The organism is Rhodococcus sp. IEGM1428 (assembly GCF_050321865.1).
Taxonomy (GTDB): domain Bacteria; phylum Actinomycetota; class Actinomycetes; order Mycobacteriales; family Mycobacteriaceae; genus Rhodococcoides.
In genome coordinates this window covers 1-55,984 of record NZ_JBNQFW010000010.1, presented here as the reverse complement: position 1 = coordinate 55,984, position 55,984 = coordinate 1, and the positions used below count along the sequence as shown (strand labels likewise).

At 64.3% G+C, this 55,984-nt stretch carries 55 protein-coding genes and 2 tRNA genes (1 of these 57 cut by a window edge); 39 read left to right on the top strand and 18 right to left on the bottom strand.

The features are described 5' to 3' along the window. Positions 1–847, top strand: partial view of an NAD(P)(+) transhydrogenase (Re/Si-specific) subunit beta gene (locus ACQR3T_RS27565; protein WP_428695682.1) — the 3' portion only. The gene continues 575 nt to the left of window position 1, outside the view; 847 of the gene's 1,422 nt are visible here — the last part of the coding sequence; its start codon lies off the left edge, out of view; the stop codon is at positions 845–847. A gap of 54 nt (positions 848–901) precedes the next feature. On the opposite strand, the gene ACQR3T_RS27560 is transcribed toward ACQR3T_RS27565, so the two are convergent. Further along, positions 902–1,615: a hypothetical protein gene (locus tag ACQR3T_RS27560; RefSeq protein WP_052070676.1), complete on the bottom strand. Its 714-nt coding sequence runs from the start codon at positions 1,613–1,615 to the stop codon at positions 902–904. Positions 1,616–2,196: 581 nt separating this feature from the next. Between ACQR3T_RS27560 and ACQR3T_RS27555 the strand changes: the two genes are divergently transcribed. After that, positions 2,197–2,523 carry a hypothetical protein gene (locus ACQR3T_RS27555; RefSeq protein ID WP_052070675.1) on the top strand — a complete coding sequence of 109 codons (327 nt, stop codon included), beginning with the start codon at positions 2,197–2,199 and terminating at the stop codon, positions 2,521–2,523. Between the two features lie 104 nt (positions 2,524–2,627). Next, positions 2,628–3,653 carry a phosphotransferase family protein gene (locus ACQR3T_RS27550; RefSeq protein ID WP_032378918.1) on the top strand — a complete coding sequence of 342 codons (1,026 nt, stop codon included), beginning with the start codon at positions 2,628–2,630 and terminating at the stop codon, positions 3,651–3,653. A gap of 5 nt (positions 3,654–3,658) precedes the next feature. On the opposite strand, the gene ACQR3T_RS27545 is transcribed toward ACQR3T_RS27550, so the two are convergent. Both ACQR3T_RS27545 and ACQR3T_RS27540 read right to left on the bottom strand, forming a co-directional pair. Beyond that, positions 3,659–4,132 (bottom strand): acyl-CoA thioesterase, encoded by a 474-nt coding sequence (locus ACQR3T_RS27545; protein WP_428695681.1) that lies wholly within the window; start codon positions 4,130–4,132, stop codon positions 3,659–3,661. Positions 4,133–4,142: 10 nt separating this feature from the next. After that, a complete protein-coding gene (locus ACQR3T_RS27540) occupies positions 4,143–5,360 on the bottom strand; it encodes a benzoate/H(+) symporter BenE family transporter (RefSeq protein WP_428695680.1) in 1,218 nt (405 codons plus the stop codon). Between the two features lie 179 nt (positions 5,361–5,539). Between ACQR3T_RS27540 and ACQR3T_RS27535 the strand changes: the two genes are divergently transcribed. Next, complete coding sequence (locus ACQR3T_RS27535; protein ID WP_032379495.1) at positions 5,540–6,286, top strand: GntR family transcriptional regulator; 747 nt, start codon at positions 5,540–5,542, stop codon at positions 6,284–6,286. 2 nt (positions 6,287–6,288) lie between these two features. Here ACQR3T_RS27535 and ACQR3T_RS27530 read toward each other — a convergent pair whose 3' ends face one another. Then, the gene (locus tag ACQR3T_RS27530; protein ID WP_032378915.1) at positions 6,289–6,753 is read right to left on the bottom strand and encodes a PTS sugar transporter subunit IIA; all 465 of its coding nucleotides are present in this window, start codon (positions 6,751–6,753) and stop codon (positions 6,289–6,291) included. Beyond that, positions 6,750–6,980: a glucose PTS transporter subunit EIIB gene (locus ACQR3T_RS27525; protein WP_032378914.1), complete on the bottom strand. Its 231-nt coding sequence runs from the start codon at positions 6,978–6,980 to the stop codon at positions 6,750–6,752. The genes ACQR3T_RS27530 and ACQR3T_RS27525 overlap by 4 nt, the downstream gene beginning before the upstream one ends. A gap of 178 nt (positions 6,981–7,158) precedes the next feature. On the opposite strand from ACQR3T_RS27525, the gene ACQR3T_RS27520 reads away from it, so the two are divergent. The 3 genes from ACQR3T_RS27520 to nagB are packed head-to-tail and all read left to right on the top strand — an operon-like array spanning position 7,159 to position 10,373. After that, positions 7,159–8,406 carry a PTS transporter subunit EIIC gene (locus tag ACQR3T_RS27520; RefSeq protein WP_428695679.1) on the top strand — a complete coding sequence of 416 codons (1,248 nt, stop codon included), beginning with the start codon at positions 7,159–7,161 and terminating at the stop codon, positions 8,404–8,406. Continuing rightward, positions 8,403–9,584: an N-acetylglucosamine-6-phosphate deacetylase gene (locus ACQR3T_RS27515; protein ID WP_428695678.1), complete on the top strand. Its 1,182-nt coding sequence runs from the start codon at positions 8,403–8,405 to the stop codon at positions 9,582–9,584. Before ACQR3T_RS27520 ends, ACQR3T_RS27515 begins: the two co-directional genes overlap by 4 nt. Continuing rightward, positions 9,585–10,373, top strand: coding sequence for a glucosamine-6-phosphate deaminase (nagB, locus tag ACQR3T_RS27510; protein ID WP_428695677.1), 789 nt, complete (start codon positions 9,585–9,587; stop codon positions 10,371–10,373). A gap of 1 nt (position 10,374) precedes the next feature. Here nagB and ACQR3T_RS27505 read toward each other — a convergent pair whose 3' ends face one another. The 3 genes from ACQR3T_RS27505 to ACQR3T_RS27495 all read right to left on the bottom strand — a co-directional run bounded on the left by ACQR3T_RS27505 (position 10,375) and on the right by ACQR3T_RS27495 (position 12,937). Beyond that, positions 10,375–11,202 carry a shikimate 5-dehydrogenase gene (locus tag ACQR3T_RS27505; protein WP_428695676.1) on the bottom strand — a complete coding sequence of 276 codons (828 nt, stop codon included), beginning with the start codon at positions 11,200–11,202 and terminating at the stop codon, positions 10,375–10,377. A 10-nt stretch (positions 11,203–11,212) separates the two neighbouring features. Next, the gene (locus ACQR3T_RS27500) at positions 11,213–11,935 is read right to left on the bottom strand and encodes an HNH endonuclease family protein (protein WP_428695675.1); all 723 of its coding nucleotides are present in this window, start codon (positions 11,933–11,935) and stop codon (positions 11,213–11,215) included. A 96-nt stretch (positions 11,936–12,031) separates the two neighbouring features. Then, positions 12,032–12,937 carry an NADP-dependent oxidoreductase gene (locus tag ACQR3T_RS27495; RefSeq protein ID WP_032378909.1) on the bottom strand — a complete coding sequence of 302 codons (906 nt, stop codon included), beginning with the start codon at positions 12,935–12,937 and terminating at the stop codon, positions 12,032–12,034. A 103-nt stretch (positions 12,938–13,040) separates the two neighbouring features. On the opposite strand from ACQR3T_RS27495, the gene ACQR3T_RS27490 reads away from it, so the two are divergent. The 7 genes from ACQR3T_RS27490 to ACQR3T_RS27460 all read left to right on the top strand — a co-directional run bounded on the left by ACQR3T_RS27490 (position 13,041) and on the right by ACQR3T_RS27460 (position 22,111). Further along, entirely contained in the window at positions 13,041–15,893 is a 2,853-nt protein-coding gene (locus tag ACQR3T_RS27490) for a DEAD/DEAH box helicase (RefSeq protein WP_428695674.1), read from the top strand. Further along, entirely contained in the window at positions 15,893–16,645 is a 753-nt protein-coding gene (locus tag ACQR3T_RS27485; protein WP_428695700.1) for an SWIM zinc finger family protein, read from the top strand. Before ACQR3T_RS27490 ends, ACQR3T_RS27485 begins: the two co-directional genes overlap by 1 nt. A gap of 78 nt (positions 16,646–16,723) precedes the next feature. After that, positions 16,724–18,232 (top strand): CoA-acylating methylmalonate-semialdehyde dehydrogenase, encoded by a 1,509-nt coding sequence (locus tag ACQR3T_RS27480; RefSeq protein ID WP_032402882.1) that lies wholly within the window; start codon positions 16,724–16,726, stop codon positions 18,230–18,232. A 6-nt stretch (positions 18,233–18,238) separates the two neighbouring features. Continuing rightward, positions 18,239–19,378 carry an isobutyryl-CoA dehydrogenase gene (locus ACQR3T_RS27475; protein WP_428695673.1) on the top strand — a complete coding sequence of 380 codons (1,140 nt, stop codon included), beginning with the start codon at positions 18,239–18,241 and terminating at the stop codon, positions 19,376–19,378. After that, complete coding sequence (locus ACQR3T_RS27470; RefSeq protein ID WP_032378904.1) at positions 19,375–20,433, top strand: enoyl-CoA hydratase/isomerase family protein; 1,059 nt, start codon at positions 19,375–19,377, stop codon at positions 20,431–20,433. The genes ACQR3T_RS27475 and ACQR3T_RS27470 overlap by 4 nt, the downstream gene beginning before the upstream one ends. Next, on the top strand, positions 20,430–21,338 hold the full coding sequence (mmsB, locus tag ACQR3T_RS27465) for a 3-hydroxyisobutyrate dehydrogenase (RefSeq protein ID WP_032378903.1): 909 nt from the start codon (positions 20,430–20,432) through the stop codon (positions 21,336–21,338). The genes ACQR3T_RS27470 and mmsB overlap by 4 nt, the downstream gene beginning before the upstream one ends. Continuing rightward, on the top strand, positions 21,335–22,111 hold the full coding sequence (locus ACQR3T_RS27460) for an enoyl-CoA hydratase (RefSeq protein ID WP_428695672.1): 777 nt from the start codon (positions 21,335–21,337) through the stop codon (positions 22,109–22,111). The genes mmsB and ACQR3T_RS27460 overlap by 4 nt, the downstream gene beginning before the upstream one ends. A gap of 16 nt (positions 22,112–22,127) precedes the next feature. Here ACQR3T_RS27460 and ACQR3T_RS27455 read toward each other — a convergent pair whose 3' ends face one another. The 3 genes from ACQR3T_RS27455 to ACQR3T_RS27445 form a co-directional block, all read right to left on the bottom strand. Next, positions 22,128–22,952 carry a hypothetical protein gene (locus ACQR3T_RS27455; RefSeq protein ID WP_428695671.1) on the bottom strand — a complete coding sequence of 275 codons (825 nt, stop codon included), beginning with the start codon at positions 22,950–22,952 and terminating at the stop codon, positions 22,128–22,130. Between the two features lie 95 nt (positions 22,953–23,047). Then, positions 23,048–23,587, bottom strand: coding sequence for a MarR family winged helix-turn-helix transcriptional regulator (locus ACQR3T_RS27450; RefSeq protein ID WP_032378900.1), 540 nt, complete (start codon positions 23,585–23,587; stop codon positions 23,048–23,050). A gap of 35 nt (positions 23,588–23,622) precedes the next feature. Beyond that, positions 23,623–24,966: a DUF2254 domain-containing protein gene (locus ACQR3T_RS27445; protein ID WP_428695670.1), complete on the bottom strand. Its 1,344-nt coding sequence runs from the start codon at positions 24,964–24,966 to the stop codon at positions 23,623–23,625. 106 nt (positions 24,967–25,072) lie between these two features. On the opposite strand from ACQR3T_RS27445, the gene ACQR3T_RS27440 reads away from it, so the two are divergent. Beyond that, a tRNA-Cys gene (locus tag ACQR3T_RS27440) sits at positions 25,073–25,143 on the top strand. 47 nt (positions 25,144–25,190) lie between these two features. Here ACQR3T_RS27440 and ACQR3T_RS27435 read toward each other — a convergent pair. The 5 genes from ACQR3T_RS27435 to ACQR3T_RS27415 all read right to left on the bottom strand — a co-directional run bounded on the left by ACQR3T_RS27435 (position 25,191) and on the right by ACQR3T_RS27415 (position 28,525). Beyond that, a complete protein-coding gene (locus ACQR3T_RS27435) occupies positions 25,191–25,778 on the bottom strand; it encodes a class I SAM-dependent DNA methyltransferase (RefSeq protein ID WP_428695669.1) in 588 nt (195 codons plus the stop codon). 14 nt (positions 25,779–25,792) lie between these two features. Beyond that, positions 25,793–26,704 carry a hypothetical protein gene (locus ACQR3T_RS27430; protein WP_428695668.1) on the bottom strand — a complete coding sequence of 304 codons (912 nt, stop codon included), beginning with the start codon at positions 26,702–26,704 and terminating at the stop codon, positions 25,793–25,795. Between the two features lie 60 nt (positions 26,705–26,764). Then, a tRNA-Arg gene (locus ACQR3T_RS27425) sits at positions 26,765–26,837 on the bottom strand. A 69-nt stretch (positions 26,838–26,906) separates the two neighbouring features. Beyond that, entirely contained in the window at positions 26,907–27,623 is a 717-nt protein-coding gene (locus tag ACQR3T_RS27420) for a DUF305 domain-containing protein (protein ID WP_032378897.1), read from the bottom strand. Next, positions 27,623–28,525: a DUF3105 domain-containing protein gene (locus ACQR3T_RS27415; RefSeq protein WP_032378896.1), complete on the bottom strand. Its 903-nt coding sequence runs from the start codon at positions 28,523–28,525 to the stop codon at positions 27,623–27,625. The genes ACQR3T_RS27420 and ACQR3T_RS27415 overlap by 1 nt, the downstream gene beginning before the upstream one ends. A gap of 231 nt (positions 28,526–28,756) precedes the next feature. Here ACQR3T_RS27415 and argS point away from each other — a divergent pair, with 231 nt between their 5' ends. The 22 genes from argS to ACQR3T_RS27305 all read left to right on the top strand — a co-directional run bounded on the left by argS (position 28,757) and on the right by ACQR3T_RS27305 (position 51,490). Beyond that, complete coding sequence (gene argS / locus ACQR3T_RS27410; RefSeq protein WP_032378895.1) at positions 28,757–30,409, top strand: arginine--tRNA ligase; 1,653 nt, start codon at positions 28,757–28,759, stop codon at positions 30,407–30,409. Next, on the top strand, positions 30,406–31,827 hold the full coding sequence (gene lysA, locus ACQR3T_RS27405) for a diaminopimelate decarboxylase (RefSeq protein ID WP_032378894.1): 1,422 nt from the start codon (positions 30,406–30,408) through the stop codon (positions 31,825–31,827). The genes argS and lysA overlap by 4 nt, the downstream gene beginning before the upstream one ends. Beyond that, complete coding sequence (locus tag ACQR3T_RS27400) at positions 31,824–33,125, top strand: homoserine dehydrogenase (protein WP_428695667.1); 1,302 nt, start codon at positions 31,824–31,826, stop codon at positions 33,123–33,125. Before lysA ends, ACQR3T_RS27400 begins: the two co-directional genes overlap by 4 nt. Continuing rightward, a complete protein-coding gene (gene thrC / locus ACQR3T_RS27395) occupies positions 33,122–34,189 on the top strand; it encodes a threonine synthase (RefSeq protein WP_027497914.1) in 1,068 nt (355 codons plus the stop codon). Before ACQR3T_RS27400 ends, thrC begins: the two co-directional genes overlap by 4 nt. A gap of 19 nt (positions 34,190–34,208) precedes the next feature. Continuing rightward, on the top strand, positions 34,209–35,141 hold the full coding sequence (gene thrB, locus ACQR3T_RS27390; protein WP_428695666.1) for a homoserine kinase: 933 nt from the start codon (positions 34,209–34,211) through the stop codon (positions 35,139–35,141). A gap of 308 nt (positions 35,142–35,449) precedes the next feature. Next, entirely contained in the window at positions 35,450–37,618 is a 2,169-nt protein-coding gene (rho, locus tag ACQR3T_RS27385; RefSeq protein WP_428695665.1) for a transcription termination factor Rho, read from the top strand. A 199-nt stretch (positions 37,619–37,817) separates the two neighbouring features. Further along, positions 37,818–38,051 carry a 50S ribosomal protein L31 gene (gene rpmE / locus ACQR3T_RS27380; RefSeq protein ID WP_008715081.1) on the top strand — a complete coding sequence of 78 codons (234 nt, stop codon included), beginning with the start codon at positions 37,818–37,820 and terminating at the stop codon, positions 38,049–38,051. A 97-nt stretch (positions 38,052–38,148) separates the two neighbouring features. Then, entirely contained in the window at positions 38,149–39,225 is a 1,077-nt protein-coding gene (gene prfA, locus ACQR3T_RS27375; protein WP_032378891.1) for a peptide chain release factor 1, read from the top strand. Positions 39,226–39,331: 106 nt separating this feature from the next. Continuing rightward, complete coding sequence (locus tag ACQR3T_RS27370) at positions 39,332–40,162, top strand: SHOCT domain-containing protein (protein ID WP_428695664.1); 831 nt, start codon at positions 39,332–39,334, stop codon at positions 40,160–40,162. Positions 40,163–40,196: 34 nt separating this feature from the next. Further along, positions 40,197–41,081, top strand: coding sequence for a peptide chain release factor N(5)-glutamine methyltransferase (gene prmC, locus ACQR3T_RS27365; protein WP_428695663.1), 885 nt, complete (start codon positions 40,197–40,199; stop codon positions 41,079–41,081). A 55-nt stretch (positions 41,082–41,136) separates the two neighbouring features. Next, positions 41,137–41,799, top strand: a complete 663-nt coding sequence (locus tag ACQR3T_RS27360; protein WP_032379490.1) for an L-threonylcarbamoyladenylate synthase — start codon at positions 41,137–41,139, stop codon at positions 41,797–41,799. A gap of 18 nt (positions 41,800–41,817) precedes the next feature. Further along, entirely contained in the window at positions 41,818–43,029 is a 1,212-nt protein-coding gene (locus ACQR3T_RS27355; protein WP_032378889.1) for a glycosyltransferase family 4 protein, read from the top strand. 66 nt (positions 43,030–43,095) lie between these two features. Further along, complete coding sequence (locus tag ACQR3T_RS27350; protein WP_052065953.1) at positions 43,096–43,527, top strand: hypothetical protein; 432 nt, start codon at positions 43,096–43,098, stop codon at positions 43,525–43,527. A 441-nt stretch (positions 43,528–43,968) separates the two neighbouring features. Further along, positions 43,969–44,694 carry a F0F1 ATP synthase subunit A gene (atpB, locus tag ACQR3T_RS27345; RefSeq protein ID WP_032378887.1) on the top strand — a complete coding sequence of 242 codons (726 nt, stop codon included), beginning with the start codon at positions 43,969–43,971 and terminating at the stop codon, positions 44,692–44,694. A gap of 78 nt (positions 44,695–44,772) precedes the next feature. Further along, complete coding sequence (locus tag ACQR3T_RS27340; RefSeq protein WP_027497904.1) at positions 44,773–45,012, top strand: ATP synthase F0 subunit C; 240 nt, start codon at positions 44,773–44,775, stop codon at positions 45,010–45,012. Positions 45,013–45,019: 7 nt separating this feature from the next. Continuing rightward, positions 45,020–45,589 (top strand): F0F1 ATP synthase subunit B, encoded by a 570-nt coding sequence (locus ACQR3T_RS27335; RefSeq protein ID WP_032378886.1) that lies wholly within the window; start codon positions 45,020–45,022, stop codon positions 45,587–45,589. Positions 45,590–45,597: 8 nt separating this feature from the next. Then, the gene (locus tag ACQR3T_RS27330) at positions 45,598–46,425 is read left to right on the top strand and encodes a F0F1 ATP synthase subunit delta (protein ID WP_032378885.1); all 828 of its coding nucleotides are present in this window, start codon (positions 45,598–45,600) and stop codon (positions 46,423–46,425) included. Between the two features lie 88 nt (positions 46,426–46,513). Beyond that, entirely contained in the window at positions 46,514–48,157 is a 1,644-nt protein-coding gene (atpA, locus tag ACQR3T_RS27325) for a F0F1 ATP synthase subunit alpha (RefSeq protein ID WP_032378884.1), read from the top strand. Between the two features lie 52 nt (positions 48,158–48,209). Then, positions 48,210–49,181: a F0F1 ATP synthase subunit gamma gene (locus ACQR3T_RS27320; RefSeq protein WP_032378883.1), complete on the top strand. Its 972-nt coding sequence runs from the start codon at positions 48,210–48,212 to the stop codon at positions 49,179–49,181. 3 nt (positions 49,182–49,184) lie between these two features. Continuing rightward, positions 49,185–50,633: a F0F1 ATP synthase subunit beta gene (gene atpD, locus ACQR3T_RS27315; protein ID WP_027497899.1), complete on the top strand. Its 1,449-nt coding sequence runs from the start codon at positions 49,185–49,187 to the stop codon at positions 50,631–50,633. Between the two features lie 30 nt (positions 50,634–50,663). Next, complete coding sequence (locus ACQR3T_RS27310; protein WP_032378882.1) at positions 50,664–51,023, top strand: F0F1 ATP synthase subunit epsilon; 360 nt, start codon at positions 50,664–50,666, stop codon at positions 51,021–51,023. Positions 51,024–51,052: 29 nt separating this feature from the next. Further along, positions 51,053–51,490 carry a DUF2550 domain-containing protein gene (locus ACQR3T_RS27305; RefSeq protein WP_428695662.1) on the top strand — a complete coding sequence of 146 codons (438 nt, stop codon included), beginning with the start codon at positions 51,053–51,055 and terminating at the stop codon, positions 51,488–51,490. Here the strand turns inward: ACQR3T_RS27305 and ACQR3T_RS27300 are convergent, their stop codons facing one another. Continuing rightward, a complete protein-coding gene (locus tag ACQR3T_RS27300) occupies positions 51,491–52,093 on the bottom strand; it encodes a cob(I)yrinic acid a,c-diamide adenosyltransferase (protein WP_428695661.1) in 603 nt (200 codons plus the stop codon). A 54-nt stretch (positions 52,094–52,147) separates the two neighbouring features. Between ACQR3T_RS27300 and murA the strand changes: the two genes are divergently transcribed. Further along, positions 52,148–53,401, top strand: a complete 1,254-nt coding sequence (gene murA / locus ACQR3T_RS27295; protein ID WP_032379489.1) for a UDP-N-acetylglucosamine 1-carboxyvinyltransferase — start codon at positions 52,148–52,150, stop codon at positions 53,399–53,401. Here murA and ACQR3T_RS27290 read toward each other — a convergent pair. Further along, positions 53,394–54,797 carry a PLP-dependent aminotransferase family protein gene (locus ACQR3T_RS27290; protein WP_428695660.1) on the bottom strand — a complete coding sequence of 468 codons (1,404 nt, stop codon included), beginning with the start codon at positions 54,795–54,797 and terminating at the stop codon, positions 53,394–53,396. The two genes, murA and ACQR3T_RS27290, sit on opposite strands and share 8 nt — an antisense overlap. A gap of 92 nt (positions 54,798–54,889) precedes the next feature. On the opposite strand from ACQR3T_RS27290, the gene ACQR3T_RS27285 reads away from it, so the two are divergent. After that, positions 54,890–55,573, top strand: a complete 684-nt coding sequence (locus tag ACQR3T_RS27285) for a pyridoxamine 5'-phosphate oxidase family protein (RefSeq protein WP_428695659.1) — start codon at positions 54,890–54,892, stop codon at positions 55,571–55,573. Positions 55,574–55,984: the final 411 nt, after the last annotated feature.

Genomic DNA, 55,984 nt, shown 5'->3' with positions numbered 1-55,984 from the left:
GGTATCGCAGTTGTGGATCGTCGCGGTTCTGGTGCTCGCGGGCATCCTCGGCCTGACAGTGGTGCTGCCGATCGGCGGCGCGGACATGCCGGTGGTCATCTCGCTGCTCAACGCTCTGACGGGCTTGTCGGCAGCGGCCGCCGGTCTGGCGCTGAACAACACGGCAATGATCGTCGCCGGCATGATCGTCGGTGCGTCCGGCACGATCTTGACCAACCTCATGGCCAAGGCGATGAACCGTTCCATCCCGGCGATCGTCGCCGGTGGATTCGGCGGCGGCGATGCTGCTGCCGGTCCGGCCGGTGCAAGCGGCGGAACGGTGAAGGCAACGTCCGCAGCCGACGCGGCGATCCAGATGGCCTACGCCAACCAGGTCATCGTCGTGCCCGGATACGGTCTGGCCGTTGCGCAGGCGCAGCACGCGGTCAAGGACATGGCCAAGTTGCTCGAGTCGAAGGGCGTCGAGGTCAAGTACGCCATCCACCCCGTCGCCGGTCGCATGCCGGGGCACATGAACGTGTTGCTCGCCGAGGCCGACGTCGCGTACGACGCGATGAAGGAAATGGACGACATCAACGACGAGTTCTCCCGCACCGACGTCACGTTGGTCATCGGCGCGAACGACGTGACCAATCCCGCGGCGCGCAACGACCCGTCGAGCCCGATTCACGGGATGCCGATCCTGAACGTCGATCAGTCGAAGTCGGTCATCGTTCTCAAGCGATCGATGTCGTCCGGATTCGCGGGCATCGAGAACCCTCTGTTCTTCGCCGAGGGCACGTCGATGTTGTTCGGTGACGCAAAGAAGTCGGTCTCGGAGGTGACCGAGGAGCTCAAGGCTCTCTAGCTACGACCTCCGCCCCCGAGCAAGATGGGACGCTTCAGGCATCGGTTCTCGATGTCAACGGAAGCGTCCCATCTTGCGTTGGACGGCCAGCGCTGCCGTATCCAGCGGGTTGCGCGCCTCGCGAGCAGCGGCATCGGGGGAGTAGAGCATGACGATCGAGCATGCAGGCCACCACACGAAGACGACCAGCAGTGCGCTCGCGATCCCGACGATCGATGCAGCTCCGGTGATCAGGGCCGCCGCTGTCACCGCGAGTGTCGCCGCGCTACCCAGACCGAGCACCACGGGTCGCCACGCTGTGGAGGCCACCATGGACGCGGCACCGAGCAATGCTGCCGTCGCAACGAGCTGGCCGTAGGGAAGCGCGGTGGACGAGACGGACGCTCCAGCGACTTCACGAGCGAGCTCGCCGGTCACCACCGCTCCGATGGTGCAGGCGATCACCACCCCGATTCCGTACGGCAGTTTCCGTAGCAGCGCGACCGCGGCGAGGACGGCGACGGCAATCAACACCATGGTCACGTCGATCGCATCGAGCGCGGTGGTGGCCAGTGCTGCGACCGGCGACGTATCCGCAGACGCAGGCGATGGCACCTGCGGTGTCGAGACCATCAGCACCAGTAGAGCGCTTGCCGAGAAACCCGACACCGCCGCTCGCGTAGCGATCGCTCGTCGGCGCAGATGTGCCGAGATACCGCCGAGTGCTGCGGTGCTTCCTGTTCGACGGGATGCTTGGATCGGTCCGCTCTCGAGGCTCGACGGTGACATGACAGCCACAGTGCCCGATCAGCCTGAACGCCGCGTGTGAGGAACTCGAGAACGCCCTGATGGTTTCGCGGTAACGTTTCGATCACAGCACCACTTCAGGACTCGATGTCGGTCTCCCGTCGAGGATGGGCTCGCTCGAACCTGCTGCAGGTAGCCGGAATGGCCTCAATGCGGGTGAGAAGAATGTTTTCGCGCGCAGGAGCAGTGTCCGAGCCTGTATCCGGCTCGGGCTTCATCTCGGGCATATGTCCGTTTCTCGACGATCGACTCCGGCGCTCAGTGCGGCCTCGGGCCGTCTACCTGGGCAAAGATCCGTCCGTTGTCCCCGGTCACAGTAATTCGTAACGCGAACTATGACTTCGTTGCAAGACGTTGATTGGATGGGTAGATCTGTGTGACGATAGTCACATAGTCCAGCTCACCTAGGGCGAGACCGACCAAAAGGGCGTAGTTTCAGCCGCATCGGAAAACCGTGTTCCGCCGTTACAGGAAACTTGATAACGATCCGAACACGGTCTCGAGTACCCGTCGAATGCGGGTATCGCCACGTATCGGACGCCGAAAACTCGAAGGAGAAGAACATGACCGCAATGTCTCAGGGACAGCTCGATATGGTCCGCGCGTTCTTTTGCAACGAGTTCCAAGCGGACTCTCTCGATCGGTCCGTCATGCCCGAGCCTACCGCCGACGCCGTGACCGAGTGGATCCATGCGTTGGCCAGCAGTGGACTCTTCGCCCCCGCCGAGGTGCGCAATATTTCCTCTGTCTGGAACGCGGAGCCGGACGCGCTGGTTGCTTTGCTTGTCGGTGAAGTGGACGAGATCGCCGTCAGGCGTCACGGCGCATCGGTGCCTGCAGCCGCTGTCGCTACGCCGGCGCTGATCTCGGCCTTCGAGCGCGCCAGCTGACTCTCGGTGTCTCGGCCCTCGAAAGGGCTGTGCTTCGCTACGATCATCCGATTGGATGACGGCAGTCGACGATCTTTCGTCGCGCAGCGAAATGAGGGCACTGGATGGGCGCAGTGGGACTGGACGAAGATGCGGTGTCGACCTGGATCGCAGGATTGGGAATCGGCGCTACGTCCCCGCTGACCTATCGTCGAATCGGAAACGGGCAGTCGAATCTCACGTTCGAGGTGCGTGACGCGGGAGGGTCCGCCTGGGTTCTTCGTCGGCCGCCGCTCGGACACCTGCTGGCCTCGGCGCACGACGTGGTGCGCGAACATCGAATTCTTTCGGGTTTGCAGAACACTGCGGTGCCGGTTCCGAAAATGATTGCGGTGACCGAGGATCCGTCGATCTCCGATGTTCCTCTGGTGCTGATGAGCTTCGTGGACGGTGTTGTGGTCGATTCGGTCGCGGTGGCCGAGCAACTCGACATCGACCACCGTCGCCGAGTCGGGCTCGGGCTGACCGTAGCGCTCGCCGATATTCACCGCGTCGATCTCGAGTCGTCCGGTCTGGCCGACCTGGCAAGCCACAAGCCCTACGCCGCTCGTCAACTGGCCCGATGGACCAAGCAGTGGGAGTCCTCGCGCACCCGGGACGTACCTGGCATAGATTCTCTCGCAGCCCGACTCGCAGCCGGCATTCCGCAGCAGCACGAAGTGACTTTGGTGCACGGAGATTTTCACCTCAGCAACGTCATCACCGCCCGCGACGACGGTCGAGTCGCTGCGGTCGTCGACTGGGAGCTGTGCACTCTCGGGGATCCGCTGGCCGACCTCGGCGGACTGCTGGCCTACTGGCCGCAAGCCGACGACGGGGTCGCTGGCCCGTTCATGGCGTCGACTTTGCCCGGATTCCCCACCAGGGCCGAGCTCGTCGAGTCGTACGCTCAGCACACGGGGCGCGATGTCTCCGACGTCGGATTCTGGCAGGTGTTGGCGCTGTGGAAGCTCGCGATCATCGCCGAAGGCGTCATGCGACGAATGGAAGCGGACTCACGAAACAGAGCGATCGCGGGCGGGCCCACCACGACTCTCATCGACGACATCGTCACCCGTGCGGTGAACACCGCCGACGAGATCGGCCTGTAGAACCGTCAGCTCGCCGAGGTTCCGATCACCAGAGTGCGTGCTGCGCTTTCGATCTCGGGTGGGATCGCGACAGGTCTGCGCGTGACGCCGTCGACGTAGACGTGCACGAAACGACCCCGGGCTGCCAGTTCCAGCGCATCGTCTTCGGCTTCCCGGAACAGCGCGAGCGAGTACACGATGCTGCGGGTACCCAACTTCTCGACGGCCAGGCCGACCTGAAGGCGATCCGGAAAACTCAACTCGGACAGGTAACGACACGACGTTTCCGCCACCACGCCGATCGCCGGGAGTTCTCGAATGTCCACACCCGTCGTCTCCATCAACCAGCCGTTGACGGCAGTGTCGAAGTATGCGTAGTAGGTGACGTTGTTGACGTGGCCGTAATGGTCGTTGTCGTCCCACCGCGTCGGCACCGGCCACAATGCCGGAAAATCCGACGCACGAGACAACTCCGCATTTTCGTTCACCTGATCCGCCATGAACGAGACCTTAGCCAGTCTCCTCGGGCGCAGTAGCGATCGGGGACTGCCGCCGCAGGATCGCCCGCACGACGAGCCCGACGACCAACGCCCAGAATGCGGACCCGATTCCTGCGAACGTCAGGCCGGATGCGGCGACGAGGAACGTCAGAACGGTCGCTTCGCGGTCCGCCGCATGTTCGAGCGCCCCGAACAGGGACGCCGCGAGTGTCCCCAGCAGCGCAAGTCCGGCAACGGTTTCCACCACTCCGGCAGGTGCTGCGGCCACCAGAGTAGCCAGAGCCGTGGCCAGCAGCGCGAGCACCAGATACGAGCAACCGACGGAGAACGCCGCGATCCATCGCCGCTTCGGATCCGGATGTGCGCCGGGATTGGCGGACAACGCCGCACTGATCGCGGCGAGATTGATCGTGTGGCCGCCGGCGAATGCACCCAGGACGGTGCCGGTTCCGGTGACCGTCATCGACGCACGCCACGGGATTCGGAATCCGAACGACGCCATGACCGTGGTGCCAGGAATGTTCTGCGACGCCATCGTGACGATGTACAGCGGAACCGCGATCCCTATCGTGGCCTGCCAGGTCCAGTGCGGAACCGTCCAGTCGATTCCGGGAACGAGATCGGACGTCGCGATCGAGGTGCCGCTGCCGATCAGGTCTGCGGCGATGACAGCGGCCGCTGCAACGAACGCTGCGGGCACTGCCCAGCGGGTGCTGAAACGGAGAACCACGAGCCAGACGACCGCCACCGGCGCTATCAGCGCGGGGGAGTCGGCGAACGCGGCCACCGGTGCCGAGCACAGGGGTAGAAGAACCCCGGCCAACATTGCTTGGGCAAGAGGTACTGGAATTCTCGAGACCAGCGCACCCAGTCGGGGCCACAGGCCCGTCAGGACGATCAGAATCCCGACCGTGACGAACGCGCCGACGGCGGCGGGCCACCCTCCCGCCACGACGCCGGTTCCGGCCAGCAGCGCCGCACCGGGCGTCGACCACGCCAAGGTGATGGGCTGTCGGTATCTGCGGGCCAGCCACATCATGCCCAGTGCCTGCGTCACGCACAGCGCCGACAATCCGGACGCCGCCTCTGCCGGGGTGGCACCGACCGCACGCAGGCCGGTCAGCACGACGGCGAAGGAGCTCGTGAAGCCCACCAGTGAGGCCACGATTCCGGCACTGATGGGAGTCGAGAGTGGAGTCGGTCCGTAGGCGGAATCGGCAGCGGTCACGAGTGTCGATCATGCACGGTGGGCCGCGGTCTGTCGCATCCTTTCCCAGCGGACGAAGGCCGCGATGTTCCTCGGGTAGCGGAATGCTGTCGAGGTGGTACCGACGTCGCGTAGTCTTCGGTTGGACCGGACCAGTCCGTACCGCTGGCTCGGCGATTGACCGAAAGGCCGGCGCAGTGGTGATGCCCGTACATCTGAGGGACAGTCAGGTCCCGAAACACGAACAGTTGCGCGCAATTCTGTTGCACCGCTGCACCAAGGAGCTTCAGCCGGGCGACTTGATGCCGAGCGAACGCAAGCTGATGGAGGACTACGGCGTCAGCCGTATCACCGTCAGGGAAGCGATCGGGCAACTCGTCAACGACGGCCATCTGGTGCGCGTGCGTGGCAAAGGCACGTTCGTGGCCAGCCGGACCGTGCAATCTCGTCTGCATCTGGCGTCGTTCTCGGAGGAGATGCGCGCGCAGGGACTGACACCGACGACGGTTGTGCTGTTTGCGCGACTCGAAAACCCCTCGGCGGCAACCGTTCGTGCTCTCGGCCTGGCCGTCGGGGAGCAGACCTACCACGTCAAGCGACTACGATTGGCCGACGCGGAGCCGGTGAGCGTCGACGACGGATGGTTTCGTGCGGCACTGCTTCCCGGTCTGATCGAACACGATCTGAGCAGGTCGGTGTACGAGGCCGTGCACACCCACTACGGCTTGACCATCGACCGGGCCGAACAGACCGTCAAAGCGACCGCGGCCGACAGTGATACTGCGACCCTGCTGGGCACCAAGCGTGGTGCGCCGGTGCTGTATTTCGACCGAGTCTCCTTCAGCGGTGACGAGCCCCTCGAACACACGGAAAGCTGGTACCGATGCGATCGATACCAGCTGTCGATGGAGGTGGAAGGGCGGCGACGCACCACGCCGCGTCGGTGAGATCAGGGCAGCTCGAACAGGGGATCACCCGTCGCCACGTCGGTGCCGATGTGCGCGCTGGTGATCGAATCCGGTTTCGAATCCATGAGGACCACGGGCACCACATCGGAGTAACCCGCTGCTGCGATCGCGGCAGGGTCGTAGGTGACGACGAGATCGCCCGCCTGCACTCGATCTCCCTCGGCTGCAACGAGATCGAAGCCTTCACCTTTCATCTTCACGGTGTCGATACCGATATGCACCAGTACGCCCGCCTTGTCGTCGGTGAAGACGACGAACGCGTGCGGATGAAGCTTGAGTATCTTGCCCGCGACCGGAGAACGAACCTCGACGGGACCGTCGCTCGCGGCCGGCCGCAGTGCAACACCGGAACCCACCATCTGCGCGGAGAACACCGGATCGGGCACCTCGCCAAGCGAGATCACTTGGCCGGCAACAGGGCTGAGGATCAGGGTGGCGTCGTTCACAGAATGTCTTCGATATCTTCTGCGAGCGTATCCGCTTCGGGGCCGACGATGACCTGAACGGCAGTGCCCTTGTGGAACACCCCGTGGGCACCCGCCGCCTTGAGTGCAGCCTCGTCGACCAACGAGCCGTCCTTCACTTCGGTGCGAAGCCGAGTGATGCACGCTTCGATCTCGACGATGTTGTCGGCACCGCCGAGGCCCTTCACGATCGCGTCCGCCTTGGACATGTTCTGTTCCTACTCTCTTCTCGGCTGCGATCCTGTCGGTTGGATCACAAGTCTGGGTTGACACGAGCTTGCCACCTGGTCAAACTACAACTGGTAATGACCGGACAGTACCCCTGATGGCACTCGGTCACAACAGCGAAATCCACCCTCACGGACCAGCCTCGAAGAGAAGGTCGCCATGACCCCGAAGAACACGGACTCGGTCGATACCGAGCCGAAGAAGGACTCCCGTTCATTGGCCGGGCTGCAACGGTTCGGTCGCAGTCTCATGCTTCCCATTGCCGTTCTGCCTGCTGCAGGAATCTTGCTGCGGCTCGGCCAAGACGACTTGCTGGGCAGATTCAGCGCGCTGGAGACCGCCGCCGCGGTCATCTCGGCCGCTGGTCAGGCTGTGTTCACCTGGCTTCCCTTGATCTTCGCCGTCGGTATCGCGATCGGCTGGGCCAAGAAGTCGGACGGCTCGACAGCGCTCGCTGCGGTCGTCGGATACATGGTGATGAACGGTGTCTTCACGGCGATGTCACCGGTGGTGCTCGGCGGGAAGGTCGATGCCAACGGTGACCCGGCAGTGATCGATTACGGTGTTCTCGCGGGCATCGTCATCGGTCTGCTCTCGGCAATCCTCTGGCAGCGGTTCTACCGTCAGAAGTTGCCCGATTATCTAGGCTTCTTCAGCGGCCGCCGGCTTGTGCCGATCCTGACAGCGATCACCGGTCTTGTTGTCGCCGTTGTCATGTCGTTCGTCTACCCGCTCTTCTACAGTGCGCTCAACTGGGTCGGCAATACCGTCGCCGACCACAGTGTGGTGGGCAGCGGCATCTACGGTTTCGCCAACCGCATGCTGATTCCGACCGGGCTGCACCACATTCTGAATTCCGTGGTCTGGTTCCTCGTCGGCGACTACCAGGATGCGAGCGGGCAGCTGGTGCGCGGCGACCTTAACCGGTTCTTCGCCGGCGACCCCTCCGCTGGAGTGTTCATGACCGGATTCTTCCCGATCATGATGTTCGCACTTCCCGCTGCGGCATTCGCGATCTACCGCAATGCCAAGCCGTCGCAGAAGAAGATCGTCGGTGGAATCATGTTGTCCACCGGCCTGACTGCCTTCGTCACCGGAATCACCGAGCCGCTCGAGTACTCGTTCATGTTCGTCGCCTGGCCGCTCTACATCATTCACGCAGTCCTGACCGGAACCTCGATGGCGCTGACCAATGCCCTCGGAATACACGACGGATTCTTCTTCTCCGCCGGTGGCATCGACTACCTGCTGAACTACGGAATCGCCACCAAGGCATGGCTACTGATCCCCATCGGTCTCGTGTACGCGGTGATCTACTACTTCCTGTTCAGCTTCGTCATCAAGAAGTGGAACCTGCGCACTCCCGGCCGTGAGGACGATGTGGTGGCCGAACCGACACAGGCATGACCGAGCACTCCACGACGTTGCGAGGGCGGGTCATCACCGGCGAGGAGGTGATCGAGGACGGTGTGGTCGCACTGGCGGGAGATCGGATCTCGTGGGTAGGACCGACCCGACTCTGGGCGGGAGATGCACTACCGCAATCCGATTCGACGATCCTGCCAGGTCTGGTCGACGTGCATTGCCACGGTGGTGCGGGGGCGTCGTTCCCCGATTCCGCAGCCGCCGATCTCATGACGGCGGTGCGGCATCACCGCTCCCGCGGCACCACGACGATGCTTGCCTCTCTGGTGTCGGCACCGCCCGAACGGCTGATCGGCCAGACGTCGCTGCTGGCCGATCTGTACGAATCCGGTGACATCGCCGGGGTGCACATCGAGGGTCCGTTTCTGTCGGTCGCCCGTTGCGGCGCACAGGATCCGGCCTCGCTCCGCAGCGGTGATCCGGGTCTCCTGGCGGACATCATCGGTGCGGGCAGAGGAGCGGTCCGGTCGATGACTCTCGCACCCGAGGTCGACGGATTCGCGGCCGTTGCGGAGATGCTGAGAGAGAACGGCATCGTGCCGAGTATCGGCCACACGGACGCTGACGCTCTCACCACCCGCAGGGGTATCGACACGCTGGGGAGCGGGCCCATCACGGCCACGCACCTGTTCAACGGAATGCCGACCTGGCACCACCGAGCACCGGGGCCGGTGAGCGAATGCTTGGCATCCGCTGCGCGCGGAGGCATGGTGCTCGAATTGATCGGAGACGGAGTGCATCTCGCCGACGAGACGGTGCGCGCGGTGTTCGATCTCGTCGGTGGTGCGCAGATCGCGCTGGTGTCCGACGCGATGGCCGCCGCCGGTATGGCGGATGGCCGCTATCGACTAGGGCCACTGGACGTGACCGTCCATCACTCGGTCGCACGATTGTCTCGTGACGCCGATCCCGAGACAGCACCGATCGCGGGTGGCACCGCGACGGTATTGGACCTGGTGCGCCGGGCCGTGCAGGACGCCGGTGTGTCGTTGGTCGAGGCAGTGCGGGCGGGGTCGTCGACACCGGCGGCGACGATCGGTCTGGGTTCGGATATCGGCCGGTTACAGCAGGGAATGCGAGCCGACGTGTTGGTGGTCGACGCGACATTCGAGCCGGTGCAGGTCATCAGGGGCGGAATCGCGATAGAGGAGGACAGCTAGATGGAGATAGTGATCCTCGACGGAGTGGACGCGGTGGATCGAACGGCCGCCGACATCGTCGAGCGCACAGTTCGGACAACCCACGTATCAACCCCCATATTGGGCCTGGCAACCGGATCGACGCCGGTGGGCACCTATCGCGAATTGGCGAGACGCCATCGCGACGAGGGACTGTCTTTCTCGCACTGTCGAGCGTTTCTGCTCGACGAGTACATCGGTCTCGCGAGAAGTGCCGAACAGTCGTACTTTTCGTTCATTCGCGAGAACTTCGTCGACCACATCGATCTGGACGACGCCGCGGTGTTCTCGCCCGACGGCGAAGCGCACGACATCGCAGCGGAGGCGCAGCGGTACGACGCGGCGATTGCGGAGGCGGGCGGCATCGATGTTCAGATCCTGGGAATCGGGACAGACGGGCACATCGGCTTCAACGAGCCCGGGTCTTCGTTGCGGTCGAGGACCCGGGTGAAGACGCTGACCGAACAGACCCGTACCGACAATGCGCGATTCTTCGACTCTCCCGAGGACGTGCCACATCACGTACTGACGCAGGGCCTCGGCACCATCGACGAAGCGCGTCACCTCGTCTTGATCGCGACGGGCGAGTCGAAGGCCGAAGCGGTGGCTGCGGCTGTCGAGGGGCCGTTGTCGGCACACTGCCCGGCGTCGGTGATTCAGTGGCACCCTCACGTGAGCGTGCTGTTGGACGACGCTGCGGCGTCGTCCCTGGCTCTGGCGGAGTACTACCGATACGCCTACGCCAACAAGCCTGGGTGGCAACACTTGTGAATCAACTGCGGGCGAACTCCGATGCGCGGGCGATCTGCTCGTCCGACGGCCGAACCCCGGTGTAGAGAACGAATTGTTCCGCCGCTTGCAGGGCGATGACCTCGGCACCGGTGATCACGGGCTGGTTCGCCGCTCGGGCTGCCACGATCAGCGGAGTCTCCGACGGCATGGCGACCACGTCGAACACCGCCTGCGCCGCACCGATCTGTTCGGCGGTGAACGGTGTGGAATCGGCTCCGGGACCCCCGGCCATGCCGAGTGGGGTGACGTTCACCAACAGATCTGCGGCCACCGCCTCGGCAGACCATTCGTAGCCGTAGGTCTCGGCAAGGGCCGGGCCGGTGCTCGCGTTACGGGCGACGACGGTGCCGCGGGTGAAACCCGAATCTCGTAGTGCTGCAACGACAGCCTTCGCCATGCCGCCGCTGCCGGTGACGGCCACCGAGAAATCGGGCGACACGGAATGGGTCGCCAGCAGGTTCGCTACGGCCTGGTAGTCCGTGTTGTAGGCGTGCAGAACGCCGTCCTCGTTGACGATGGTGTTGACGGATTCGATGGCGCTCGCCGATTCGTGCATCACGTCGACCAGTTCGATGACATCTTCCTTGAACGGCATGGAGACGGCGCAGCCTCGAATACCAAGCGCGCGAACGCCACCCACGGCGGCGGCAAGATCGGTGGTGGTGAACGCCTTGTAGACGAAGTTCAGGGCCAACTCGTCGTACAGATAGTTGTGGAAGCGTGTTCCGAAGTTGCTCGGTCGGCCGGACAGAGACATGCAGAGCTGGGTCTCACGGTTGAGAAAGCTGCGCGACGGTGCCGTTGACATTGGCTCGACACTACTCTTGGCACGTCGACGCGACCGAAACCAGAGCACCCCGATCGGCCTCGGTGATCGGTAGCTCGTACTGCGCGGCCACCGTGAGGTACTTGCCCGCGTAGAAGCAGTGGTACGCCGGATTGGGCGGCATCCACTGCGACGGTGTCTTGTCGCTCTTGGTCTGATTGTCGGCTCCGTTGACCGCCAGCAGATTGAAGGCGATGTCGTTGGCGAATCGAATGCGCTTGTCGGGCAACCACATGTTCGCGCCCATGTCCCAAGCAGCCGACAGGGGATAGACGTGGTCGATCTGAATCTTCCCGGCATCGGATTTGGTGAACTGTAACCGCTCACCGGAGTACGGGTCTGCGAGCGAACCCGACAGGACCACGCAGTCGCGGGTGCCTGCGCGGAACTCGATCTCCGTCATCGACAGCGCCAGTACGTTGTCGCGAGTTCCGCAACCGTCGTGGCCGCCCGGCCCGTCGTAATCGTCCGTCCAGGCGGGTCCGAACACGCAGCCTTCGCCGGTCTTGCATCCACGCTCGTACCCGAGGGCGTCGGGCCGCGCGGCGACCACTCGAACCTGTTCCAGCAATTGCTCGATCTGCACCCGGGTGGGGCTGCCAGGTGCGGGCGCGGCCGGGGAGAAGCCGGGGATGACGGATCGGTCGCACGATCCGAAAGCCGCCATCACCACCGCGGCGACCACCAGCGCCGCCGCTACCCACAGTTTTCTCACACACGCCCCATCGTCGTTCTCCCGCAGTCGGCCTTCGCGGCAGCAGTGTGCCGGACGGTACCGACACACTTGCGGAATTCGGCTGCCAGGGCGAATTCAGCGGACTTCGACGACAACCTTGCCGGCCACGTGCCCGTTCTCGACCAGGGCGAGGGCCTCACCTGCGCGCTCGAGCGGGAACACATGGTCGACACGCGGGTTCAGCACGCCCGACGCGGTCAGGTCTGCCAACCGTGCGAACGCAGCGGTCGTGCGATCGCGATCGACTCCCGAACCACCCCATTCGGACGCCAGCACCGGGTCTGCAACACTCACGATCGGTGTCCCCGACCCGACGGCAGTCGCCGCCGCACGCAACGTCTCGCCGCCGACGAGATCGACGATGGCGTCCACCGGCGGGGTGACCGCGACGGAGACATCACTGCCGGATTCGACGAATCGAGCACCGAGGCCCTCGATCCACTCCCGTTTGCCCGCGCTCGCCACTGCCACGATGGCGATTCCGTCCGCCCGAGCGAGTTGCAGTACCGCCGAACCCACACCGCCACCCGCGCCCAGCACGAGAACGGTATCGCCGGCACTCGTGGCCAACTGGCGTAGCGCGTCGTACGCGGTTCCCGCCGCGACCGGGAGAGTGGCCGCGGCGGCCCAGGAGACCGTCTCGGGCTTGTGAGCGGTGCTCGACGCATTGAACACGGTGTACTGCGCGTAGCCGCCGTGTCCGGACGCGGTTGCCCCGAATACGTGGTCGCCCACCGAAAAGTCGGTCACACCGGTGCCGACATCCACGACGGTGCCCGACGCTTCCCGCCCGAGCACTGCCGGCAGAGTGATCTGCACCGTGTCTTTGCGGGTGCCCTTCCGCACCTTCCAATCTGCGGGATTCACCCCGGCCGCGTGCACCGCGACGAGAATCTGGCCCGGTCCGGGCTCGGCAACGGGTAACTCGAGGAGGGACTCGGTTTCGGGTCCGCCGTATTCGCTGAAGCCGTACGCGATCATGTGACCACTGTGCCCTATTCTCGAACCGATCGGCACCGCGTCGAGCAGCCTCGGCGGCCTGCCTCACCGAGGTGATGTCGGTGCGTCCTGGTTGGATGGACCGATGTTGCACGGTCTGTGGTCTCCCGGTGCTGGGCTGATGCTGTGGGACGACGAGATCACCACCGGCGACGAACCCGACCTGCCCTCGGCTCATGCGCAGGTACTCACCCGAACGTTTCGGCATCGTGCTGCGGTGTCGTTTCCGACTCCTGGACACACTGCGATCGCCAAGGCTCCGGTGCAGATTCCGGCCGTCGCGCTCGCGCCGCACGACGCGGCAGACCTGCTGCTGCGAACGCCATCCCACCACGCGCTGATCTCCGGAGACTTACGTTTTCTGGCGCACGTCACCCGTGGAATCGAACGTTGGGTCCGCGGTGGGCGGGTCGTTCCTGCGCTGAAGTTGATCGACGGGCAGTGGTGGCCACGGTGGCGTCTGGTCGGCGGTGAGCGTCAGCGAGCCTGGCTCAGCGAACTCGCCGTGTCGATGCCGTCGGTGCAGCGAGCGAACGAGCGACCCAGGAAGATTCTCGACGACATGGTCGACGAGCTCACCGATCCGATCGTCAGATCGCTTCTGGGCAGACCCGACTCGGAACATCCGCTGCTGTCCGCTCTGGTTCGGGACGACCCGTACAGCGATGGCACTCAACAGATCTCGACCCTGTTGGAGAAGTGGCGGGCAAGCCTGACCGTAGACGAACCGTCCCTGGTGTTGCGCCTGCTCGAACCCGATGACGACGAGGTCGACGGCCCCGAAGTCGCTGTGGCCCATGGCATCGTCGACGAGTCAGCGGAATCGATGTGGACCTTGCAGGTGTGTTTGCGGGCAGACGGCGAAGCGCCGCGGCCGGTGCCGATGAGCCGCAAGGTCGATGCCACGTTGCTGTCGATCGCCGTGCGCAAACTCGGTGACGCAGTTGCCGCGTACCCGAGGCTGCGTGATCTGCCCTCGCAGGAAGGCACCCTGGATCTGCTGCTCCCCACCTCGGTCGTCATCGATCTGGTCGAACACGGTGCGACGGCGCTGCAGGCCACGGGAACGACGGTGTTGCTCCCGCGTGCATGGACCCGGCTGGACCCGTCGATGAGGTTGCGCGTCGAGTCACCGGCGGTGACCAAAGCGGCTGCTGATCGCGCGGTCGGCATGGACGAGTTGGTCTCCTACGACTGGCAGCTCCAACTGGGCGACATGGTGCTCACCGAAGCGGAAATGAACAGACTCGCCGTGTCCAAGGGCGATCTCGTTCGGCTTCGGGGTCAGTGGGTGTTGGCCGACGGCGGTCAGCTCGCACGGGCCGCGAAGTACGTCGCAGAGCATCACGGCGACGGAACCGCGTTGAGCACGCTGATGCGCGAGATGACCCTGGCCGATCCACCACCGGCCCCGGTCCAGGACATCCGCGCCACCGGCTGGGCGGCCACGCTGCTCGAGCCCGGCGCGGTACCGGAGAAAATCCCCGTGCCCGATGGCGTGAACGCAGTGCTCCGGCCCTACCAGCAGCGAGGACTCGACTGGCTCGCATTCATGAGTCGGCTCGGTCTCGGAGCGGTGCTCGCCGACGACATGGGTCTGGGCAAAACATTGCAAGTGCTCACACTCCTTGCCCACGAACAACATCCGAAGCCGACACTGCTGGTGGCTCCGATGTCGGTGGTCGGCAATTGGCAACGTGAGGCTGCGAAGTTCACGCCTGCACTGCGGGTCCTCGTGCACCACGGCCCGGCTCGGGCGAAGGGCGACGAGCTCGACCGAGAGATCGCCCAGCACGACCTGATCGTCACCACCTATGCGCTGATGGCCAAGGACCGCGCGCAGCTCTCGGAACAGACGTGGCGGCGCGTGGTGCTCGACGAGGCGCAACACATCAAGAACGCCGGCACCGTTCAAGCGAAAGCGGCGCTCGCCATCCCGGCGGAACACAAGTTGGCTCTCACCGGTACGCCCGTGGAGAATCGTCTCGACGAGCTCAGATCCATTCTCGATTTCGCCAATCCGGGAATGCTGGGAAGGCCGTCCGATTTCCGTAAGCGATTCTCGGTACCCATCGAGCGCGAGAACGACGAGAACGCCGTCTCACGTCTGCGGGCGATCACGTCGCCGTTCATTCTGCGACGCGTCAAGACCGATCCGACGGTCATCTCGGATCTGCCCGAGAAGAACGAGATGACAGTGCGCGCCAACCTCACCGCCGAGCAGGCTGCGCTGTACAAGGCGGTCGTCGACGAGATGATGGCGCAGATCGCCGATGCGAAGGGTATGAAACGCAAGGGCGCGGTGTTGTCCGCACTCACTCGACTCAAGCAGGTGTGCAACCACCCGGCCCATTTCCTGTCCGACGGCTCGTCGGTGCTCAAGAAAGGTCAGCACCGGTCCGGCAAGATCGGGCTGGTCGAGGACATGCTCGATTCGATTCTGGGCGACAACGAAAAGGTGTTGTTGTTCACGCAGTTCAGGGAGTTCGGCGAGCTCGTTGCGCCGTATTTCGCGGATCGTTTCGGAGCCGAAGTGCCGTTCCTGCACGGCGGAGTGAGCAAGACCAAGCGCGATGCGATGGTGGAGAGGTTCCAGAGCGACGACGGCCCGCCGATCATGATGCTCTCGCTCAAGGCGGGTGGTACCGGACTGAATCTTACAGCCGCCAATCATGTTGTGCACCTGGACCGTTGGTGGAATCCGGCGGTCGAGAACCAGGCGACGGACCGGGCCTTCCGCATCGGGCAGCGTAAGAACGTCGAGGTGCGCAAACTGTTGTGTGTCGGCACCGTGGAGGAGCGAATCGACTCGATGCTCGTCTCGAAGCAGGGCCTGGCAGATCTGGCGGTGGGCACCGGGGAGAGCTGGGTGACCGAAATGGACACCGCGGAACTGCAGGAGCTGTTCCGGCTCAGCGAAGATGCGGTGGGTGAGTGATGGTCGACTTCTCGCAGTACGGCAAGCGTCGACAAGCAAAGGGCGGCATCGAGTCTCGGAACAAACGAGGGGCCTTCGGGCAGACGTGGTGGGGTAGGCACTTCGTCGCTGCAATGGAGGACCTGGCCGATCCGGGTCGTATCGCGCGGGGGAGAACGTACGCGCGTCAGGGTCAGGTTCTCACTCTCGGCGTCGAACGTGGGCAGATCTACGGCGAGGTGCAGGGCAGCCAACTCGAGCCGTTCTCGGCCTCGGTCACCGTCGAACCGCTGACCTCCGGAGAGGTGGCCGCGCTCGTCGATCGGGTGCGATCGAATCCCGGGATGCTTGCCGAACTGGCATCGAATGCCATTCCGCAGGCATTGTCTTCGATGTTGCTGCCACACGACAAGGGCCAGCTCGATTTCGATTGCACGTGCCCCGACGACGGGTGGCCGTGCAAGCACGCGGCGGCGCTGATGTACATCGCAGCCGAACACATCGACGCGTCCGCGGCCACCATCCTGACGCTGCGCGGAGTAGATCTCGACCAACTGATCGAGGGCGTGGGCGACGGAGGCGACGAGTTCGATGCCGACGACTGGTTCGCCGATCGTGCGTCCTTCCCCGACCTTCCTCAGGTGACGTTCGCACCCGCGATGGACGACCTCGACCCGTTGATCCTGCGTCGAGTTTTCCGCGCCGACGGGTCCAACGAGGCGGAGGTCAGCCGAGCGTGCGCTGATCTGAGGCAGTTCTACGACCGAATGTGACGGAATCTGGACTTACTTGGACATCCGACTATAGGATGGGCGTACTTCAATTTCCAGGCTCGAGGACGGACTGATTCCATGGCTCGCGAACTCACACACTTCATCGGCGGCAAGCACGTAGCCGGAACCTCCGGAAAATTCGGGGATGTCTTCGATCCGAATACCGGCGAGGTGCAGGCTCGTGTCCCCCTCGCCGATGTGTCCGAGGTCGAGGCTGCCATCGCCGACGCCGAACAGGCCCAACGTGAGTGGGCAACGTGGAACCCGCAGCGACGCGCACGCGTGCTGATGAAATTCCTCGCATTGGTCACTCGCGACATGGATGAGCTCGCGCGTCTGTTGTCCTCCGAGCACGGCAAGACGATCGCCGATGCCAAGGGCGACATCCAGCGTGGCGTCGAGGTCGTCGAATTCGCCGTCGGCGTCCCACATCTGCTCAAGGGTGAGTACACCGAGGGGGCCGGTGGCGGCATCGACGTCTACTCGATGCGTCAGCCGCTCGGCGTCGTCGCAGGCATCACCCCGTTCAACTTCCCCGCGATGATTCCGCTGTGGAAGGCAGGCCCGGCCATCGCCTGCGGTAACGCGTTCATCCTCAAGCCCTCCGAGCGGGACCCGTCCGTGCCGCTCAAGCTCGCCGAGCTGTTCCTCGAGGCAGGACTCCCGCCGGGCGTGTTCAACGTCGTCAACGGCGGCAAGGATGCTGTCGACGTGCTGCTTACCGACGATCGGGTCAAGGCCATCGGTTTCGTCGGCTCGACCCCCATCGCCCAGTACATCTACGAGACCGCAGCCCAGCAGGGCAAGCGCGCACAGTGCTTCGGCGGAGCCAAGAACCACGCCCTGGTGATGCCCGATGCCGATCTCGACGAGGTGGCCGATGCACTGCTCGGAGCCGCGTACGGTTCGGCAGGCGAGCGCTGCATGGCGATTTCCGTCGCGGTCCCGGTCGGCGAGGAGACCGCAGATGCGCTCGTCGCCAAACTCACCGAGCGAGTGGCGAAGCTGAAGATCGGCCGCAGCGACGACGAGAACGCGGATTTCGGCCCGCTCGTGGGCAGCGATGCCTTGAAGCGAGTCAACGACTACACCCAGATCGGCGTGGACGAGGGTGCCGAACTGGTCGTGGACGGGCGCGGTTTCAGCCTGGCCGGACACGAGAACGGATTCTTCGCGGGCGCAACACTGTTCGACAAGGTGACCACCGACATGCGGATCTACAAGGAAGAGATCTTCGGACCCGTTCTGATCGTCGTCCGCGCGAAGGACTACGAGGATGCGCTGCGCCTGCCCACCGAGCACGAGTACGGCAACGGCGTCTCGATCTTCACCCGCGACGGCGACACCGCTCGCGACTTCTGCTCCCGCGTCCAGGTCGGCATGGTCGGCGTCAACGTGCCGATCCCGGTGCCGATCGCGTACCACACGTTCGGTGGTTGGAAGCGTTCGGGATTCGGCGATCTGAACCAGCACGGACCGGACTCGATCCGCTTCTACACCAAGACCAAGACCGTCACCCAGCGTTGGCCGTCGGGCACCAAGGAAGCAGCTGCGCAGAATCACTTCGTCATTCCGAACATGGACTGATCGGCCATGTTCACGTTGAACGAGGACGAGCGTGCCATCAACGACACAGCTCGCGACTTCGCGGACGAGTTCCTCGCACCGAACGCCGTCGAGTGGGATCAGCAGAAGCATTTCCCGGTGGACGTTCTGCGCAAGGCCGCCGGACTCGGGATGGGCGGCATCTACATTCGTGAGGACGTCGGTGGGTCGGGCCTGACCCGAGTCGACGCCGTACGAATTTTCGAGCAACTCGCCACCGGGGACCCGTCCATCGCGGCGTACATCTCCATCCACAACATGGTTGCGTGGATGGTCGACACCTACGGAAACGACGAGCAACGGCAGCGCTGGCTCCCGGGACTGTGCTCGATGGACCAACTCGGTAGCTACTGCCTCACCGAACCCGGCGCTGGATCCGACGCGGCAAAGCTCGGTACCAAAGCCGTCCGCGACGGTGACGAGTACGTGCTGGACGGCGTCAAGCAGTTCATTTCCGGCGCAGGCACTTCCGAGGTGTACGTCGTCATGGCCCGCACCGGAGAGCCGGGTCCCCGCGGCATCTCGGCGTTCATCGTGCCGAAGGACACTGCAGGACTGTCGTTCGGAGCGAACGAGAAGAAGATGGGGTGGAACGCTCAACCCACCCGCCAGGTGATCTTCGAAGGTGCCCGCGTTCCGGCCGAGAATCTGCTCGGCGGGGAGGGCGACGGATTTCGTATCGCGATGAACGGGCTCAACGGAGGACGCATCAACATCGCCGCGTGCTCGATCGGCGGCGCACAGTCCGCTCTCGACAAGGCCGTGGCGTACCTCGCCGACCGCAATGCATTCGGTGCCAGGTTGCTCGACTCGCAGGCCCTGCAGTTTCGGTTGGCGGATTTCAAGACCGAACTCGAAGCCGCCAGAACGCTGTTGTGGCGAGCAGCGGACGGGGTGCAGAACGACGCAGCCGACAAGGTCGAAATGTGCGCGATGGCCAAGCGTTTCGGCACCGATACCGGATTCGACGTCGCCAACGGCGCGCTGCAGCTGCTCGGCGGATACGGTTACCTCGCCGAGTACGGTGTCGAGAAAATCGTCCGCGACCTTCGGGTCCACCAGATTCTGGAAGGTACCAACGAGATCATGCGCGTCGTCGTTGCTCGTTCGATCGTGGGTGCGGCATGAGTGACGTTCTCCTCGAGGTGTCCGGCGGGATCGGTCGCATCACGCTCAATCGCCCGAAAGCCATCAACGCCCTCTCGCACGCGATGGTGCAACAGATCGCTCCGACGCTGGCGCAGTGGGCAACCGACGACGCCGTCGACACCGTCCTGTTGACCGGTGCCGGTGAACGGGGGCTGTGCGCCGGTGGCGACATCGTCTCGATCTACCACGACGCCAAAGACGGCGGTAGCGGCAGCAAGGACTTCTGGCGCGACGAGTACGTGCTCAATGCCGCGATCGCCCGATTCCCGAAGCCCTTCGTCGCGATCATGGACGGCATCGTCATGGGCGGAGGAGTAGGACTGTCGGCGCACGCGAACACTCGCATCGTGACCGAGCGTTCCAAGATCGCGATGCCCGAGGTGGGCATCGGCTTCGTCCCCGATGTCGGTGGCACGTACCTGCTCTCGCGCGCACCCGGCGAGATCGGCACCCACTTCGCGCTCACCACGGCGCGAATGAACGCGGCCGACGCCATCGCGGTTGGATTCGCCGACCATTACGTTCCGTCGGAGAACCTGGAGAAGTTCTACGCGGCTCTCGAAACCGTCAGCGTCGGCGAGGCCGTTGCGACGTTCAGCGAGCCTGCGCCGGAGTCCGCAATCTCCGGTCAGCAGGACTGGATCGACCAATGCTATGCGGGCGACGATGTGCAAGGCATCGTCGACGCCCTGGCCGCCAGCCCGGTACCGGAGGCGCAGCAGGCAAGCGAAGACATCGCGTCCAAGTCGCCGGTATCGCTCGCGGTGACACTGCGGTCTCTGCGTCGAGCTGCGACGCTGCCCTCGCTCGAGGCCGTGCTGAACGAGGAGTACCGCGTGTCGGTCGCGTCGCTGAGCAGTCACGATCTGGTGGAGGGAATCCGTGCGCAGGTAGTCGAGAAGGATCGCAATCCGCAGTGGCAGCCGGCCACATCGGCGGACGTCACAGCCGAGGACATCGACCGATACTTCGCGCCCCTGGGGGACTCCGAACTCGGCCTGGCCCGAGCACACACAGAAGGTGAGCAGTCATGAGCGAGAAAACGATCGGCTTCATCGGTCTCGGGCACATGGGTGGACCGATGGCCGCCAATCTGGCTGCGGCCGGGTACACGGTGCAGGGCTTCGATCTTGTCCCCGCGGCACTGGAGCAGGCTACGAAGGACGGCGTCACAGTGGTGGAGTCCGCGGTTGCGGCCGTCGCCGGAGCCGACATCGTGATCACGATGTTGCCGAACGGAAAACTGGTGCTTGGGCTGTACGGGGACCTGCTTCCGGCCGCGGCACCGGGGACGTTGTTCATCGATTCGTCGACCATCGACGTCGCCGACGCCCACGCCGCGCACACGCTGGTGCGCGAGGCCGGTCATCGCAGTCTCGACGCGCCGGTCTCGGGTGGAGTCGGGGGAGCCGCAGCGGGAACGCTCACCTTCATGGTGGGCGGTTCGGAGGAAGACTTCTCCTCTGCCGCAGCAGTTCTCGACGTCATGGGCCGTAAAGTGGTGCACTGCGGCGCAGCGGGCAACGGCCAGGCCGCCAAGATCTGCAACAACATGATCCTCGGAGTGTCGATGATCGCGATCAGCGAGGCCTTCGTGCTGGGGGAGAAGCTCGGCCTGAGCAACCAGGCACTGTTCGACGTGGCGTCGACTGCGTCCGGTCAATGTTGGGCGCTCACCACCAACTGCCCGGTGCCCGGACCTGTTCCGACGAGCCCGGCAAACAACGAGTACAAGCCCGGATTCGCTGCGGCGCTCATGGACAAGGACCTGGGTCTGGCTGCGAATGCACTGCGCGACAACGGGGTCGAGGGAGTGCTCGGCCTGCGCGCAGCCGAACTCTACGCGCGGTTCAAGGAAACGTCCGGCGGGGGAACCGACGTGGACTTCTCCGGCATCATCAACGATATCCGCGAACGCTCGAACGGAGCCGGCCAGTGACCGAGTACGAGACCATCCTGCTCGAGCGTCGAGGACGCGTCGGCATCATCACGCTCAACCGCCCGAAGGCGTTGAACGCGCTCAACTCCCAGTTGATGCGTGAGGTCGTCTCGGTGGTCGAGGAACTCGATGCAGACTCCGGGATCGGTGCCATTCTGATCACCGGATCCGAGCGAGCCTTCGCGGCCGGCGCCGACATCAAGGAGATGCAGCCGAAGTCGTACATGGACGTCTACCTCGACGACTTCTTCGCGACGTGGGATCGACTGGCCGCAGCGCGGACGCCCCTCATCGCGGCGGTGTCCGGTTATGCACTCGGTGGCGGGTGTGAACTCGCGATGCTGTGCGACGTTCTGATCGCCTCCGACACCGCGGTATTCGGACAACCCGAGATCAAGTTGGGTGTCATTCCGGGGATCGGTGGCTCGCAGCGCCTGACGCGTGCGGTGGGCAAGGCCAAGGCCATGGAGATGTGCCTGACCGGCCGGAACATGAAGGTCGAGGAAGCCGAGCGCGCGGGGCTCGTCTCGCGCATCGTGCCGGTCGCCGATCTGCTCGAGGACGCCATCGCAACCGCCACGACCATCGCCGAGATGTCCCTTCCGGTCGCCATGATGGCGAAGGAAGCAGTGAACCGATCGTTCGAGTCGAGCCTTCGTGAGGGAGTTCTGTTCGAGCGCCGCGTGTTTCATTCGACGTTCGCCACGGAGGATCAGAAGGAAGGCATGTCGGCCTTCATCGAGAAGCGGACGCCGAACTTCCAGCACCGGTAGTTCCGGTTCGGTCGCCCTATCTGTCGGGGGACAGGAGGGCGGCCCCGCGAGCAGAGACCAGTTCCGGCATCGACGGCACCAGGGTGGGCAGACCGGTCTGCAGTTCCAGCGACCGCGCGATCGAGGTGATGTTCGCTCCGCCGCCGACCACGACGATGGACTGCGGTCTGGCCCCGGACAATTGGATCGTCTGCTCGACGAGCATGCCTGCATACCGTACGGGGCCGGCAATCAGATCGTCGAAGTCGCGCCGCGTCAGTACGTGGCGCGCGGTCCCGGACGGATCCGCCGTGCTGACGACAGAGTCCACGCTCAGTCGCTCCTTGATGGATCGGCTGGCATCGATTCCGACACGAACCCCGTTGGCGGAGAGCAATCGACGAACCGAGTGATCGAGATCGTCTCCGCAGAACGTGGCGGTACGCCGCGTCATCAGGGTCCGGGACGACGCGAGATCGACGACGGTGACTGTGGTTCCGGTGCTACCGATATCGCACAGGGCGGTGACCCCGTGGTTCGGTACCAGCCCGATGAAACGCAGATAGCGCACTTGCGCAGCGGTTTCCGGTACGAGTGACGCCGTGCGGGCGGTGCCGCGGGTTGCGACCGAGCCGGGATCGGTGGCCACCCGGTACGCGATGGCCGAGAACTGCACTGGCAGAGACATTGTCGCCGCGATGGAATGGATAGCGTCGACTCCGGTGGCGATCGTCGTGGCCAAGGGCTGGCCGGGCGCGCGGCGCACCGTTCTCGACACGATCGGTGTGCGATGTGGACTGTCCAGATACGTCAGAATTGCACGTGCACCGTGTGCACCCGCTCCGACCCCCAACACCAGCACCCGCCCCGCCCTTCGACAGATCCGCCTCGCCCTGCGCGCAGTGCCATTTCACCACGAACGGTACGGGTGTTCCATTTACTTGTGACGAGTCACGATCATTGTCGAAACGATGTGGTGATGTCATCACTGTCGAAATCGCCTGCATCCGAACGCAGTTCCGCAAGGATCCGAACCAGGGCCATCAGCTTGTCACGCGCGAGCCCGGGCTTGGCGAATACCAGCGTGTTCAGGCGCTCGGTGGCTTCGACCGCCAACGTGCGCCCCTGCTCGGTGATTTCGACCAAGGTGGTGCGTCGATCGCTGGGGTGGGGAATGCGGCGCACGTATCCGACGGATTCGAGGCGGTCCACCGCATTGGTCACACTGGTGGGGTGCACCTGCAGTCGAGCACTGGCTTTCGCCATCGGTAGCGCGCCGTTCTTGGTGAACGTCAACAACGTCAGCAGTTCGTACCGTGAAAAGGTCAGTCCCGTCGGCTTCAACGCTTCCTCGACCCGGGCCAGCATGATCTGCTGAGCGCGCATGAGCGAGGTGACAGCGGCCATACCGTCGGCGGCATCGGACCACCCGTGCTTGGTCCACTGACGGTGGGCCTCTGCAATGGGGTCGAGGGGAAGCGGCGAAGGTGCTGGCATACATACCATCCTCCCACGGTGTCCGGTTCGTGCGTCTACCGAATGACGGTGCGAAGTACGGCGAGTGGCACTCGATCGGTGATCGCAGCTCGGGTCCGTGAAATCTGCTCGCGGGCATCGGCTGTGCGCGCGTTGTCGGTCTCGTCGGCGGTCAGTGCTGCGTCCAGCAGACTCAGTTGCGCCAACACGGAGTCGACATCGTCGGTGGAGCGCGCGGCACGGCCGACTCTTTCGGCGAGGCGGATTCCGGCCTGGACCACCATGGGACTGCCGGTCCCGTAGATGCGCACTGCATCGAGCGCGTGGTCGATCAGCGACGAGACGGTCACGCGGCGAATGATCAGTCGCACGGTGCCGTCGGAGTCGCGCCGTGCACGGCAGGGCACTGGGCGCTGAACTACCGCCACGAGTCCGACCGAGAGATCGTCGATGGCGTTGCGTGCCGTGTACGGGTCGTTGACCCCGGTGGACAGCGCGCGCACCGCCATTTCGGTCATCTGCTCGACGGCGAAGGCTATGTCGTGCCGGGGTGTTCGGCTGGTGCCGATGTCGAACGATCCTCGTACTCGTCCGATCGCGTCCTCGGATATGTCGGCCGATCGATCGGCGAGGATGTCTGCGAGCGGTTCACCGGCGACGACATGGTCACCGGGTGCTCGATGAATCTCGACCATGGTGCTGCTGTCGGCCGCGATGCCCAGCAGTGCGTCCTCGTCGATGTCGATGATCACTCCGGATTCCTCGGCGAGAACCGTTGTGTAGACGGGTGGCTTGGAAATTCCGTCTGCCGACGCCGCGTCGTCGGGTTGCTCCAGTGGATACAGCGAGTCGACGGACTCGGAAAGCTCGTCGCGGACCCGGGCGGACAGCGTCGCAACCTGGATGGACTGGGCGATGTGATGGATGAAGTAGACGAGTACACCGACGTCGACGACCGCGAGCGCCACGGCAACGTTGACGGCAATGTCGGGGACGAACACCGAACCATCGGATTCGATCGATCGAATCGACCGCAGGACCATCAGCGAGTACAGGAACGTTGCCCCGAAGATGCCGAGTACCACCTGATTTCCCCGGTCGGCCATGAAGTTGCGCACCAGGCGGGGGCCGTACGACGAACTGGCAGTGGCGAGTACGGAGATGGTGATGGAGAACGACGTCGCGGCCACACCCAACATCGAGCCGCCGATCGCGCCGAGAATATCCCGGCTGCCACTGGCCCCGACGTGATAGAGCAGCGAACCCGTCAGATCCACTCGGGCGTCGAGTAGGTAGCGGTCGAGGCTGACGAGTGCTTGCGCGAGTAGGAGCGCAAAGACTCCCAGGACTGCGGGAATGAACCAGAACGACTCCCGCAACTTGGCCATGTGTTCCTTCATGAGCGACAGTCTTCCCCGGCGTGTCCGAATCAACCCTTCGGCGTTCGAATCACGATGATCGCAACCGTAGGCTTCGGTCGCCCGATACGGCATCATCATCGGTGATGCGGGTGTGGCCGAGTGGCTAGGCACCGGTCTGCAAAGCCGTTCACACGGGTTCGAATCCCGTCGCTCGCTCGAAGATCGGGACCGGCCGGCAACGGTCGGTCCCGATCGATGTCGTGTCAGGCCAGCAGCGCTGGCTTTCGAGCCACGGTCACAGCCCAGTCCGCGTCGTCGCGCCAGGGCCGTAGGTCCCATGTCGCGAAACGATGTTCGACGACGAAGCCGACCGCGGCCAAGTTTGCGTCGAGTGCGCCGACGGTGTAGTCGCGATCGGTGGCAAAGCCCGTGACGAACACCCCGCCGTCGGTCAGGTGGGCCCAGATACGTTGCAGCGCTTTCCGTTCGGTGCCCGGCTCCATGTAGACGAGTACGTTGCCTGCCGCGACTGCTGCGTCGAACGTCCGTCCCAGGTCCAGCGTCGTCAGGTCGGCGACATGAACGTCGAGTTCGGGGTGCGCTCGCGCGGCCTCGGCCAGGACCGGATCGAGATCCACTGCGGTCACCCGGTGTCCGCGGCGAGCCAGTTCGGCACCGAGTCGGCCGGTACCGCATCCGGCATCGAGAATGCTCGACGCGGGGGAGACCAACGCGTCGACCATGCGGGCCTCACCGTGCAGATCGACTCCGCGTTCGGCCAGGCGGTCGAATCGCTCGATGTACCGCTTGGAATCGTCGGCTGAGTTCTCGGCTTGCCAGCGTGTGGTCATGCCGTCAGGGTAGGTCAGCTCTGTGCTTCGAGGGCCGCCCGGGCTTCGGCCACGCGTGCCCGGGCCGCCTCGAGAGCCTCCGCTGTCGATTCGGCCTGCTCGACGCTTGTTCTCTCCGCTGCCCGCGCCGCCTTCGCTTCGGCTCTGGCGGCGTCCAGCTCGGCTTCGAGCCTCTCGACTTCCTTTGTGGCGCTGCGTCGTTCGGACGCGGCACGTTCTGTATCGGAGTCAGCAGTTTCGGCCGCATCGCGCGCGGCATCGAACGCGGTTTCGGCAGCGTCCAGTTCGGCGACCAGTCGATCGTGTTCGGCCTCGCGCAGCTGATCGGCTTCGGAGGAGTCCTCGGGATCGGGCTCGGGTGCGTCATCGGCAGTGTCCGAAACACCCTCGGTCTCGTCGTCGGGTGGGTCGGGTGGGTCGGGAACGAGAGAGAGCAGCGCCGGCCCGAAGCCGCTGTAGGTTTCGGCCGTGACGGTTCGGCCCGCCCGCACGCGGTCGCGAATCTCGGGATCGGCCATCGCCGCGTTCAGGGTGTTGGCGATCTCGCGAGCAGCATTGTCGCCGACGGTCACTCCGAGGTCGTGTCCCAAAGAGATGGCTTGTTCTGTCAGTGCGCGTATCGAAGTGCTTCGAGCAGTGGACAACTCGCGCAGTCGGTGGCCATCGCCCCGCTGCTGAGCTCGTTCGAGCTGCTCTCCGAGGTCGAACAGTTCCGCGAGGGCCGATTCGTCCTGACGAGCGAGTGTGTTCACCAACCAGGCCACGACAGTGGGCTTACGGAGTCCGCCGATGCGAGTGGCGCCGGACTTGTCTCCGGCCTTCTTGAACCGGGCGACGTACGCCGAACGGTGCGACACGAATTCGGCAGGAGCCAGCGAGTACAGGTCGTCGACGACCGTGTCGATGTGGGGGAGATCCTCGGACATCGAAGTCCACCGTCTCGTTCGAGCAGTCACAGGGCTGCGGTGACATGCGTGAAAGATGTGTGCCCCCGGCAGGATTCGAACCTGCGGCCTTTCGCTCCGGAGGCGAACGCTCTATCCCCTGAGCTACGGGGGCGCACCGGCTTCAGCCGGCGTGCCTGTTGGGCTGTACGAAAGACTAGCGCATACGTGACCGGAGCCGAAATCACCCCTCGGGCAGCGGCTGCGCACCCTTCGCGGCAAGCATCTGCTTCATCAACGTCGATTCGCTGGTCTGGGTAGCCACCATGGATTTCGCCAGGTTGATCACGGCAGGCGACTGCGCGTGAGTCTGGGCGTACTCCATCATGGCCAGACCGCCCTCGTGGTGGCGCAGCATGAGCTGAAGAAACATCACATCGACGTCCGTGCCCGTTGCCTGCCGAAGCGCTGCGAGCTCCGCGGAACTGGCCATGCCGGGCATTGCCTTGGTGGGATCGGAGGACCCCGGTTCCATCGACATCCCGCCCATGGAGTGGCCGTCGGAGTCGTCGGCCGTCATCCAGGTCATGTAGCCGTCGGTCGATATCGGTGCGCGGTCCCACAGAGCCAACCAGCCCTGCATCTGGCCGACCTGATTCTGCTGCGAGGTGAGCATGTCGAACGCCAGGTTCTTGACGGCCTGATCGGGAGCATTGGTCAATGCCACCGCGGCCATCTCGATTGCCTGGTTGTGGTGCACGGTCATGTCCTGTGCGAAACCGACATCGACCGAGTCCGCGGCAGGCGAGTTGTCACCGTCACGGAACGGACTCTGCACCAGAAAGCCCAGCGCGAAACCGATCGCGAGAACGGCGATCAGCGCCAAGACAACCAGCGCAGTGCGCTGGCTCGGCTTGGTCGCGGATGGGCCGGTGGTCGAGTCGACTGTCGATTCGGTCATCAGCTCGCGGGAACCTGAAGTTCGCTGGGTAGCTGCGCTCCACCGGGCAGTCCGCCGGTCCCACTGGTCTCACTGGTGTCGGGGGTGATACCTGCACCGTCCATCGGAACGGCGTCCGCTCCGGGTGCCGAGGCGTCGAACAGTGGCGGGTTGTCCGGATCGAAGCCGTCGCTGCCGTCGCCCGAGGTGGTGGGCACCGATGCGCAGCTGGCACCGACCTCCGGGTAGGCGAAGCGGTTCAGGCGCAGCGCAGAGATGAACTGGCCGATGCGTGCGTCGTCCACGCTGTCCAGCTTGAGCTGGTGGCCCCAGGACTGCAGCGAAACAGGGGTGTCCAGACCGGGGTAGGGCGACATCATCATCTGGGTTTCACCGTCGACGCGATCGGCCAGCGACTGGACCTGGTCTTCGTTCAGGTCGTCGGGGTTGTAGGTGACCCAGACGGCTCCGTGTTCGAGGGAGTGCACGGCATTCTCGGTGCGAATGGCCTCGGGATAGACGATTCCCGTGCAGGTGGCCCATACGGCGTCGTGCGGCCCGCCGAACGGCGGCGACTGGTCGTAGGCGACCCGCTGCGTGCGCGCGACGTGCAGAGCTGCGGGATATTCCTGGACCGTCACGCCCTCGATGCCCGTCGACGGATCCTGGTTGGACTCGCTGGGCGCAAACTTCTGCGCTTCGGCTCGATCCTGGTACTTCGGATACAGATTGATTCCCAGTCCTGCGACGAGGCCGACAACCACTACGACACCGGCAACCGTCAGCCAGGGAATCTGCCTGCCCTTGGCAGCAGGCACGCCGCCCTTCTTCTTGCGAGCTGACTTCTTGTTGGCTGCGTTGATGGCTTTGTCTGCCTTCGCAGCCGACTTGTTCTGACTGCCTTTGTCGGGACCCGTTGGCATCGCTGTAGTTGCTCTCTCAGTCGAGGGAAGGTGGTGGTCGGTGTCGCTGGTCGTGCGTATCTGCTGGTGACGGCGGTGACCAAGGACCGTCCGCGCAGAGCGCCCTTACTGTACGTTCTCTGCCTGAGAGCGTGCTCAGGGCCTGCAACGAGCGCTTCGGCCGGGTGGGCCCGCGATCGGACGGGCAGTGGATGCGAGTACGCCGCACACCAGCCAATAGGATAGCTACCTGTGACTCCTGCCGATCTTGCCGAACTGCTCCACGCGACCGCCGCGAAGGTGCTCGCCGACCGCGGCCTGGACGCATCCGTTCTACCTGCGAAGCTGACCGTCGAGCGTCCCCGTAACCCCGAGCACGGCGACTACGCGACCAACGTGGCTCTGCAGGTCGCGAAGAAGGCCGGTGCCAATCCACGCGACTTCGCCGGCTGGCTCGCCGAAGCTCTCGCGGCCGAGGCCGCGATCGACAGCGCCGACGTTGCAGGCCCCGGATTCCTGAACATCAGGCTGGCCGCCGCCGCGCAGGGCGAGATCGTTGCCCGGGTACTCGCGGCAGGCGCGTCGTTCGGCAACGGATCGTCGATGGCAGGCAAGAAGGTCAACCTCGAGTTCGTCTCGGCCAACCCGACAGGTCCGGTGCACCTCGGTGGAACCCGGTGGGCCGCCGTCGGCGACGCGCTCGGTCGGATCTTGACCGCCCACGGCGCGGAGGTCACCCGCGAGTACTTCTTCAACGACCACGGCGCTCAGATCGCGCGCTTCACGCACTCGCTCATCGCCGCTGCGAAGGGTGAGCCTGCACCCGACAACGGCTACGCGGGCGAATACATCGCCGAGATCGCAGCGCACGTGCTCGCCGAGCGACCCGATGCGCTCGCGCTGGACACCGAGGCGCAGGAAGAGGCGTTCCGGTCCATCGGCACCGAGTTGATGTTCGATCGGATCAAGGCGAACCTGCACGAGTTCGGTGTCGATTTCGACGTCTACTTCCACGAGAACTCGCTGTTCGAGTCCGGAGCCGTCGACAAGTCGGTCGAGTACCTCAAGACTTCGGGGAGCCTCTACGAGGAGGACGGGGCCTGGTGGCTCCGGTCCACCGACTTCGGTGACGACAAGGATCGCGTCGTCATCAAGAGCGACGGCAACGCTGCCTACATCGCCGGCGACATCGCCTACTTCCAGAACAAGCGGCAGCGCGGCTTCGACCTGTGCATCTACATGCTCGGAGCAGACCACCACGGATACATCGGACGGCTCAAGGCCGCCGCGGCGGCGTTCGGAGACGACCCCGCGACCGTCGAGGTCCTCATCGGACAGATGGTCAACCTCGTTCGCGACGGCGTTGCCGTGAAGATGAGCAAGCGAGCCGGCACCGTCATCACGCTCGACGACCTGGTCGACGCCATCGGCGTCGACGCCTCCCGGTACGTGATGATTCGGTCGTCCGTCGACTCCAGCATCGACATCGATCTGGCCCTGTGGGCGAGCGCCAGCAACGAGAACCCGGTGTACTACGTCCAGTACGCCCATGCCCGGCTGGCCTCGCTCGCGCGAAATGCCGCCGAACTGGGAATCGTTGCGGACCAACCGGATCTGAGCCTGCTCACCCACGAGCAGGAAGGCGAGCTGATCAGGACTATCGGCGAGTACCCCCGAGTGGTGGCCAGCGCCGCCGAACTGCGTGAGCCACACCGGATTGCCCGCTACCTCGAAGAGTTGGCGGGTGCTTATCACCGTTTCTACGGTGCGTGTCGAGTACTTCCACAAGGAGACGAGGAGCCCGGACCTGTGAACACCGCACGACTGGCGTTGGGGAACGCGACCCGGCAGGTCCTGGCCAACGGCCTCGAACTGCTCGGGGTCAGCGCACCGGAGCGCATGTGAGCGCACATCCGGCCGGGCCCAAGCATGCCGATGCACCCGCGAAACAGTCGACATCCCATCGCCCGGTAGACGCGTCCGAGATGACCACGCTGCCCGATCAGGTGTGGCCCCGTAATGCCGAGCGCGGTGACGACGGAACGGTTCGTCTCGCCGGAGTATCGGTCACCGAACTCGCGGAGCAGTACGGGACGCCACTGTTCGTCATCGACGAGGACGACTTCCGTTCGCGTTGCCGCGAAATGGCAGCCGCGTTCGGAGCGCCCGAGCGAGTGCACTACGCCTCCAAGGCATTTCTCTGCGGCGAGATCGCGCGGTGGGTCGCCGACGAAGGGCTGTCGCTCGACATCTGTTCCGGCGGGGAGTTGGCTATCGCGCTTGCCGCAGGTTTTCCGGCGAACCGAATTGCCATGCACGGCAACAACAAATCGGTCGCCGAGCTCGAGGCCGGCGTGCGCGCGGGCGTCGAGCACGTGGTTCTCGACTCCAACATCGAGATCGACCGTCTCGACGCCGTTGCCGGCGCGGCCGGTGTGGTCCAGGACGTTCTGATCCGCATCACCGTCGGCGTGGAAGCGCATACGCACGAGTTCATCGCCACGGCGCACGAGGACCAGAAGTTCGGCTTCTCGCTCGCCGACGGTTCGGCACTCGACGCGGTCCGCCGCGTGTTCGCTGCCGACAACCTTCGCCTCGTGGGACTGCACAGTCACATCGGATCGCAGATCTTCGAGGTCGACGGTTTCGAGCTCGCGGCGCACAAGGTCATCGGTCTGCTCCGAGACATCGTCTCGGAATTCGGTGTCGACAAAACCGCACAGATCTCGACTCTGGATCTCGGTGGCGGCATGGGCATTTCGTACGTCGCCAGTGACGACCCGCCGCCGGTGGAGCAGCTCGCAGCGAAGTTGACCGCCATCGTGGAGACGGAGTCCGCCGCGGTGGGATTGCCGGTTCCGACGATCGCCGTCGAACCCGGCCGTGCCATCGCCGGACCGGGCACCGTCACGCTGTACGAGGTGGGCACCATCAAGGATGTCACCGTCGACAAGGCGACGCGCAGACGCTACATCAGCGTCGACGGCGGAATGAGCGACAACATTCGCACCTCGCTGTATCAGGCGGAGTACGACTGCCGATTGGTCTCGCGAACCAGCGAGGCTCCAGCCGTTCTGGCGCGAGTGGTCGGAAAGCATTGCGAGAGCGGCGACATCGTCATCAAGAACACATGGATGCCGGCGGACGTCGGGCCCGGCGACCTGCTCGCGGTAGCGGCCACCGGTGCCTACTGCTACTCCATGTCCAGTCGCTACAACCTGCTGACGCGGCCCGCAGTGGTCGCAGTCAAGGACGGGCGAGCGCGCCTGGTCCTACGGCGGGAAACCATCGAAGATCTGCTCAGCTTGGAGGTTCAGCCATGACATCGAAGCCGATAGGCGTCGCCGTACTCGGACTCGGAAACGTCGGCAGCGAGGTCGTTCGGATCCTCACCGAGAATGCCGAGGACTTCGAAGCGAGAATCGGTGCGCCGCTGGAGATTCGGGGCATCGCGGTGCGTCGGGTCGACGGCGATCGTGGAGTGCCCACCGAGCTGCTCACCGACGATCCGGCGGAGCTGGTCGGCCGCGACGATGTCGACATCGTCGTCGAGGTGCTCGGCGGCATCGACATTCCCCGCAAACTCGTGCTCTCTGCCCTCGAGAAGGGCAAGTCCGTCATCACTGCGAACAAGGCCCTCCTGGCCGAGTACACCGGCGAACTCGCGGACGCTGCCGAGAAGTCGCGTGCCGACCTGTATTTCGAGGCGGCCGTGGCCGGAGCCATCCCGGTGGTTCGTCCTCTGATGCAGTCCCTTGCGGGCGACCGCGTGAACAAGGTTGCCGGCATCGTCAACGGCACGACCAACTTCATTCTCTCCGCTATGGACGAGACGGGAGCGGACTACGCCGAAACCCTTGCCGAGGCAGGGCGTTTGGGCTACGCCGAAGCCGACCCGACCGCCGACGTCGAGGGCTACGACGCGGCCTCGAAGGCCGCGATCCTGGCGTCCATCGCATTCCACACCCGGGTCACGGCCGGTGACGTTTACCGCGAGGGCATCAGCAAGATCACCTCGGACGATCTCGAAACCGCGAAATCCCTGGACTGCACCATCAAGCTGCTGGCCATCTGCGAGCGGATCGTCACGCCCAAGGGCAAGGAGCGAATCTCCGCTCGGGTCTACCCCGCGCTCGTTCCGCTGAACCACCCGTTGGCATCGGTCAACGGTGCGTTCAACGCCGTGGTCGTCGAAGCCGAGGCTGCCGGCCGCCTGATGTTCTACGGGCAGGGCGCAGGCGGTGCACCGACTGCGTCCGCAGTGCTGGGCGATCTGGTGATGGCCGCGCGCAACAAGTTCTACGGGGGGCGGGGCCCACTCGAATCCAAGTACGCCAAGCTCAAGGTGGCCCCGATGGGTGACATCCTCACTCGTTACTACGTCAGCATGCAGGTCGCGGACAAGCCCGGCGTCCTGGCCACCGTGGCGGCCGAGTTCTCCAAGCGGGACGTCAGCATCTCCACCGTGCGTCAGCAGGGCTCGGGTGACGGAGCCAGGCTCGTCGTCGTCACCCACCTCGCGGCCGACTCCGCATTGTCCGAAACCGTTGCATCGCTCGAGCAGCTCGATGTGGTCATCCACGTCGCAAGCGTTCTCCGATTGGAAGGCACCACCGTATGAGCGTCCACACCCCCTGGCCCGGTCTGATCGAGGCATACCGCTCGCGTCTGGCGATCGGACCGGACTGGAAGACCGTCACGTTGCGCGAGGGCGGAACTCCGCTGCTGCCCGCCGGACATCTGTCCGAATTGACTGGCTGCACGGTGCATCTCAAGGTCGAAGGGCTCAATCCCACCGGCTCCTTCAAAGACCGCGGAATGACCATGGCCGTCACCGACGCGCTCGCCCGCGGCCAAGAGGCCGTGCTCTGCGCCTCGACCGGCAACACCTCTGCTTCTGCTGCGGCCTATGCGGCAAAGGCCGGAATGAGCTGTGCCGTACTGGTTCCGCAGGGCAAGATCGCCATGGGCAAGCTCGCGCAGGCAGTCATGCACGGTGCCAAGATCATTCAGGTGCAGGGCAACTTCGACGATTGCCTCGAACTGGCCCGCAAGACCACGGCCGAGTTCCCGACCATCGGTCTGGTCAATTCCGTCAATCCCGTCCGCATCGAAGGCCAGAAGACCGCGGCCTTCGAGATCTGCGACGCCCTCGGCGACGCGCCGGACATCCATGCTCTGCCGGTCGGCAACGCAGGCAACATCACCGCGTACTGGCGCGGCTACTCGGAGTACTTCCGTGACGGACTCACCACGCGTAAGCCGCGGATGCTCGGAGTCCAGGCCGCGGGAGCCGCTCCGCTGGTTCACGGTGCGCCGGTGAAGGACCCGGAAACGATCGCCACCGCAATCCGGATCGGCTCACCCGCATCCTGGAACGGTGCCGTCAATGCCAAGGAGGAATCGAACGGAGCATTCCGCGCAGCGACCGACGAGGAGATCCTCGAGGCATACCGCTTGATCGCGAAGACAGAGGGCGTGTTCGTCGAACCGGCCTCCGCGGCCAGCGTCGCCGGACTGTTGGCGGCTCGAAAGGAAGGCTGGCTGGAGCCGGGCCTGACCGTCGTCTGCACGGTGACCGGTAACGGTCTCAAGGATCCCGACACCGCGTTGTCGGGTATGCCTGTCGTAGAACCGATTTCGGTCGATCCCGTCGCTGTCGCGGCTGCGCTCGAGCTGGCCTGAGTTGACGGAATCTCCGGCTATGACGACGACACTTCCGATCGGGCTCACGGTGACCGCGCGCGTTCCGGCGTCCAGTGCCAACATCGGACCCGGATTCGACAGTCTCGGAATCGCTCTGGGGCTCTACGATGAAATCGAGGTCACGACCACCGCGTCGGGGCTGAGGATTCATGTCGACGGCGAGGGCTCGGCGGATGTCCCGTGGGGTCCGACGCATCTGGTGGTTCGCGCCATCGAGCGAGGGCTCGAAGCTGCCGGAGTGTGGGCCGACGGTCTGGATGTCCACTGCCGCAACGCAATTCCTCATTCTAGAGGTCTCGGTTCGTCGGCGTCGGCTGTGGTCGGGGGCCTCGCAGCGGCCAACGCGCTCGCTGCGAAAGTCGATCCGTCCAGCGCATTGTCGGAGAGCCAGCTCGTTCAGTTGTCGTCGGAATTCGAGGGGCATCCCGACAACGCGTCGGCGAGCTGCCTCGGCGGAGCCGTCGTGTCGTGGAGCGAACCGCCCAATGCCAGTGTGACGGCGCGGAAGTACGCGGCCGTGAGGCTCGATGTGCATCCGACCATCAGGGTCGTCGTGCTCGTGCCGGCGGAGCGCTCGTCGACCTCGCACACGCGGGGTCTGTTGCCCGAGTTGGTGCCCCATCGTGATGCGGCCTTCAATGTGAGTCGGAGTGCTCTCGTGGTGGTGGCGCTGACTCAGCGTCCGGATCTGCTGATGTCGGCGACGGAAGATCTGCTTCATCAAGGACAGCGGGCCCAAGCGCTGCCCGACACCACGCGCTGGATCGCGACTCTGCGCGCCCGATCGATCGCGGCCGTGGTCTCCGGGGCCGGACCGACCGTCATGGCGTTGTGCACCGAAGAGTTTCCGACGGATCTGCGCGACGCCGCGATCGCCGAGGGGTGGCAGGTACTCGACCTGGAGGTAGCCGACGGAGTGACCGTCGCGTGACAAACGCCGGGTAGGGTTCTTGCCGAGTGGGGACAACGGCGCTATGGTGAACCCTGTCCGTACATCGTGCGCTTCAGACGCCGGTTTCGTCAGGGCAATCAGGTCGCTGTATTCGGGGGATTCAAACGTCCGAGTGATGTGACGCTCCTGACTCGATCCTTCCCGTAGTTCTCTGCGGTCTCGGATCGATGGTGTCGTCGACGGAGTGCGTCGAACATGAACGGCAATATCCGAGTTCGGCAGAACGTCGAACTGCGGAACGAACCCTCGGCTGCGCATCGAGCGAGCGAGGGAAGGAAAGGACCTCCGTGACCGATACGGAACTTATCTCTGCGCCCGAAACGTCACGCCGACGTGCAGGCCTGTCCGGAATGGTTCTCACCGAGCTACGCAGCCTCGCTGGCGAACTCGGCATCAAGAGCATCTCCGGCATGCGCAAGGGCGACCTGATCGCAGCCATTTCCGAGCGTCAATCGGGTGCTGCGTCGGCGAAGTCGGCCAAGTCCGACGCACCCAAGTCCGACGCACCCAAGACGCGCCGCGCCGCTGCGTCGACACCCGCCGTCGAAGATCGACCTGCAGCAGAGGCAGCACCGGCACCCGAGGTGTCGACTGCCGACGCCTCGGCGACGCAGTCGGTCGACGCGGCAGACTCGGCTCCCGAAACCGGTCGTCGCGCGCGTGGCCGTCGAGCAGCAGGTCGCCGCGCGGGTGCACCCGATCAGCTCCCGCTCGACGACAGCGACAACTCGGCTGGATCCGAGACCGCAGCAACTGCTCCCTCCGCGGACACCGCGTCGAGCGAAAAGCAGGACGAGGGCGACAACGCCGCCCCCGAGCGGCCGCGACGCAGTCGCGGCGAGCGGAACCGTCAGGACGGATCCGACCGGGAACAGCGTGACGCCGACGGCAACCGAGACAACGGTGCCCGTGACAACGGAAGCCGTAATCAGGGCGACCGCGACACGGCCACCCGCGAGAACGGCAGCCGGGACAACGGCAACCGCAACCAGAACGACCGCAACCAGGGTGATCGCAACCAGGGTGATCGGGACAACTCCAACCGTGACAACGGTGGTCGCAATCAGTCCGATCGCAACGGCCGTAACCGCAATCAGGGCGATGGTCGCAACGACAACCGCAACGATGGCCGCAACGAGGAGCGAAACAACGGTCCTCGCGACAACCGCGACAACAATCAGGACGACGAGGGCGAAGGCCGGGGTCGTCGGGGTCGTCGGTTCCGTGAGCGGCGTCGTGGACGCGATCGTGGCGAGGGCAACGACGGCGGCGGCGGCGGACGCGAGCGCGACACCGAGATTCGTGAGGACGATGTTCTTCAGCCGGTAGCCGGCATCCTCGACGTTCTCGACAACTACGCGTTCGTCCGCACCTCGGGCTACCTGGCCGGACCGAACGACGTCTACGTGTCGATGAACCTCGTCCGCAAGAACGGTCTTCGTCGCGGCGATGCCGTCACCGGCGCAGTTCGAGTGGCACGCGAAGGCGAGCAGTCGAGCCAGCGGCAGAAGTTCAACCCGCTCGTGCGATTGGACACCGTCAACGGGGGAGAGGTCGAGGCTGCCCGCAAGCGTCCGGAATTCGGCAAACTCACCCCGCTGTACCCCAACCAGCGTCTGCGTCTCGAGACTCAGCAGAACATCCTCACCACGCGCATCATCGACCTGGTGATGCCGATCGGCAAGGGCCAGCGTGCGCTCATCGTCAGCCCGCCGAAGGCAGGTAAGACCAGCGTTCTGCAGGCTATTGCCAACGCGATCGCCATCAACAATCCCGAGTGCTATCTGATGGTCATCCTCGTCGACGAGCGTCCCGAAGAAGTGACGGACATGCAGCGCAGCGTCAAGGGCGAGGTCATCGCATCGACGTTCGACCGGCCTCCGGGCGATCACACCGCCGTTGCCGAGTTGGCGATCGAACGGGCCAAGCGCCTGGTCGAAGCCGGACAGGACGTGGTGGTTCTGCTCGACTCGATCACCCGTCTGGGACGTGCGTACAACAACAGCTCGCCGGCTTCGGGACGCATCCTGTCCGGTGGTGTCGACTCGACCGCGCTGTATCCGCCGAAGCGGTTCCTCGGTGCGGCTCGAAACATCGAGCACGGTGGATCGCTGACGATCATCGCCACGGCCATGGTCGAGACCGGATCCACCGGCGACACCGTGATCTTCGAGGAGTTCAAGGGCACCGGTAACGCCGAGCTCAAACTCGATCGAAAGATCGCGGAGCGGCGCGTGTTCCCGGCCGTCGACATCAACCCGTCCAGCACCCGCCACGACGAACTGCTTCTTGCTCCGGACGAGGCGGCAGTGGTGCACAAGTTGCGACGCGTGTTGTCCGGACTCGACTCCCACCAGGCCATCGACCTGCTGGTCGATCGACTGAAGAAGAGCAAGAACAACCTCGAGTTCCTGATGGAAGTCTCGAAGACGGCACCCGGCGGCAACAACGACTGATCGGTTGTTCCCCGGATCTTTCACCCGGGGAACAAGCCGGCAGGTGCGTGCGTTGTAAGCATCTGTCGGCACAGAAGTACCGACGATTAGCAGGGCGGATGCCCGCTCTGGCATAATCAACGGCCGAGTCCGGTTCCGGTTCACGTCTTCGATCGGCGAAGGCGACCCGGCGACCATTACAAAGAACGGTAAGGACACCATGAAGGCAGGAATTCACCCCGACTACACACTGACGACAGTCGTCTGTGGTTGCGGAAATACTTTCGAGACCCGAAGCACCACCGACAAAGAGCGCATCAGCGTCGAGGTCTGCTCGCAGTGCCACCCCTTCTACACCGGCAAGCAGAAGATTCTCGACACCGGCGGCCGCGTCGCACGCTTCGAGGCTCGCTACGGCAAGCGCGCCGGCAAGAAGGCCGACGCAGACAGCTAGCTGTTCCGCCGACGCCCGTCCTGTGATTCACAGGACGGGCGTCGGCTTTTTTGTGTCCACACCCAGTTGCACCCGCGTTCGAGAGTGAGTCATTCCCATGGCGAGAACAGTGAAGCCTTCGGCCATCGACGACATCCTTGCCGAACACTCCGGGCTCGAGCAGCAACTCGCCGACCCAGCGCTGCACAATGACCCGTCCGCGGCACGCAGAGCAGGTAAGAGGTTCGCCGAACTGGCACCGATCATGTCTGCGCACACCAAGTTGACCGCCGCTCAGGACGACCTCGAAGCCGCACGTGAGCTCGCAGCCGACGATTCTTCGTTCGCAGCAGAGATCCCCGAGCTCGAGGCGACAGTGCTGCACCTGGAGCAGACCCTCACCGACCTGCTCGCGCCACGCGACCCCCACGACGGCGACGACATCGTGATGGAGGTCAAGTCGGGTGAGGGCGGCGAGGAATCGGCGCTCTTCGCAGCCGATCTCGCGCGGATGTACGTGCGCTACGCAGAACGCCGTGGCTGGCGGGTGGAGGTACTCGACGCGAACGTTTCCGACCTGGGTGGATACAAGGACGCGACCCTGTCGATCAAGACCAAGGACCCGCTCGACGGCGTGTGGGCGCGCCTGAAGTTCGAGGGTGGCGTGCACCGGGTGCAGCGAGTGCCGGTCACCGAATCTCAGGGACGCGTGCATACTTCCGCGGCCGGGATCCTGGTCTATCCCGAACCCGACGAGGTCGAAGAAGTCCAGATCGACGAAACCGATCTGCGTATCGACGTCTACCGCTCGTCCGGCAAGGGCGGCCAGGGCGTCAACACCACCGACTCCGCGGTTCGGCTCACGCACCTTCCGACCGGCATCGTGGTGACCTGCCAGAACGAACGTTCGCAGCTGCAGAACAAGGCACGTGCCATGCAGGTTCTCGCAGCTCGCCTCCAGGCGGCCGCAGAGGAAGCAGCCAACGAAGAGGCCTCGGCCGGACGAGCCAGCCAGGTTCGTACCGTCGACCGCTCGGAGCGGATCAGAACCTACAACTACCCCGAGAACCGCATCACCGATCACCGCATCGGCTTCAAGGCGCACAACCTCGACGCCCTGCTCGACGGCGAGATGGATGCGTTACTCGACGCGCTGGCCAAGGCGGACCGCGACGCTCGTATGCAAGCAGAGTAGTTGGGGCGCAAAGCCTTTCGGATTTCGATCGGCCGGTCCATCGCTCGGTGCGATACCCTTGCTTCCAGGTTCGACCCCGCACGAGAGCCCCGAGAGGCACAGCAGAATGAACCAGGCCTTGACACCCGCAGGCGAGAACGCCGTCACCGAACTGTCGTCTCGCTACGGCATCTCGACCGACGCGGTCCGCACCATGCTCGACGCCGTCAACAACGGCCGCGGCTCCATGGCGCAATTCAACATTCCCGAGCTCGGTGGCAGCGGACAGTGGATGCGCGGCGGAATGACCATGGTGGGCAACATGTTCGATCACGGGCTCAAGAGCCGGGTCGACGGCCTGTGTCGTGATCTGTCTGCGGTGTTGTCGCAGCATCAGGTGTATCCGCCGCGAGAGGCCGCGGGTGGTTCGTTCGGTGGTAACTCGTTCGGGTCCGGTTCGTGGTGGCCATCGGATCTGGGTTCACCGAGTTCGAGCGGCGGCCAGAACGGGTCGCAGTACGCGGTGTTTCCTGGCTCCCGACGTCTCGCGGTGCTCGTGGGCGGGGAACTGGCCGTGTACGACACGCTGGACCACTCCATCGGGGGAGTGCAGCAACAGCAGGGCGGTGGACCGGGGTCGCTGGAATTCACCAGCCAGTACGGCACGTTCAGTGCAGGAAGTCTGCCTCGAGTGGACCAGCAATCGAGCGGAACGAACTCGCAGAACCAGTCCGCACCGCAGGCCTACCCGCAACAGTCCTCGTCACAGCAGTCTTCGTCCCAGCAGTCTTCGGCTCCGCAGGCCTCGAACCAGTCCGGGTCCGGGGGTAACCAGGTCGGCGTCGACATCTCCGAGATCACCGCTGCAATCGAGGCTCTCGCCGGATTGCACGCGAAGGGCTTCCTCACCGACGACGAGTTCTTCTCCAAGAAGTCGGAGTTACTGGGACGCGTGTGAGTGAGTGGTCGGAGCCTCGTGGCAGTCTGAACGGGTGAGCCGCAAGCCGCTACGCCTAGCCATCCTCGAAGCAACATCGATGCTGGAGGCGGCCGGTGTGCCGAGTCCACGGGTCGATGCAGAACTTCTTGCCGCGCACCTCGTCGGTGTGGAACGTGGCCGTCTCGGTCTTGTTCCCCTCGTCGAACCCGAGCTCGTCGAGGCGTACTTCCGGACCATCGAGCAGCGCGCGAAACGTATTCCGCTGCAATACATCACGGGTAAGACCTCGCTGGGCAACATCGACGTGGAAGTGGGCCCGGGTGTCTTCGTGCCGCGTCCGGAGACCGAGCTGCTGTTGGCTTGGGCTCTCGCGTTCCTCGAAAATGTGGACCACCATCCGCCTGTGATTCTCGACCTCTGCACGGGTTCGGGTGCGCTGGCGCTGGCGATCGCCAATGCTCGCCCGGACGCCGTCGTGCATGCCGTCGAGCTGGATCCGTCGGCCTTGGCGTGGGCGAGGCGTAATGCCGATCTGCGCAGCGGTGAAGGTGATACCCCGATCACCCTGCACCACGGCGACGTCACGGCACGCGATGTGTTGATCGAACTCGACGGTGCGGTCGACATGATCGTCGCGAATCCGCCCTACGTCCCGGAAGGCGCACAACTCGATCCCGAAGTGATCGATCACGATCCGCACATGGCTCTTTTCGGCGGTGCCGACGGACTGTCGGTGATCGAGCCGATGGTCGGCAACATCGCCCGTTGGCTTCGAGTCGGCGGCGGCGTCGCGATCGAGCACGACGACTCCAACGGCGACAAGGTGGCGGCTCTGCTGTCCCGGAGACGGGTGTTCACCGAGGTCACCGTGCATCCGGACCTGGCAGGAAGACCCAGGTTCGTCGTCGCCACACGGGCGCACCCTGCCTCTGCCTGACGGCGGGAGCGGCACCTGACATCACTTCGTTACCGCAAGTGGAAGGATGGGCACCGTGAGTACCGTTTACGACTGCAGTGAAGCCGATGCGCGCGCTGCGGGATTGACCGCGGCCCGCGGTGCCCTCAAGTCCGGCCGACTCGTGGTGATGCCCACCGACACCCTGTACGGCATCGCCGCCGATGCGTTCGACGGCAGCGCAGTCACAGATCTGCTGCGCGCCAAGGGCAGGGGACGCGATATGCCCGTGCCCGTGCTCGTCGGCTCGTGGAACACCATCGACGGGTTGGTCCAGAGTGTTCGGCCGCGCACCCGAGATTTGATTCGCGCGTTCTGGCCCGGCGCGTTGAGCATCGTCGTTCAGCAGGCACCGTCGCTGGCGTGGGATCTGGGCGATGCCCAGGGCACGGTCATGTTGCGTATGCCGCTGCATCCGGTCGCGCTCGAATTGCTGCGCGAGGTCGGTCCGCTCGCGGTGTCCAGCGCCAACATCTCGGGAAGCCCGCCTGCCACCACGGTGACAGAGGCACGGGAGCAGCTGGGTGGGTCGGCGGCGGTCTATCTCGACGGGGGACCGGCAGATCACGCGGTGGCGTCGACCATCGTGGATCTGACGAGCGACCGCGCACGAATTCTGCGGGTCGGTGCCATTCCCACCGAGAAGATTGCCGAGGTTCTCGGTGTCACCGCCGAAAGCCTGGTCCCGGGAGCGTCCTGACATGCCCGTCCGTGCCGCATGAGCGTCGAGTTGCTGGCTCAGTCGAATCTGGGGGCAGGCGTTCCCATTCGGGAGCTACTGCTGGTCTTTCTCACTGCTGCCGTCGTCACGTTCTTCGCCACCGGTGGAGTACGAGTGGCGGCGATCAAGTTCGGTGCGGTTGCCATTCCCCGCGATCGTGACGTCCACGTGCAGGCCACCCCGAGGCTCGGGGGAGTGGGCATCTACGTGGGCATGCTCGCCGCCCTGCTGTTCGCGTCGCAGCTGCCGGCCCTGGCCCGGGGTTTCGACGTGGCCTACAACCGCGACATACCGGCCGCGCTTGTTGCCGGGTTCGTGATCGTGCTGGTGGGTGTCATCGACGACCGCTGGGGCCTGGATGCCCTGACCAAGTTCGTCGGGCAGGTGACGGCAGCAGGCGTGCTGGTGATCATGGGTGTCAGCTGGGTCGTGCTGTATCAGCCCTGGGGAGGCGAACCCGGTCAGCCGGGCAGCACTCTGGTTCTCGATCAACTGCAAGCCGGACTCGTGACGGTTCTGATCACCGTCGTGATCGTCAACGCCATGAATTTCGTCGACGGTCTCGATGGGTTGGCCGCCGGTCTCGGGCTCATTTCCTCTGTGGCGATCTGCATTTTCTCGGTGGGGCTGTTGCAAGAGCAGGGCGGCGATGTGGGCGTCTACCCGCCGGCGCTGATCGCCGCCGCGCTGGCCGGTGCATGCCTGGGATTTCTGCCGCACAACTTCCAGCCCGCGCGCATCTTCATGGGTGATTCGGGCTCCATGCTCATCGGGCTGACGCTGGCCACGATCTCGACGAGTGCCTCGGGGCGGATCCCGTTGACGGCTTACGGTCCGCGCGATCTGCTGGGCCTGTTGTCGCCACTTCTGTTGGTCGGTGCCGTGATGCTCATCCCGATACTCGATCTGCTGTTGGCCGTCATCCGTCGCACCCGGGCCGGACGAAGCCCGTTCAGTCCGGACAAGATGCATTTGCATCATCGACTTCTGCAAATCGGTCACTCGCATCGACGGGTGGTGCTGGTGATCTACCTGTGGGTCGGTGTGCTCGCCTTCGGGGCGGTCGGATCATCCCTGCTCGATCGGCGGATCGTGGTGCTTCTGGTCGCCGCCGGTCTGGTGTTCGCGCTGGTGGTCACTGCTGTCCCTACCTTGCGGGTGGATCGATCGCGTGGACCGGTGCGTCGAAGCGCACGACGAGGCAGCTGATCCCGTCCTCTGTTTCCCGTCGTGCCCCGGCTACTCTCGACAACTGTGACCTTCACTCCGCAGTCCATGCCCGATCAATTCGCGCCGCTTCGCGCCGCCGTCCGATACGGACTGATCGGCCTGGTGGTGCTGACGGTGGTGAGCGTCGGGATCTCGGTGGCTGCGGCCGGCACGCCCGGCCTGTGGGGATCATTGATCGGAGTGGCCATCGGCGGGGGTTTCGTCATCACGACGGCGCTGTCGGTTGCTCTCACCACACGTTTTCCGGCCTCGGCCGTCGGGGCGCTGTTGCTCGGTGGCTGGCTGGTCAAGATGGTCATCGCGCTGATCGTGCTGGTCGCGCTCAAGGATGCCGAGTTCTACAACCGGTACTCGTTGGGGCTGACGATCCTGGGGGCGCTGGTGGTCGTGCTCGGGGCCGAGGTATTCGGGGTCGTCAAGACCAAAGTCGCCTACGTTGACAGTGTTCCCGCCGCCGACCACACCGACAACCGGTAGTACGACAAGCTGTCGTAATCGGTTAAGCTGAGGCCCGCCTACACAACGTCGTAGTTCTGTTGATAAAGTTTGCATCAAGCGGTGGGCAAGACCGGGACAAAAGAGACTTTTTCCCCGGACTGGACCCCCGCAGGTAGCAGTCAGCGTGAGCTTCCTTACAGTAGGCCCGGAGTCACCGACTTCGGCAACGTAAGGTTCCGCCCTGAGAGTTGCCGAGTCGACGTGAGTCGCCGACACCCGACAGACGCTTGGCCGATGAAGACCGGGCCTCAGCCTCTGACGATTGCGAGCCGATTTTCGTCGACTTGATAGATCGTCATTGTCCGATCGAACCGCAGTCGTCACCCGGCTGCGGCCCGAACACGGGAGAGACCGCTGAGCGTCACCAACCTGGCTGCGGAGTTCCATCCGCCGTCACTATCCGATTTCTTTCCTCCCGCGGTGCTGTTCGAGGGAACCCCGTTCGAGCTCGACCGACTGATGCTCATCCGCATCCTGATGTCGGCGCTGCTGATCGTGTTCATGCTGATCGCTCTGCGCAGCCCCAAGATCGTGCCTCGTGGAATTCAGAACGTTGCCGAGATCGCTCTCGACTTCGTTCGGATCCACGTCGCGGAGGACGTGCTCGGCAAGGAGCAGGGACGTCGCTTCCTGCCCGTCATCATGACGATCTTCTTCACGGTGCTGGCGGTGAACGCCAGTGCGGTCATTCCGTTCCTGAACATCTCGTCCAACGCAAGGATCGGCCTGCCCATCGTGCTGGCCGCGGTCGCGTACATCGCGTTCGTCTACGCCGGTGTGAAGAAGTTCGGCGTCGGCAAGTTCGTCAAGGGCACGATCGTCATCCCCGGCATCCCGCCGGCCATGCACGTGCTGCTGATTCCGCTCGAGTTCATCTCGAACTTCGTGCTCCGCCCGTTCACGCTGACCGTGCGTCTGCTGGCCAACATGCTCGCCGGCCACATCATGCTCGTGCTGTTCTTCAGCGCCACGCAGTTCTTCCTCTTCGAGGCCTCCGCGGGCCTGAAGATTTTCGCCGCACCCTCGCTCATCATGGGCTTCTTGTTCACGATGTTCGAGATGCTGGTGATCTTCCTGCAGGCGTACATCTTCGCGCTGCTGACGGCGATCTACATCGATCTGTCGCTGCACGCCGACTCGCACTGACCGACCAACAGACCGAACTAGCTACACCGCCACCTCCGATACCCGGATGTGGACCGAAGAAAGGGAACGGAAAACCGAATGAGCCTTGAAGTTCTGGCCCAGGCGCAGGAAATCACCGCCAACGGATACGGCGCCATCGGCTACGGCCTCGCAGCGATCGGTGGTGGCATCGGCCTCGGCCTCGTCGTCGCCAAGAACATGGAAGCCACCGCTCGTCAGCCCGAGCTGGCCGGTCAGCTCCGTACGACGATGTTCCTCGGCATTGCATTCACCGAGTCCCTCGCCCTGATCGGCCTCGTCGCCGGCTTCATTCTCTGAGAGCGCGATGACAAACGCGATAACGCTGCTCGCAGCAGGGGCTGAAGGGGAGGAATCCCCGAACCCACTGTTGCCCGCAACATACGACATCGTTTGGTCGATCGTCTGTGTCGTGATCATCGGCTTCCTGTTCTGGAAGTACGTCGTACCGCGTTTCCAGACGGTTCTCGCCGAGCGTTCCGAGCTCATCGAAGGCGGAATCAAGAAGGCCGAGCAGGCGCAGGCCGAGGCCAAGGCTGCTCTCGAGCAGTACCACGCTCAGCTGGCCGACGCACGTTCCGAGGCCGCGCAGATCCGTGAGGAAGCGCGTACCCAGGGGCAGGCCATTCTTGCCGAGATGAAGGAAAAGGCGCAGGAGGAAAGCGACCGGATCGTAGCCGCAGGCCACAATCAGCTCGTTGCTCAGCGTCAGCAGATCGTCACTGAACTTCGTGGAGATCTGGGACGTACGGCCGTCGAACTCGCGGAGAAGGTCATCGGAGAGCAGCTGTCCGACGACGCGAAGCGTTCCAGTTCGATCGATCGCTTCCTCAACGAGCTGGATTCCGTCACCGCGGACTCCGCATCCGGAAAGTGAGTCGAACCATGTACGCAACTTCTCGTGAGTCACTCGCCCGTACGCGGTCGGTTGCCCACGAAGCTCTGGGGTCCGCGTCGGATGGCGAGGCAACAGCTGTCGCTGCTCAGACCGGTGCCGAGTTGTTCGCCGTCGTCGAGACTCTCGACGCGCAGCGCACGTTGCGTACCGCTCTTGCCGACTCGTCGGTCGAGGGCGTTCGGCGAAGCGATCTGGCCGGAGAGGTCTTCTCCGGCCAGGTGTCGAGTGCAACGGCAACGATCGTCAAGGCCGCTGCCGGCGAAAGCTGGTCCAACGCCCGCGACCTGCTGAACTCTCTTGTCGAGCTGGGACGCGAAGCTCTGCTCCGCGCTGCGGCCGATCAAGATCAGCTGGACACGGTCGAGGACGAGTTGTTCCGACTGGGACGCATCGTGGCCGGCAACCCGCAGCTCGAGCAGGCCCTGTCGGATCGCTCGAAGCCGTCGCAGGCCAAGCGCGAACTGCTCGGTCGCCTGCTGTACGGCAAGGTCACGGCAGTCACCGAGGCGCTCGCAGTTCAGGCTGTGACGCGTCCCCGCAAGGCGGCCCCCGCGGACGTGCTGAACGGACTGGCAGATCTGGCCGCCGAACAGCGTGACCGTGCGGTTGCACACGTACGCAGCGCAGCCCCACTGAGCGACAGTCAGCTCGAGAAGCTGACCGCAACCTTGACCCGCACGTACGGCAAGCAGGTCACGGTGCACGTAGAGGTCGATACCGAACTGCTCAGCGGACTTGTCGTTCGTATCGGCGACGAGGTCATCGACGGTAGCGGGGCAGGCCGCCTCGCTGCATTGCGAAAGACGCTCAAATAGTCCGACACGGACACAGTAACGAGACGAATTGCCTCGGCATTCGAGGCTTTTCATACCGCGATCATTCGAAGGAAGAGCAGGAAACACTATGGCGGAGCTGACGATCTCCTCCGACGAGATCCGTAGCGCGATCGATAACTTCACCGCGAGCTACTCACCGGAGTCTTCCCGCGAGGAGGTCGGCACGGTTACGGACACGAGCGACGGAATCGCTCACGTGTCCGGATTGCCGTCGGCGATGTCCAACGAACTCCTGGAGTTCCCGGGCGGCGTTCTCGGAGTTGCACTGAACCTCGATGCCACCGAGATCGGTGCCGTCATCCTGGGTGACTACGAGCACATCGAAGAGGGCCAGGAAGTCAAGCGCACCGGAGACGTGCTGTCGGTCCCCGTGGGCGACGGCTACCTCGGCCGCGTCGTGGACCCCCTTGGCAAGCCCATCGACGGCCTCGGCGACATCGAGTCCTCCGAGACCCGCGCCCTCGAGCTGCAGGCTGCCTCGGTGCTCGAGCGTCAGCCCGTCGAGGAGCCGCTGCAGACCGGTATCAAGGCCATCGACGCCATGACCCCGATCGGCCGTGGCCAGCGCCAGCTCATCATCGGCGACCGCAAGACCGGCAAGACCGCCGTCTGCATCGACGCGATCCTGAACCAGAAGGCCAACTGGGAGAGCGGCGACGAGAAGAAGCAGGTTCGCTGCATCTACGTCGCCATCGGCCAGAAGGGCTCCACGATCGCAGGCGTCAAGGCTGCGCTCGAAGAGCAGGGCGCACTCGAATACACGACCATCGTCGCGGCCCCCGCGTCCGATTCGGCCGGCTTCAAGTGGCTCGCTCCGTACACCGGCTCGGCCATCGGCCAGCACTGGATGTACCAGGGCAAGCACGTCCTCATCGTGTTCGACGATCTGACCAAGCAGGCCGAGGCATACCGCGCCATCTCACTGCTGCTGCGTCGCCCGCCGGGCCGCGAGGCATACCCCGGTGACGTCTTCTACTTGCACTCCCGTCTGCTGGAGCGCTCGGCAAAGCTGTCCGACGAGCTCGGTGGCGGATCGTTGACGGCTCTGCCGATCATCGAGACCAAGGCCAACGACGTCTCGGCGTACATCCCGACCAACGTCATCTCCATCACCGACGGCCAGGTCTTCCTGGAGTCGGACCTCTTCAACAAGGGTGTCCGTCCCGCTATCAACGTGGGTATCTCGGTTTCCCGAGTCGGCGGTGCTGCGCAGACCAAGGGCATGAAGAAGGTCTCGGGATCCCTTCGCCTCGAGCTCGCTCAGTTCCGTGAGCTCGAAGCCTTCTCCGCGTTCGCTTCCGACCTCGACGCGGCCTCCAAGGCTCAGCTCGAGCGCGGCGCTCGCCTGGTGGAGCTGCTCAAGCAGGATCAGTACGCACCGGTCGCCGTCGAGGACCAGATCGTATCGATCTGGCTCGCCGGACAGGGCACGTACGACTCCGTCCCGGTCGGCGACGTTCGCCGCTTCGAGACCGAGCTGCTCGAGGATCTGCACCGCAACGCCAGCGGCGTCTACGACAGCATTGCCGGTGGCAAGGCTCTCGACGACGACAACCAGAAGGCACTGACCGAAGCGACCGAGAAGTTCAAGGCCGGCTTCGTGGACTCGGACGGCAACCGCGTCGTCAACGAGGCCGAGGCAGACACTCTGAATGCCGACGAGGTCAGCCAGGAGCAGGTCAACGTCACCCGCAAGACAGTCAGCAAGTAGGCCGGCGATGACAGGTGACAAGACGAGCACAGAAGGGAGCGTGAACAGCTAGATGGCAAGCATTCTCGAGCTTCGCTCCCGCATCAAGTCGGTCAACTCGACGAAGAAGATCACCAAAGCACAAGAGTTGATCGCAACATCGCGAATCACCAAGGCGCAGGCCCGCGTTGCCGCATCGAAGCCGTACGCGGAAGAGATCACCAAGGTGCTCTCCGCATTGGCCAGTGCATCGAGTTCGCTCGATCACCCGTTGCTCAACGAGCGACCCGAGCCCAAACGTGCCGCAGTTCTGGTCGTGACCAGTGACCGCGGTATGTGCGGTGGCTACAACTCCAACGTCCTCAAGGAAACGGAGGAGCTGTTTCAGCTCCTCCGCTCCGAGGGCAAGGATCCGGTCATCTACGTGCTCGGTGCAAAAGGCCTGGGCTACTACACATTCCGCGAGCGGGACGTGAAGGGTGCCTGGACCGGCTTCTCCCAGGAACCCGGCTACGCCGACGCGGCGAAGGCCAGTAAGCATCTGGTCGAGCTGTTCATGGCGGGCTCGGGCACCGAGGTCGACGCTCCCAACGGCGAAGGCACCGTCGAGGGCGTGGACGAGTTGCACATCGTCTACACCCGCTTCGTGTCGATGCTCACGCAGAAGCCCGAGGTTCGCCGGATGGCACCACTCGAAATCTCGTACACAGACGAGGAATTCGAGATGGGTGCGGACGCATTGACCGACTCGCCGACCGCAGATGTGCAGGCACAGTACGAGTTCGAGCCGGAGGCAGGCACTCTGCTCTCGGCGCTGCTGCCCAAGTACATCAGCACCAGGATCTACGCGTCGTTGCTCGATGCAGCAGCGTCGGAGTCCGCGGCGCGTCGTACCGCCATGAAGGCAGCGACGGACAACGCGAACGAATTGGTCGAGACCCTGAGCCGTCAGGCCAACCAGGCTCGGCAGGCCCAGATCACCCAGGAAATCAGCGAAATCGTCGGTGGCGCCAACGCGTTGGCCGACAGCGCAGGAAGTGACTAAGCAATGACCGCAGCAGTAGCCCAAGAGAACGCGAGCGGAGCGGACACTCAGTCCGGCCGTGTCGTTCGGGTCATCGGCCCCGTTGTGGACGTCGAGTTCCCGCGCGGCTCGATTCCCGCACTGTTCAACGCCCTCAACGCAGAGATCACTCTGCCGACCGTGGCCAAGACCCTGACGCTCGAGGTGGCACAGCACCTCGGCGACAACTTGGTTCGCACCATTTCGATGCAGCCGACGGACGGCCTCGTTCGCGGCACCGCTGTCGTCGACTCGGGCAAGCCGATCTCGGTTCCCGTCGGCGACGTCGTCAAGGGCCACGTCTTCAACGCCCTCGGTGACTGCTTGGACACCCCCGGACTCGGCCGCGACGGCGAGCAGTGGGGCATCCACCGCAAGCCCCCAGCCTTCGACCAGCTCGAGGGCAAGACCGAGATCCTCGAGACCGGTATCAAGGTCATCGACCTTCTCACCCCGTACGTCAAGGGCGGCAAGATCGGTCTGTTCGGTGGTGCCGGTGTCGGCAAGACCGTGCTGATCCAGGAAATGATCACCCGTATCGCACGTGAGTTCTCGGGCACCTCGGTGTTCGCAGGCGTCGGCGAGCGCACTCGTGAGGGCACCGACCTTCACCTCGAGATGGAAGAGATGGGCGTCCTTCAGGACACCGCCCTCGTCTTCGGCCAGATGGACGAGCCGCCGGGCACGCGTATGCGTGTCGCTCTGTCTGCACTGACCATGGCGGAGTACTTCCGCGATGTGCAGGGCCAGGACGTGTTGCTCTTCATCGACAACATCTTCCGGTTCACGCAGGCAGGTTCGGAGGTGTCGACCCTTCTCGGTCGTATGCCCTCGGCCGTGGGCTACCAGCCCACACTGGCGGACGAGATGGGTGAGCTCCAGGAGCGCATCACCTCGACCCGCGGACGCTCGATCACCTCGCTGCAGGCGATCTACGTTCCCGCCGACGACTACACCGACCCGGCACCGGCAACGACGTTCGCGCACCTCGATGCGACGACCGAGCTCTCGCGTCCGATCTCGCAGATGGGTATCTACCCCGCTGTGGACCCGCTGAGCTCCACCTCCCGTATCCTTGAGCCCGGCATCGTCGGTGCGGAGCACTTCCGCGTCGCCAACGAGGTCAAGCGGATTCTGCAGAAGTACAAGGAACTGCAGGACATCATCGCCATCCTCGGTATGGACGAGCTTCAGGAAGAGGACAAGGTTCTGGTCGGTCGCGCACGCCGCCTCCAGAAGTTCCTCGGCCAGAACTTCATCGTCGCCGAGAAGTTCACCGGTGAGGCCGGTTCGGTCGTGTCGCTCTCGGACACCATCGAGGCGTTCGACAAGGTCACCAAGGGTGAGTACGACCACCTTCCCGAGCAGGCCTTCAACAGCTGTGGCGGTCTCGACGATGTCGAGGCAGCCGCGAAGAAGATGGCCGGAAAGTAGACCGACGTGACTTCTTCCGAGAAGAGCGGCATGGAGGTCTCTCTGGTCGCTGTGGAGCAGAAACTCTGGTCCGGCACCGCGACCATCGTCAGTGCTCAGACCACCGAAGGTGAAATCGGCATCATGGCCGGCCACGAGCCTGTCCTCGGCCAGTTGGTCGAGGCGGGCACGGTGTCGATCACGACGACCGACGGCGAAAAGATCATCGCCGCCGTCCACGGTGGATTTCTGTCGGTGACTGGCAAGACGGTGACCGTGCTGGCGGAGTCGGCTGATTTCGCCGACGACATCGATGTGGAAGCGGCACGGTCCGTAGTGGCAGAGAACGGCGACGACCTCGAGGCCATTGCGGTGGCCAAGGGACGTATCCGCGCTGTCGAGCGGTCCTAGGTTCACGAGAAGCCGCGACGAGACCTGCGATGCACACCGGACTGATTGCTCTGATCATTCTGGTTGTGCTGCTCGCAGGGCTCGTCGCGGCTTTTGCGTATCGTCTGACGGTTCTTCGCCGCGGAGGTACGGCGGCGATCATGCGGGTGCTTCCGTCCGATGGTGGTAGCGGATGGCGCCACGGCATCATTCGGTACGGCGACAACACTCTGGTGTTCTTCAAGCTGTCGAGTCTGCGCCCGGGACCTGATCACCGTCTGGGCAGACAAGATATTCACGTGGGTGATCGGCGTGCACCGCAGGACACCGAGTTCGACATCATGACTGCGGACATCGCTGTTCTGGAATTGACGGACAGCGGCAAGAATTTCGAGATCGCGCTCGACAGAAGCGCTTTGACCGCATTTCTGTCCTGGGTCGAATCCCGACCGTCCGGCCGCTCGCGTCGCAGACGGCCGGCGGCGTGATCAGCTCTCGTCGGTAGCAGGTTCGCTGGTCGTCCGACTGGACCCCGGTACCCACTGAACGTCGCCCTCGGGATTGGCGTACCGACTCAGAATGAACAACAGGTCCGAGAGCCGATTGAGGTATTTCGCCGGGAGCGCGCTGGTCGACTCCGGACTTGCATGAACTGCAGCCCATGCCGATCGTTCAGCGCGTCGGGCCACGGTTCGCGACACGTGCAGCAGTGCGCCCAATGGTGTTCCGCCCGGCAGGATGAACGACGTCAACGCGGGCAATTCGTCGTTGAATTCGTCGCACCAGGCCTCGAGGCGGTCGACATAACTCTGATCGATCCTCAACGGTGGATATTCCGGATCGTCGACGACGGGCGTCGAGAGGTCGGCCCCGGCGTCGAACAGGTCGCTCTGGATGGTTCGAATCACCGAATGCACCGATTCGGACGGGTTGCCCAGTGCCAGAACCACTCCGAGGCTCGCATTGGTCTCGTCGCAGTCCGCGTACGCAATCAGGCGTTCGTCGTTCTTGGAGACCCGGGAGAAGTCGCTCAGTCCAGTGGTCCCGTCGTCGCCGGTTCTGGTGTAAATGCGGGTGAGATGGACGGCCATGCCGGCTACGGTACCGCGCGGGTGTGGGTCGGTGCCGCTGGCTACGCTGTCGAAGTGAGCGAACGTTTCTTGGTCAACGGTGGTAACCGCCTCGTCGGTGAGGTGGCGGTCGGCGGCGCGAAGAACAGCGTCCTCAAACTGATGGCGGCCGCGCTGCTTGCCGAGGGCACCAGCACGATCACCAATTGCCCCGACATCCTGGATGTGCCGTTGATGGCAGAGGTGCTGCGTGGGCTCGGCTGTGAGGTCGACCTCGAGGGTTCGGTCGTTCACATCACCACCCCGGCCATGCCCAAGTATCACGCCGATTTTGCTGCCGTTCGTCAATTTCGAGCATCGGTGTGCGTGTTGGGCCCGCTGGTGGCGCGATGTAAAAGGGCTGTCGTAGCCCTGCCGGGTGGTGACGCCATCGGTTCACGACCCCTCGACATGCACCAGTCCGGCCTGCAGCTGCTGGGAGCACGCAGCGAAATTCAGCACGGATGCGTCGTCGCCGAAGCCGATGAGTTGCGCGGCGCGAACATCAGGTTGGCTTTTCCGTCCGTAGGAGCGACCGAGAACATCTTGATGGCGGCAGTGCTCGCCACCGGTGAGACCGTGATCGACAACGCGGCACGCGAACCGGACATCGTCGATGTGTGCAACATGCTCAACGAGATGGGTGCCGACGTCCGAGGTGCAGGTACCTCGACCCTCACCATTCGGGGTGTCAGTGCGTTGAAGCCGACGACTCATCGCGTCATCGGCGACCGAATCGTTGCTGCTACGTGGGGAATCGCGGCCGCGATGACGCGAGGGGATGTCCGTGTGCGGGGAGTCAACCCCAAGCACCTGTCGCTCGTGTTGGACAAGCTGCGGTCTGCCGGTGCCGAGGTGACCAGCGAGCCGGACGGCTTTCGCGTCGTCCAGCGCGAGCGGCCACGAGCGGTGAACTTCGCGACGTTGCCGTATCCCGGGTTTCCGACGGATCTTCAGCCGATGGCAATCGGGCTTGCGACCGTCGCCGACGGGACGTCGATGATCACCGAGAACGTGTTCGAGGCGCGCTTCCGGTTCGTCGAGGAAATGATCCGACTGGGCGCTGACGCTCGTACCGATGGCCACCATGCTGTGGTGCGCGGTGTGCCGCAGCTGTCCAGTGCACCGGTGTGGTCGTCCGACATTCGGGCCGGGGCCGGGCTGGTGCTGGCCGGTCTGGTAGCCGATGGAACGACCGAGGTTCACGACGTCTACCACATCGACAGGGGCTATCCACGATTCGTGGAAAATCTGACTGCTCTCGGAGGGAGCATCGAGCGGGTCAGCTGACCAGTCTCTTGTGGAGGGCGTTGACCAGCACACGCAGCGCCCGATCGAATCGATCGTCCGTCACTGAGCCGTAGCCGACGACGATCCCACCCTCGGTGGTCGGCGACCGCGTCGAGTGCTCGAGGGTGGGCAGGTCGACCCCGTTCGCTGCGCAGTCGGCCGCGACGTCGCGCGCCACCTCGGTGTCGAGCACGAGAACTGTATGCAGCCCGGCACCGACACCCCGAAGCTCGCCGAATCGAGAGAGCGCGGCGGCCACGACGCGGTCACGTGCCCGATAGATCCGACGGGCGGTGCGTACGGATCGGTCCCATTCGCCGTCGCGTAACAGTGAGCTCATGGCGTGCTGGATGGGCACCGATGGGTAGTCGCCGATGGCGCGACGTGTTTCGGTGATGCGCTCGACCATCGACGGGGGAGCCACCATCCATCCGAGTCGCACGCCGGCACCCAACGTCTTCGATACGGTTCCCAAGTAGACGGCGCGGTCCGGAACGAGCTCGGTGACTGTGGGCAAAGGTGCTATGCCGTAACGGAATTCGGAATCGTAGTCGTCTTCGATGATGGTCGATCCGGTACTTCGTGCCCAGTCCGCCAGTGCGCGCCTGCGACCGATGGGCATGAGCCCGCCGGTGGGGTATTGGTGTGAGGGGGTGACGTAGACGGCAGGGGCCCTTGGAGGTACAGATTCGAGTTCTTCGACCACAAGGCCCTCACGGTCGACGGAGACATCGTGAACGGACCACCCGCGGTGCGTCGCGAGGGCGGCGGCAGATCGGTATCCCGGATTCTCCAGTGCGAGAACATGTTCGACATCTACGTTCGCTGAGAGGGCACCCAGTATCAGGTCGAGACCGTGAATGCTTCCCGTGGTCACGACGATCGAATCCGCGCCGGTGTGCAGTCCGCGTGCACGGCCCAGCAGATCCGCGATGCGTGTTCTCAGGTCGAGCAAACCTGCCGGATCGGGGTAGTCGCCGGGCGGGGGCGACGCGCCGACATCTCGCCAGGCCCGCTTCCACGCTTCGGACGCGCGAGGAGGAGTCCACGGTATTCCGGGTCGGAGTGAAATGCGCTGAGCAACCGGTGGGTCTTCTTGTGCTCGGCGCGGGCTTCGGCGTGATCTGACGGCGTGCGGAACATCTCGGACGTAATTTCCGGATCCGCGACGTGCATCGAGCCAACCTTCGGCCACGAGCTGCTCGTACGCCTTCTCCACCACCGCACGAGCCAAGCCCACTTCGGCGGAAAGCGCTCTGGTACTGGGCAATCGGGCGCCCGGCCCAAGCTCGCCGCGATCGATGGCCGCGCGGATACCGTCGGCTACCTGAACGGGCAACGTACGACGGTCGGCCCGATCGACCGTGATCGACAGCGAATTCGGCGGCAATGTCATCGTGCGTCACCTGTCCAGGGAGATAAGTGGCCTAGCAAAGTCACTATCTATTGGACCATGACAGTGAGCCAACCGAGCGGAATCCTGTAGTCATGACAACCGACGACGCACTCCTGTCCCCGACGCCCAGAACCACGGTGATCCGTGGTCGGCAGCGCGCTCGAGCTGAGCGATCGGCACTGCTGGACGTTCTCGGCTCGGCTCGGCTCTGCCATCTGGGCGTAGTGGTGGACAACGTGCCGCGTGTGCTTCCGACCGTGTTCGGCGTGGATCCGGACGGCCCGGACAGGGCCGGAACTCTGTACCTGCACGGCTCGGTCGCCTCTCGCAGCCTGATCGAGGCTCCGGCGCAGGACATCTGCGTGACGGTCACCGTTGTCGACGGGTTGGTTCTGGCTCGATCCGCGTTCCATCACTCGATGAACTATCGAAGCGCGGTCGTGGTTGGGCGGCCGCGTCGAGTGGAGGACGAGCAGGAGCGAATTCTTGCTTTGGACGCAATAGTCGATCAGGTCGTTCCCGGTAGAAGTGCACACCTGCGTGCGCATACGAGGAAGGAACTCGCAGCTACCAGTGTGCTGGCGCTTCCGCTGTACGAGGCATCGGTGAAGGCGCGTGCCGGCGGACCGGTCGACGACGACACCGACATTGCAGCCGGGGGAGTGTGGGCGGGTGTCGTTCCCATCGGTGAAAGCGTCGGGCGTGCAGTACGTGCCGAAGACGTGGAACCACACCTTGCGCTGCCCGATCATGTCTTCGCGTTGTCTCGGCCCTGAAACCCGCATCACCGGTATTTCCTGCAAATATGGTGGGCGTCACACGGCAAGGTATGGCGGCCGTACCGAGCAGGGTGGAGCGCGCATGGGCTCGGACCTGCACAGATGTCCGCAACGCCTCGATCCACCAGCCGATTTGCACGCGTGGGGTTGGTGGCGTAACTTTTGTCGAGTCAGAGCGACGGACACCGACCCGGTCTTCACGGACAGGGATACGAGGTTGGACGTGTGGTTCGGCAGGTTTTATCCCCCAAGAGTCGGGCCTTGTGTCCGAGACCAAGCTGGGATAGGCTGGAACAGTTGCCCTTGAGGCCTTCGGACTGTGTGTTCGTGGGGTTCGAGTGTGTGCGTGTTCTTTGAGAACTCAACAGTGTGTCGATGAATGTCAGTGCCGAATTTTTGTTTGGTGAA

What these genes read in the sequence shown, in the direction of transcription:
- ACQR3T_RS27560 (WP_052070676.1), bottom strand. Translation starts at nt 1,615, where the DNA reads ATGTCACCGTCGAGCCTCGAGAGCGGACCGATCCAAGCATCCCGTCGA.
- ACQR3T_RS27555 (WP_052070675.1), top strand. Translation starts at nt 2,197, where the DNA reads ATGACCGCAATGTCTCAGGGACAGCTCGATATGGTCCGCGCGTTCTTT.
- ACQR3T_RS27550 (WP_032378918.1), top strand. Translation starts at nt 2,628, where the DNA reads ATGGGCGCAGTGGGACTGGACGAAGATGCGGTGTCGACCTGGATCGCA.
- ACQR3T_RS27545 (WP_428695681.1), bottom strand. Translation starts at nt 4,132, where the DNA reads ATGGCGGATCAGGTGAACGAAAATGCGGAGTTGTCTCGTGCGTCGGAT.
- ACQR3T_RS27525 (WP_032378914.1), bottom strand. Translation starts at nt 6,980, where the DNA reads ATGTCCAAGGCGGACGCGATCGTGAAGGGCCTCGGCGGTGCCGACAAC.
- ACQR3T_RS27520 (WP_428695679.1), top strand. Translation starts at nt 7,159, where the DNA reads ATGACCCCGAAGAACACGGACTCGGTCGATACCGAGCCGAAGAAGGAC.
- ACQR3T_RS27515 (WP_428695678.1), top strand. Translation starts at nt 8,403, where the DNA reads ATGACCGAGCACTCCACGACGTTGCGAGGGCGGGTCATCACCGGCGAG.
- nagB (WP_428695677.1), top strand. Translation starts at nt 9,585, where the DNA reads ATGGAGATAGTGATCCTCGACGGAGTGGACGCGGTGGATCGAACGGCC.
- ACQR3T_RS27505 (WP_428695676.1), bottom strand. Translation starts at nt 11,202, where the DNA reads ATGTCAACGGCACCGTCGCGCAGCTTTCTCAACCGTGAGACCCAGCTC.
- ACQR3T_RS27495 (WP_032378909.1), bottom strand. Translation starts at nt 12,937, where the DNA reads ATGATCGCGTACGGCTTCAGCGAATACGGCGGACCCGAAACCGAGTCC.
- ACQR3T_RS27490 (WP_428695674.1), top strand. Translation starts at nt 13,041, where the DNA reads ATGTTGCACGGTCTGTGGTCTCCCGGTGCTGGGCTGATGCTGTGGGAC.
- ACQR3T_RS27485 (WP_428695700.1), top strand. Translation starts at nt 15,893, where the DNA reads ATGGTCGACTTCTCGCAGTACGGCAAGCGTCGACAAGCAAAGGGCGGC.
- ACQR3T_RS27480 (WP_032402882.1), top strand. Translation starts at nt 16,724, where the DNA reads ATGGCTCGCGAACTCACACACTTCATCGGCGGCAAGCACGTAGCCGGA.
- ACQR3T_RS27475 (WP_428695673.1), top strand. Translation starts at nt 18,239, where the DNA reads ATGTTCACGTTGAACGAGGACGAGCGTGCCATCAACGACACAGCTCGC.
- ACQR3T_RS27470 (WP_032378904.1), top strand. Translation starts at nt 19,375, where the DNA reads ATGAGTGACGTTCTCCTCGAGGTGTCCGGCGGGATCGGTCGCATCACG.
- mmsB (WP_032378903.1), top strand. Translation starts at nt 20,430, where the DNA reads ATGAGCGAGAAAACGATCGGCTTCATCGGTCTCGGGCACATGGGTGGA.
- ACQR3T_RS27450 (WP_032378900.1), bottom strand. Translation starts at nt 23,587, where the DNA reads ATGCCAGCACCTTCGCCGCTTCCCCTCGACCCCATTGCAGAGGCCCAC.
- ACQR3T_RS27445 (WP_428695670.1), bottom strand. Translation starts at nt 24,966, where the DNA reads ATGAAGGAACACATGGCCAAGTTGCGGGAGTCGTTCTGGTTCATTCCC.
- ACQR3T_RS27435 (WP_428695669.1), bottom strand. Translation starts at nt 25,778, where the DNA reads ATGACCACACGCTGGCAAGCCGAGAACTCAGCCGACGATTCCAAGCGG.
- ACQR3T_RS27430 (WP_428695668.1), bottom strand. Translation starts at nt 26,704, where the DNA reads ATGTCCGAGGATCTCCCCCACATCGACACGGTCGTCGACGACCTGTAC.
- ACQR3T_RS27420 (WP_032378897.1), bottom strand. Translation starts at nt 27,623, where the DNA reads ATGACCGAATCGACAGTCGACTCGACCACCGGCCCATCCGCGACCAAG.
- ACQR3T_RS27415 (WP_032378896.1), bottom strand. Translation starts at nt 28,525, where the DNA reads ATGCCAACGGGTCCCGACAAAGGCAGTCAGAACAAGTCGGCTGCGAAG.
- ACQR3T_RS27400 (WP_428695667.1), top strand. Translation starts at nt 31,824, where the DNA reads ATGACATCGAAGCCGATAGGCGTCGCCGTACTCGGACTCGGAAACGTC.
- thrC (WP_027497914.1), top strand. Translation starts at nt 33,122, where the DNA reads ATGAGCGTCCACACCCCCTGGCCCGGTCTGATCGAGGCATACCGCTCG.
- thrB (WP_428695666.1), top strand. Translation starts at nt 34,209, where the DNA reads ATGACGACGACACTTCCGATCGGGCTCACGGTGACCGCGCGCGTTCCG.
- rpmE (WP_008715081.1), top strand. Translation starts at nt 37,818, where the DNA reads ATGAAGGCAGGAATTCACCCCGACTACACACTGACGACAGTCGTCTGT.
- prfA (WP_032378891.1), top strand. Translation starts at nt 38,149, where the DNA reads ATGGCGAGAACAGTGAAGCCTTCGGCCATCGACGACATCCTTGCCGAA.
- ACQR3T_RS27370 (WP_428695664.1), top strand. Translation starts at nt 39,332, where the DNA reads ATGAACCAGGCCTTGACACCCGCAGGCGAGAACGCCGTCACCGAACTG.
- ACQR3T_RS27355 (WP_032378889.1), top strand. Translation starts at nt 41,818, where the DNA reads ATGAGCGTCGAGTTGCTGGCTCAGTCGAATCTGGGGGCAGGCGTTCCC.
- ACQR3T_RS27350 (WP_052065953.1), top strand. Translation starts at nt 43,096, where the DNA reads ATGCCCGATCAATTCGCGCCGCTTCGCGCCGCCGTCCGATACGGACTG.
- ACQR3T_RS27340 (WP_027497904.1), top strand. Translation starts at nt 44,773, where the DNA reads ATGAGCCTTGAAGTTCTGGCCCAGGCGCAGGAAATCACCGCCAACGGA.
- ACQR3T_RS27335 (WP_032378886.1), top strand. Translation starts at nt 45,020, where the DNA reads ATGACAAACGCGATAACGCTGCTCGCAGCAGGGGCTGAAGGGGAGGAA.
- ACQR3T_RS27330 (WP_032378885.1), top strand. Translation starts at nt 45,598, where the DNA reads ATGTACGCAACTTCTCGTGAGTCACTCGCCCGTACGCGGTCGGTTGCC.
- atpA (WP_032378884.1), top strand. Translation starts at nt 46,514, where the DNA reads ATGGCGGAGCTGACGATCTCCTCCGACGAGATCCGTAGCGCGATCGAT.
- ACQR3T_RS27320 (WP_032378883.1), top strand. Translation starts at nt 48,210, where the DNA reads ATGGCAAGCATTCTCGAGCTTCGCTCCCGCATCAAGTCGGTCAACTCG.
- atpD (WP_027497899.1), top strand. Translation starts at nt 49,185, where the DNA reads ATGACCGCAGCAGTAGCCCAAGAGAACGCGAGCGGAGCGGACACTCAG.
- ACQR3T_RS27310 (WP_032378882.1), top strand. Translation starts at nt 50,664, where the DNA reads ATGGAGGTCTCTCTGGTCGCTGTGGAGCAGAAACTCTGGTCCGGCACC.
- ACQR3T_RS27305 (WP_428695662.1), top strand. Translation starts at nt 51,053, where the DNA reads ATGCACACCGGACTGATTGCTCTGATCATTCTGGTTGTGCTGCTCGCA.
- ACQR3T_RS27300 (WP_428695661.1), bottom strand. Translation starts at nt 52,093, where the DNA reads ATGGCCGTCCATCTCACCCGCATTTACACCAGAACCGGCGACGACGGG.
- ACQR3T_RS27290 (WP_428695660.1), bottom strand. Translation starts at nt 54,797, where the DNA reads ATGACATTGCCGCCGAATTCGCTGTCGATCACGGTCGATCGGGCCGAC.
- ACQR3T_RS27285 (WP_428695659.1), top strand. Translation starts at nt 54,890, where the DNA reads ATGACAACCGACGACGCACTCCTGTCCCCGACGCCCAGAACCACGGTG.